Raw genomic sequence first — 57,671 nt, 5'->3', positions numbered from 1 at the left:
TATATATACCTCACTTAATTTATTGTCTTCAAGTACAGCCACTTTCTCAGATGATATAAGAGATTCTATTATTATATCCTTCATACTTCACTCCTAATAAATCAATAATCTTTTTAACTACTAAAAAAGGTGGATAAATCCACCTTTTTTTACATAGGACTTACTAATTGTCCATCTTTCACTACATATAAGTCTCTTCTTAATATATCTACATCTAATGGGTCCATTTCTAATTCTAACATTTCTAATATTTTTGGTATAAATATAGAAGTATTTAAGTTAGCCTTAGATCCTGTCGCTATTGTAGCTTCTAAAATTATTTTATTATCTTCTGCATCTAATAAATCAAATAATTTTATCATAGGTCTTATATCTGACTCTACTAACTTACCTTTTTTATTTCTCTTAGTTATCATTATTTCTTTTTGAGCCATAAAATCTAATATTTGATTTTTTATGAACTCTTTAGTTAATATTTTTTCTGTTTCTATAGTAAATACATATTCTCCATACTCTATAGTAGATGATAATGATGGAGTTTGTTTAGTTATTTCCTCAGCTTGTATAAATTTTATACCTTCTGGTAATTGTTCATTCATTCTAGATAAATACTCATCTACAGTTATATCACCTTCTATTTCAACGTCTACATACTCTCCTTGACTTTCTGTACCTAGAGCTAAAGCATTTCCGTAACTTATTTTTGGATGGGGATTGTATCCTTGAGAATGTGCTAAATCTATTTCAGCTCTTCTAAAGGCTCTTTGTAAAAGTTTTTGCAAATCAAGATGCGATATATATATCATATCTCCTTCTTTGTTAAATTTAGTTCTTATTATTTTGTTTTCCATTAACAAAGCCCCCTTCCTATTTCATGTGCATTTATTCCACAACCATTACATTTATGTCTACAATCTACTGTAACTGTGTCTTGTTTAGCTTTTTCATTTTCTCTAACTAAGAATTTCTTAGAAACTCCAACGTCTATATGGTCCCAAGGGAATACTTCTTCATATTCTCTCTCTCTATTAGCATAAAATGCTATTTCTAAGTTATTTTTAGCCATAGCTTCTTTCCAAGTATCTAAATTAAAGTGTTCTGACCAACCATCAAATTTAGCACCCATTTTGAAAGCATCATATATAACTTTACCTATTTTTCTATCTCCTCTAGCTACAACAGCTTCCATTAAACTAGTTTTTGAATCATGGTAGTTATATTTTATATTCCCATTTTTTAACTTTTTAACTAAATATCTTTGCTTTTCTATAACTGTTTCTGTTGTATCTTGTCCATGCCATTGGAATGGTGTAAATGGCTTAGGTACAAATGTAGATGTACTTACTGTAACACCAAATGCTCTTCTTAACTTTCCACCATTTACATCTCTATAAGTATCTATTACATCATAAGCAAGTTTTGCTATTCCATCTAAATCATCATAAGTTTCTGTTGGAAGACCTATCATGAAGTATAATTTAACACTATTCCATCCCATTTCAAATGCTTTTCTAGTTGCATTTTCTAAGTCTTGTTCACTTACACCTTTATTTATAACATCTCTTAATCTTTGTGTCCCTGCTTCTGGAGCAAATGTAAGTCCTGACTTTCTTACTTGTTGTATTTTTTCTGCTATTTCCATAGAGAAATTATCAAGTCTTAATGATGGTAGAGATATTCCTATATTTTTAGGAGTATATTCATCAACTAAATAATCAGTAAGCTCTGCTAATTCACTATAGTCACTAGTACTTAACGAAGATAATGATATTTCATCATATCCAGTGTTTTTAACTAGTTTTTCTAGTAATTCTTTTAATCTCGCTACACTTTTTTCTCTTATTGGTCTATATATCATACCTGCTTGGCAGAATCTACATCCTCTTGTACATCCTCTAAACAGTTCAAGTACTATTCTGTTATGAACAGTTTCTATAAAAGGAACTATTAATTTTTCTGGATATGGGACTTCTTCCATATTTTTTATTATTCTTTTTCTTGGTTTTTGAGGTACACCTTCTCTATTTGGTACTACTTCTTTAACAGTTCCGTCTTCATTGTATGAAACATCATAGAAGCTTGGTATATAAACCCCTTCTATTGTAGATATCTTTTGTAAAAAGTCTTCTCTAGTGGTTTTATTTTTTTTCCATTCTTTATAGGCATTTATAACTTCTGGGTTTACTTCTTCACCCTCACCTAATATTACTATGTCAACAAAATCAGCTAAAGGCTCTGGATTGTAAGCACATGGTCCACCTACTAATATAAATGGATCATCTAGCTTTCTTTCTTCTCTTAATAATGGTATATTAGCTAAATCTAACATATTCAATATATTAGTGTAAGAAAGTTCATATTGAAGCGTAAATGTAACAAAATCAAAATTTGTTATAGGTTCTCTTGATTCTAGAGCAAATAATGGTAAATTTTTTTCCCTCATCATCGCTTCCATATCTACAGCTGGAGCATATACCCTTTCGCAAAATACTTCTTCATCCTTATTTATAACATCATATAATATATGACTTCCTAAGTGACTCATTCCTACTTCATATAAGTCTGGGAAACAATGTGCATATCTTATTAAATTTTCATTTGTTGTATCTTTATGAATTGAATTTATTTCATTTCCAAGATATCTAGCAGGCTTTTCAACTTTTTTTAAAATTCTTTTTAAGTCTACTTTATTCATTTATGTTAAAACCTCCAAATAAGTTTATTGTTTATAAGCATAAATATTATTATACACGATATAACATTATCTATCAAAATATTATTAATTATTTTATATAGTTTTATATTTTAAAATTAGTAAATTAAAATATTGTGTCTATATTTTATAATTAATAAAAAAAATCTAATTTATACCTTTTATAAAAAGTATTTTTTGTTACAATAATAGTAGTTATCAAATAAATAGCTGTTTAAAGTACATAAGTTATTTATTTTTTACATTTAATTTAAAATTAAATTGTTTTAATGTAATTTATATGGGTATAATCTTTATATAATGTTTTTAGGAGGATTTATAATGAGTAATGTATTTGAAGTAAAAAAAGATATTTACTTTACAGGTGTTGTAGATAAAGATTTAAAAGTATTTGATATTATAATGGAAACAGAATTTGGTACTACTTATAACTGTTATGTTATAAAAGATGAAAAAACTGTATTATTCGATACTGTAAAACCAAACTTTAAGGACGAGTTTTTAAAAAATGTATCAGAAGTTACTGATATAAAAGACATAGATTATGTAGTTATACATCATACAGAACCAGATCATGCTGGTTGCTTAAAATATATATTAGATATAAACCCTGATGTGGAAGTTTACTGTACAGCTGTTGCTAAAACTTACTTAGCTGAACAAGTAAATAGACCTTTTAAGTGCCACGTTATAAAAGATGGAGAAACTTTAAACATAGGTAAGAGAAATCTTAAGTTCATAACAGCTCCATTCTTACATTGGGCTGATACAATGTTTACTTATGTTGAAGAAGATAAAACTTTATTCACTTGTGATGCTTTCGGATGTCACTTTGCAAGTGTAGATCCTAATGCTGTAGAAAGTGAAGATTACTTAAAATCAGCTAAGCACTACTATGATTGTATAGTTAAACCATTCGCTAAGCATGTTTTAAGTGCTATAAATAAAGTTGTTGAACTTAAAATAGACTTTGATACAATATTAACTTCTCATGGTCCTATGCTTACTAAGGATCCAATGGCAGCAGTTAAGAGATATTTAGATTGGTCAACTGAAGTTGTTAATACTACAAACCAAAATCAAGTTGCAATATTCTACTTATCAGCTTACACTAATACTTTAGAAATGGCTAAAAACATAGAAAAAGGATTAGTTGAAGAAGGTGCTGAAGTTAAACTTTATGATTTAGAAGAACTTGATTTAAAAGAAATGCATGATGCAGTAGTTATGTCTAAAGTAATATTATTAGGTTCTCCAACTATAAACAGAACTATGGTTAAACCTATGTGGGATTTATTCTCTACTATAGACCCTATGGCTAACCAAGGAAAAATAGCTGGTGTATTTGGTTCTTACGGATGGAGTGGAGAAGGTATAACTATGGCTGAAAACTTATTAAAGGCTATGGCTTTCAAAATGCCAGTTCCTACTATGAAAAAGAAATTCTTCCCTTCAGAAGAAACTTGTCAAGAATGTGTTAACTACGGTAAAGAATTTGCTAAATTAGTTAAATAATAATATATTAAAGTACCTCATATATGAGGTACTTTTTTAGTTACTTACAAAAATTAATAAACTTCTTCATATTAAAAGAGTATAAAAATAAGCACCTAATATTAGGTGCTTATTTTTATACTCTTTGACTTTTAGTTTTTCTAACTTCTCTCCAAGAAAGCTCTCCCCTATCTAAAGCTTTTATAAAAATCTCTGCTGATGCTAAATTTGTAGCTACTGGTACATGATATACATCACACAATCTAATTAAGGCTTGTATATCCGGCTCATGAGCTTGAGATGTAAGAGGATCTCTTAGAAATATCACTAAATCTATATCTTGAGAAACTACTAATGATCCTATTTGCTGATCTCCTCCTAAAGGTCCTGAAGCTAACCTAGTTATATTAATATCTGTAGCATCCATTATTATTTTTCCAGTTGTTCCAGTTGCATACACCTTATACTTTTTAAGAATTTCTTCATATCCTATACAAAATCCTACCATTGTATTTTTCATTTCATCATGTGCTATTAATGCTATATTCATATTCCCTCCCGTTTATATTTTGACTTTATCTAAAAGTTAATTTTCTTTCTTCTCATACATACATTTAGTACCAGTCCTAAGTTTGCTAAAGATGTTAAAAGTGAACTTCCTCCATAACTTATGAATGGTAATGTTACCCCTGTAACCGGTATTAAAGCTACTGTCATACCAATATTTTGTATTATCTGGTATGCAAACATACTCATAACCCCAACTACAATTAAGGTTCCATAAAAATCTTTTGCTTCTTTTGCTATAATAAGCATTCGTATCAAGAATATTGCATATAAAACTAAAACAGCTATCATACCTATAGCTCCTAGTTCTTCTCCTATGACTGCAAATATGAAGTCACTTTCCTGAACAGGTAAGAAATCCTCCTGGCTTTGTGTACCACCGTATAGTCCTTTACCTGTTACTCCTCCTGACCCTATAGCTATCATTGACTGCATAACCTGATAATTACCCTTTTTAGTTGGATCATCAGGATGTAAGAAAGCATCTATTCTTTCCTTTTGATGCGGCGCCATTACCATATACATAAGTGGTGCTGCTACTAAAACACCTATTATAACTCTTTTTATCAGTTTCATATCAAGCCCTGCTGTAAACAACATTCCACCTATTATACAACTAAATACTATAGCTGTACCTAAGTCTGGCTGAGCAAATAATAATCCTATAAAAGGAACTGCATACATCACAACAGGTATTATCTCCTTTAAATTATTAAGTTTACCTTTTTTTGATTCTACTATCTTTGCATAGCTTAATATAAATGTAAACTTAACTATTTCTGAAGTTTGAAAATCTAAAGGACCTAAATTTAACCAAGATCTAGCTCCTCCTCTTGACGCACCAATTACTGGTATTAATACTATAGCCAGTAAAATTAAACTAACTATATATAAAGCCTTATAGTACTTTCCTAAAAAATTATAGTCTATTAATAATATTCCAATGACCATAACCATACCTAGGCCAAAACCTAATCCTTGTTTGTATATCTGTCCATAATTTCCTGTCATATGGGCATGAGTTGCACTACTTAATACAACTAATCCAAATCCAAATATTGCTAAAACAGTAGCTATTAGCTTCCAATCTAGTTGTTTTATTAACTTAACGGTTGACTTATATTCAATCACATTTTCACCAACTTCCTAATGTCTTTTGTCTTATATTTAGTATATTAAAATATGGGGGACTTAACAATCCCCCATTTAGTCTATTATATATTTCTATCCTTTAAATTCTTTAGTGGTATATTAGCGATTAATGCAGATACTGGCATATCATCATCTTCTCCTCTGGTTTTAGACATTTTAATTTCCAGTCCATCTTCTTCTATTTCAGCATAATTCGCTATTACTTTAAGTATATCTGTCTTTATAAGCTCTAAAAACTTTGGAGAACAATCCGCTCTATCATGCACTAAAACTAACTTTAATCTTTCTTTTGCTACTGATTTACTAGTTTTAGATTCATTTGAAAAAACTTTAAATAAGTCTAACATGAATATACTCCCCCCTTTGCTACTTAGCCATACCAAACATCTTCTTTATTTTGCTAAAAAATCCACTTTCTGCTTCTATTTCTAGTATAGGTACATCATTACCTAATATTCTTTGTGTTATATTTTTGTAAGCTTGTCCTGCTAATGATTTTGAATCAAGTATTGCAGGTTCACCTTTATTTGTAGATACAATTATACTTTCATCATCTGGAACTAATCCTAATAGCTTTATAGCCAATATTTCTATTATGTCCTGCTTGTCCATCATGTCTCCACGTCTTACCATATCGTGTCTTATTCTATTTATCACTAATTCTATAGTTTTTATCTCATTGGCTTCTAATAATCCTATTATTCTATCTGCATCTCTTACTGCAGAAACTTCCGGATTAGTTACTACTATCGCTCTGTCTGCTCCTGCTATGGCGTTTTTAAATCCTTGTTCTATACCGGCAGGGCAATCTATTAATACATAATCAAATGTTTCTCTAAGTTTTTGGCATAAATCATGCATTTGCTCAACAGATACTGCATTTTTATCTCTTGTTTGAGCTGCTGGAAGTAAATATAAATTTTCAAATCTTTTATCTTTGATTAAAGCTTGTTTTAATCTACATGTTCCCTCTACAACATCAACAATATCATAAACAATTCTATTTTCAAGTCCCATTACTACATCTAAATTTCTAAGACCAATATCTGCGTCTACTATAACTACTTTTTTATTTTCCAAACTTAAAGCAGTTCCTAAGTTTGCTGCGGTAGTAGTCTTTCCTACTCCGCCTTTACCAGACGTTATGACAATAACTTCACTCATGTTACTACCCCCTATGGATTAATACTTATTTTTAAACTTTATTTGAATAGTTTTCTATGACTATAGTTCCATCGCTTACAAAAGCTATTTCTGGATTAATTGTTTTTCCTTCAAAAAACTCATCTTCTGGAGCTTCAGCTATATTATTTGCTATTTGTAATATTCTAGCATCTAGGTGGTTAGCTACTACATAAGCACTTTCATTTCCATCTGAACCTGCATGGACAAACCCCTTAACACTTCCCATTATTATAACATTTCCATTAGCTACTATTCTTGCACCTGGATCTACATTTCCCATAACTACTACATTTGACTTTGAGCTTACTTGTGATCCTGATTTCATATCATTCATAACTACTACATCTCCATCAAACTCTATGTTTTCACCAGATCTTAGATTATTGACATATTTTGTTTTAAATTCATACTTTTCTTTTTTATACTCATCATCAATAAATTCAACATCAAACCTTGATGATATGTGTTCTTTTATCTCTAAAATTTGTATATCACTTAAACAATCGCAATTAATCTCACATATTTTAGCTCCATTAAAAAATCCTACTGATGACTCTAGCCTGTTTATTATACTTTGTTTTATTTCTTCAAAAGAGGCTTCTTTCTTTATATTTACAATTATCCCTCTTTTGCTACCCTTGAACTCCACAAGTTCTCTGGTACTAAACTCTTTAAAAGACATAACAACCTCCAGAGTAATGTATCATTTTTATATATTCTTCAAAAAATATTTTTTTCCTCTTATTTTTTCATCTGAGAAGCAAAATTTATATCATCATTATTCGATTTATTACTACTTTCTTCTTTCTTAGCAGTACCTTTATTAGCTGCTAAATAATCATCTGTCAATCCAAGATATGTTCCTATTAACTCTCTTACAGGTAACATTGCATAAGTACTTGAATCACCTTGAGGTATCATACATACAACTGCTATCTCTGGATCATCTGCTGGTGCAAACCCTACACTCCATGCAAAAGAATCATAATCTGCTTTGTATCTATCTATTTCTTTATCTGTTATTTTAGGGTTTAATTGTTTTATAGCTTTTCTTAGGTATGCAGCGTTTATTTTATCATCATTTTTATCTAATTTAACGCTTACACCTTCTTTTAATTCTTCTTCTATTTCTTTCTTTCTTTCTTCAGTTATATCTTTAGATTTTAGCTCTTCTTTTAACTCTTTTTCTCTTTCCTCTGATAACTCTTGCTCTCTTCCCTCTTTAAGAGTTTCCGCAAGACTTAGCGCTTGATCTAAAGCCACTCCATAAGATCCCATATGGCTTTTTAAATAATCAACCTCATTTTCTGTAGGTATCTTACCACTTTTTTCAGCTGTTCCTGTTTTTGCTGCTACACTAACAGGGAAGTTCTTAAATAAACTCTTAACAGAACTTGAAGTCGTAACTCTCTTCATACCTTCAGTTATATGCTTTAGATTTTCACTATTTTTAAATGGTATCTTTTCTTTTTTATTTTCATCAATATCAACAGATTTATAATCACTAGGTACAACTCTATTTATAACTGATAAATCAACTAAATCACCACCATTTGCTATGGCTGCAGTATATCTTGCCATTTGAGCTGGCGTATATTGATTCTCACCTTGTCCTATAGATAAGTTAAATGTATCTGCTATACTCCATTTAGCAAATTTTAAGTGATTAAACACTATTTCATCAGCTAAAGGCTCTATGTCTTTTTCTTTAACATTTAACTTAGCAAGCCTTTCAATAGCTTCACCTCTAGTGACTGTAGTTGGTTCGTCTGCCCAACTAACAATTTCATCTATTCTTTTTTCATACTCAGCTTCATTCTTTTCCTTAGTTATATCAGTAAACTTATTTTTCATTTCTTTCTCTAAAAATGTTCTAAGTAAAGCTTTAGCTGATTTTAATTTAGTTTCTATACTTGGTACACTACCCTTTTTTTCATCTATTTCGTCATTAAGACCTGTATAATCATCTAATCCAAATAATTTAGCATATTTAAGAGTATCATTTGGACCTATTTTTACATTAGGGTCTTTCCCACCTACTCTATTTTCACCACTACCAATTGTGTAGAAGTAGATATTACATGATTCTTGTATAGCTTTGTATAAATTTGTTGCTCCATGATTACTTCTTGACTTATGCCATACATAATCGGCAAATGGTCTATTTCCAAGCATTATAACACCTGGATCATTTATTGTGTAATTTGGATTCATTCCATTATCTATAGCTGCCATACCTGTAACCATTTTAAATGTAGAACCTGGTTGGAATACCCCTTGAGTAGCTAAGTTTACTTGAGCGTTAGGTGCTAGTACATCATTTTTATTTTTAGGTTGTAATTTTTCATAGTCTTCATAAGATATACCATTTACAAATTTATTAGGATCGTAATCTGGATAACTAGCCATAGCTAATACATCCCCAGTTTTTACATCTATAGCTACTACAGCTCCTGAATTTGCACGAGGTGCAGCTTGTGAAAAACTTTTATTTCCAAAAGGACTTTTGAAAGTTCCTGCTGTTCTAGCTACATCTATAGTTCTCTTTAATACATCTTGAGCTACTTCTTGTAGGTCTTTATCTATACTTAGATATACAGTATCTCCTGATTGCGGTTCTTGTACATCTAGTTCTTTTGTTACTCTACCTAGTGCATCTACTTGAACTTTTTTATGCCCATCAACACCTTTAAGCTTCTCTTCATAACTCTTTTCAACACCAGTTATACCTACTGTATCTCCCTTTGAGTACTTTTTACCTTCTTTTTCAGGATTTAGATATTTCTCTTCTTGATTATATGGCATTTTACCCATATGACCTATTATGTGAGAAGCTAAATTTGTTTCTGGGTAATATCTAACTGGCTCTACTGCCACAGATACCCCTGGAAGTTCCATTCCTTTTTCCTCAATTTGAGATATTGTATTTTGATTTATATCTTTTGCAATGGTAACTGGATTATATCTAGAATAACCTTGAGATTTTATAAGGTCTCTAACTATAAGTATTTTTCTAGCGTCCGTATTACTTAGCTTAGGGTCTATCTTATAGTCATTTCTAATATCTCTAAATGCATTTTTAGCACTAATATCAGGATTTTTTATTTTATAGCTTTCTAACCAATCTTTTTTATTCTTTTCTTCAGTAAACATCCATTTACTTACAAGTATAGGAGGATATTCTCCATTTTCATTAAGCTTTTTTTGTAGCTTACTAGGGTCTAAATTTCTATCTTCTTTCGTAAGTACACCTTCACTAATTAGCTTATCTACAATAAAGTAGAAACTTTCTTTAGCATTTAATTCTTTTGGTATACCTTCTTCTTCTTTGTATTTATCTATTTTATCATCAAACGTATAATAGAATTTACCATTTTTAAAGTATATAGGGAATTCATCTATATATTGCTCTTTATTAGACTCTAAAAGATTAATTATGTCTAATGATATTTCATTAGCCATAGGCTTACCATCTGCGCCTTTTTTGCTTATACCATCTGCAGATACTTGTACAGTAAATAAATTTTTATTTCCTGCAATTAGACGTCCATATCTATCTCTTATTTCTCCCCTTGGAGCTTTTATAGGTAATTCCTTATATGTCTTATTTTCAGCTAATTCTTTATAATAGTCATGTCTAAAAATAGTCATATATAATATTTTAAAGGAAATAACTATAAATACACATATGATGATTCTCTTTATTATCAATAATCTATCTATCTTTTTGTTTTTCTCCATTAAATCACCAACTAATCTTCTTTTAGTTTTAATATAGATTTTTTAGATATTTTGTATAAAATAATACTTAAAAGGCTATTTAAAGTAGGCATTATTAAAATTCCTACAATCAGTAACTTAACTATTCCATAGCTATTATAAACCAAGATAGTGGTTGCTATATTTACAATAGAATCAACTAGCGTAGTTAAAAAAACTAGCGCAAATATAGTCATACTACTTTCCTTGTATATTTTATCTTTTAAATGGCTTATTGTGTAAGAAGTTAAAAATAATATTAAACCATTAACTCCAAATATTCCACCTACGGCTATATCTTTAGTTAAACCTACTATAGCACCTATTATACCTGCTTCTAATTCATCTAAATACAGAGATATAATAGTCATATATATTATTACTATATTAAAGCTCACGCTAAATATATTTATATAGTTAGTAACACTACCTTCTACTATAACTAACAAAATACCTAAAAGACAAAGTAAAACTCTTTTCATATCTATAGTCTCCTTTATCTTATATTTCTAGGTTCAATGATTTTAACATCATCTATATTTTTAAAATCAGCATAAGGTTTAACAACTACAGATTTCATAGATTTATTCTTGTCATCTATAACTTTATCAACTTCACCTATAGGTATACCTTCTGGATATAACCCAAGCCCTGATGTTACAATTACATCTCCTGGGATTACATCATAATTACTATCAAACATATATCCATATAAATATCCTTTATTTTTGTAGTTTTCCTTATTATCTAAAGTAGAGTTTTGAGTTAATACGCCTTTAAATTTAGAGTCTTTTAATAGTCTAAAACTTACTGATGATTTACTATCAAGTAATGAAACTGCTTTGCTATAGTTTTTAGAAACTTCATATACCATACCAACTAAACCATTACCATTTACTACTAAACTATCTTTTTTAACTCCATCTGCACTACCAGCGCTTAGTACAAAACTTTCGTACCAATTGCCATCATTTTTTGAGACAACACTAGCTGCTACAGACTTAGCTTCGTACTTTTCGTCTATAAAGTTTAATGATTTTTTTAAACTTTCTAGTGATTCTACTTCATCTAGTTTTTTATTCAATTCAGCTATTTCTAATTTTAACTCATTCTTTTCTTTTTCTAGCTTATCTATTTTATTAGCATTTTTCTTATAATTAATTAGATCACCAAGGCCATCACCTAGGAATTTAAAACCTTTATTAAATGTCGATTCTACAGCAGATACAGCATCTAAAATAGGTCCAGGACCTATTGGATTTCTACCTGAAAATTTACCTATTGATATTCCTATAATTCCAATTAAAGTGATAGCAACAGTTCCTGTTGCTATCACTTTAACGTTGATCTTTTTCTTCCCTTTTTTATTGTTATCAAATCTCAAAGATATCACCAACTTTTAATTACTTTCTTGCATTCATCATTAATACTTTTTCAAATATTTCTTGGTCTTCTACTGATTTACCAGTACCTAAAGCAACACAATCTAGTGGGCTTTCTGCTATTGTAACAGGCATGCCTGTTTCTTGTTTAACTAACTTATCAAGACCTCTAAGTAATGCTCCCCCTCCAGTTAACATTATTCCATTTTCCATTATGTCTGATGCTAATTCTGGTGGTGTCTTTTCTAAAGTTGATTTTATCGCATCTACTATTGAGTTTATAGGCTCTTTTAAAGCATCTCTAACTTCTGCTGATCCTATTTCTATTGTTTTAGGAAGACCTGATATTAAGTCTCTACCTCTTATTTGCATATTAGTTTCTTGATCACCTTTAAATGTTGATCCTATGCTTATTTTAACATCTTCAGCTGTTCTTTCCCCTATAGCTAAGTTATATTCTTTTTTAACATATGCTACTATAGACTCATCAAACTCGTCCCCACCAATTCTTATTGACTTAGCAGTAACTATACCTCCTAAAGATATAACAGCTATTTCAGTAGTACCTCCACCGATATCTACAACCATATTTCCTTCTGGCTCTTCAACTCTAAGACCAGCTCCTATAGCAGCTGCCATAGGTTCTTCTATTAAGTATGCATCCCTTGCTCCTGCTTGTCTTGCAGCTTCTTCTATAGCTCTTTTTTCTACTTCTGTAACGCCATAAGGTACACATATTGCTATTCTAGGACTTACTACACCCTTTTTAGCTGCTGCTTTTTGTATAAAGTAACTAAGCATTGCTGATGTAACATCAAAATCAGCTATAACCCCATCTTTCATAGGTCTTATAGCTACTATATTACCTGGTGTTCTACCTATCATCTTTTTAGCTTCTTCTCCAACTGCTAAAACTTCCTTGCTATCATCTCTTATAGCAACAACAGATGGTTCTCTTACTACTATACCTTGTCCTTTTATATAAACTAAAGTATTTGCTGTACCTAAATCTATACCCATATCCTTTGTCATCTTTTTAAATCCAAACATCGACATTAACCCTTTTTTCTCTTTTTTTTCTTTTTTTTCCTTAGACATACTTAATTCTCCTTCCTTACTATATCCAATTAGATTATCATACTCTCTTTAAAGCTAAAATATAATCCGTCACCTATGATTATATGATCTATTACTTCTATTCCTATTAGTTCTCCGCACTTAATAAGTCTTGATGTAATGTTTTTATCTTCATTTGATGGCTCGACAGAACCAGATGGATGATTGTGCATTAGAATTATCTTATTTGTACTTCGTTTTATAGCCTCTCTAAATACATCTCTTGGATGTACTAAAGAAGAATTTAAAGTACCTTTTGATACTTCTACATCTGATATTATTTCATTTTTCGTATTTAAAAGAACCACCTTAAAAACCTCTTGCTTTTCATATCTTAAAATATCCATATAATACTTGTATATATCCCAAGGGTTTTTTACCTTATATCGACTAGGCTTAAAACTAGCGATTCTAGACCCTAGTTCTAGCGCTGCCTTTATTTGCGTTGCTTTAGATAGTCCTACTCCATCTATTTCACATAACTCTTCTATGGTCATATCCTTTAGGTATCTTATACCTTGAGTGTCTTTATTTATGATATAATTAGCTAATTCAATAGCATTTTTTGATTTAGTGCCTGTTCGGATAATAATTGCTAACAACTCTGAATTAGATAAGCATTTTTCTCCTTTAACAAGCATCTTTTCTCTAGGTCTTTCTTCTAATGTCATATTCTTTAAAGTCATTTTAACATCAAAAGAGTCCTTCAGTTATATCATCCTCCATAAAAAAAGTTTATATCAAAGTGCGTTTTGACTAAATCACTTAACTTTGATATAGGTAATCCAACTATATTGAAGTAATCACCTTGTATCTCCTCAATTAGTAATGATCCATACCCTTGAATTCCATATGCTCCAGCTTTATCTAATGACTCACCAGTATTAATATAATCATTTATATCATCTTCTGATAAGTCCTTAAATTTAACTTTACTAACTACATAATCGATTATTTTTTTATTTGCACTTAAATTAATTAAACTAATACCTGTTATTACTTCATGAGTATTTCCAGATAATAACCTAATAGTATTTATAGCATCTTCTTTGTCCTTTGGTTTCCCTAATATTGTGTTATTAAACACAACAATTGTATCTGCTCCTATAACCAAAGACTCCTGATTAGATTTTGCTACATCCATACTTTTCTCAAATGCAAGTCTCATTACCACTTGAGGTGGTAACTCATCCTCTAATATAACCTCATCTATATCACTTTTAACTATATCAAATTTTACGTTGATATTTTCTAGAATTTCTTTCCTTCTAGGAGATGCTGATGCTAAGATTATATTCATTTTATCACCTCATTTGGTACTTAGAATTGTACTTATTTAGTCTATCATTATATTGTAAAAAATTCAACACAAATGTCGAACGATTTTTGTAACATAATTGTTATATTTCAATGAGTAGATTTTATTTATTTATAAATTTATTATAATTCCATAAAAAATAAAGGTATGGAAAAAACCATACCTTTATCTTATCCATATTATATAGTTTTAATAGCCTTTTTAGGACATTTTTCTAAGCATAAATGACATCCAACGCATTTTTTCTTATCAACTTTATGCTTACTTTTTAATTCACCTTCTATGGCGTCAAACTTGCATTGCTTTTTACAAATAGTACAACCTATACATAAGCTTTCTTCTATCATAACTTTTTTTCTATTTTCTAAGCTACCTTTTATAACTTTGGTTGGACATTTTTCAACACATACCATACACCCTACACATTTATCATAGTTTACTTTAGCAATTTTATTTTCAAATTCTATTGCATCAAATTTACATGCCTTAGCACAAATTCCACATCCTATACATCCAGCACTACATTTTTCCTTAACTTCTTTTCCAAAATCTTTACTGTTACATTCAACTACAATTTCTTGTTTTGCTGGCTTTTTCGATATTATTCCCTTTGGACAAACTTCAATACATTTTCCACACATTACACATTTTTCTTCATCTATTACTGCTAATCCATCTATTATAGATATAGCACCAAATTTACAATAATCTTTACATGTTCCAAGACCTAAACATCCATATTTGCATAATTTAGCTCCAGAGTTCAATGTAGCTGCTGATCTGCAGTCATAAATACCTTCATATGTATATTTATCTTTTGCTACATCACATCTTCCTTTACATATAACCTTTGCTACTTCTTTCTCACCTTCTTGAGATGATATTCCCATTATTTCTCCTATTTTTAAAGAACAATCAGAACCTCCAACAGGACATCCATTTACAGGGGCATTTCCTTCTACTATTGCATTTGCTAATCCCCCACATCCTGGAAATCCACATCCTCCACAATTAGCTCCTGGAAGTATACTTAATATTTTTTCAACTCTTTCATCTACCTCAACATAAAACTTTTTAGAAGCATATGCAAGTATTGCTCCAAATATAAGTCCCATACCTCCTAAAACAAAAATCGAATTAAGTATAGACATATTATCCCCCCCTATTTTATAACTTTATTAATCCAGCAAATCCTAAAAAAGCAATAGACATTAAACTTGCTGATATAAGTGTTATAGGGAACCCTTTAAAACTTTCTGGTATATCTGCTAGTTCTAATCTCTCTCTTATTCCCGCAAATAATACTATAGCTAATGTAAATCCTATACCTGCACCAAATCCGTTAACTATAGTTTCAATTAAGTTATACCCCTCATTTACATTCACTAAAGCTATACCTAAAACTGCACAGTTAGTTGTTATTAATGGTAAAAATACACCTAACGCTTGATATAAGGCTGGACTCATTTTTTGTATTACCATCTCAACAAATTGAACTATAGATGCTATGACTAGTATAAACGCTATAGTTTGTAAAAATTCATTATTAGTTATAACCAATAGTTCTTGTATAAAGTATGTTATTATTGATGCTAATGTTAAAACAAAAGTAACTGCTGCTCCCATACCTAATGCAGTATCAACTTTTTTAGAAACTCCTAAGAATGGACATATACCTAAAAACTGACTTGTTATAACGTTATTAACAAGAACTACACTTAAAAATATAAGTACTAAATTCATTTAATCCACCCCCCTACGCTTTTTTACTTCTTATTTTATTAAATCCTGCTAAAAGAAAACCTAATGTTAAAAAGGCTCCAGGAGGAAGTATAAATAGCAATATAGGTTCAAATGAAGCTCCAAATATACTCATTCCAAATATACTTCCATTTCCAAGTATTTCTCTTATAGTTCCTAAAACTGTTAATGCTAAACTAAACCCAAGTCCCATACCTAATCCATCTACAGCTGATTCAACAGAACCATTTTTAGATGCAAAACTTTCTGCACGTGCTAATATTAAACAGTTTACAACTATTAAAGGTATAAAAAGCCCTAGTGCTTTATCAAGTGAAGGCACATATGCCTTTAAAAGCATACCAACTATTGTAACAAACGTTGCTATTACTACTATAAATGCTGGTATTCTTATTTTATCTGGCACTATCTTTCTAATTAATGAAACAACTATATTTGAACAAATCAAAACTGCTGTTGTAGATAATCCCATACCTAATCCGTTTATAGCTGATGTTGTAACAGCTAATGTTGGACACATACCTATTACTTGGACAAAGGCTGGGTTTTCATCTATTAAACCATTTTTGAATATTTTACCTAATCTCATATTCTTCCCCCTATTTATTCAAGCTTTCATTAAATACTTTTATTGCTGCATTAACTCCCCTAGTTACAGCTTCAGATGTTATTGTAGCCCCTGAAATCGCAGCTATTTGATTATCACTTGTTGCACTACCTTTTACTACACTAAGTTCTTTGGCTTCTTTTTCACTAAATTGCCCTTTAAAATTAGGTTCATTTGCTTTCGTTCCAAGCCCTGGAGTTTCAGCCATATTTCCAATATTTACTCCTGTTATTTTTCCATCTTTTGATATCCCTACTATAACTTCCATAACCCCACCATATCCGCTAGGTAAAGTTTTTATAGTATATCCAACAACATCACTTCCACTAATACCTTCATATACTTCTGATACTATCCCCTCTTCTAATCCATCGATATTTTCTATTACCTTTTTATCTAATTGCTTAAATTCTGTTGCGTCTTCAAGCACTAATTGTCTTAATTCATTGTTTGCTTGTATATTTCTATCTTCAATAATTGGCGCTGTTATTTGATTTATAAACCCAAGTGCTAAAGCTGCTACTGCACATATTGTAAATAATATGGCTCCTAGCCTTAATATATTTTTCATTATTTAGCCACCTCCCCAAATACTCTACCTTTCATGTATTTGTCTATAAGTGGAGTAGCTACATTGGCTAATAATATAGAATATGAAACTCCTTCTGGGTATCCACCATACATTCTTATAACTATAGTTATAACTCCTGCTAAAATAGCATAAACAATTTGACCTGCTTTGGACATAGGTGATGTTGTGTAATCTGTAAGCATAAAAAATGCACCTAACATAAGTCCACCTGCCGCTAATTGATATATAGCAAAGTTTATGTCAAATCCTCCTAGTATAAATGCTAATATAAAAACTGTTCCTATGTAAAATACTGGAATTATGTAATTTATTATTCCCTTATAGATTAGATAAAGCCCACCTAGTACTATGAATATAGATGATGTTTCCCCTATACATCCTCCTATATTACCTATTACCATATCTGTTAGGCTAATTCCATTTGATGTTAATTCTGATATGCCTATTGCTCCACTTTTTAGAAAACTTAATGGAGTCGCTGTTGTATATGCATCTATATTTCCCGAACTTACCCAGTTAACTCCAGGTATTGTCCAAGCTGTCATAGCTACTGGAAATGATGCAAGTAAAAATGCTCTTGCACCTAATGCTGGGTTTAAAAAGTTATTTCCTATTCCACCAAAAACCATTTTAACCACTATTATAGCAAACGCTGAGCCTAATATGCACATCCACCATGGAAGAGATGCTGGCACATTAAATGCTAATAATATTCCTGTAACTACTGCTGAAAAATCTCCTATAGTAACATCTTGTTTAGTTAATTTTTGATATAAAAATTCACATCCTACTGCTCCTACTGTACAGAAGAAAATTACATTTAATGCACTTAATCTGTAAAGAAACACTGCTGATGCCATAGCAGGTAGTAAAGCTATTATTACTTGTTTCATTATGTAAGACGTATCTTGGTTACTTCTCACATGCGGAGAAGACGATACAATCAATTTATTATTCATTTAAATTCCCCCTAGCCCCAATTATTTTTTAGCTGATTCTTTTCTTCTATTTGAAATAATTTCCCTTTTTGCATTTCTTACTGATTGAAGTAGCGGTCTTCTTGCTGGACAAACAAATGAACAAGATCCACACTCTATACAATCTAAAGCTCTATAACTTTCTGCACTTTCAAAATCATTTTTTAAAGAATAAGCACTTATATATAACGGTTGTAAAAATGCTGGACATACTGTTAGACATTTACCACATCTTAGGCAGTTTTGTGGTTTTGGTGTTTTAGACTCTTCATCGTCTAAACATAATATACCTGATGTTCCCTTATTTGTAGGTATGTCTATTGTATACTGCGCTAGTCCCATCATTGGACCACCCATTATTACCTTCCCAACTATCTTATCTTCTTTAAAGCCTCCACATTGGTCTATTATCTCTGATACTAGTGTTCCAACTTTTGTAACTAAATTTTTTGGTTCATTTATACAACTACCTGTAACAGTAGTAATTCTTTCTATTAATGGCATTCCTGTTTTTATAGTTTTAGCAATTTGTGCTGCTGTTCCCACATTATTTACTACTGCCCCTGCATCCATAGGTAGCCCACCGGATGGAACTTCCCTTTTAGTACATGCATATATAAGTTGTTTTTCTGCCCCTTGTGGATACTTAACTTCTAGACCTACAACTTCAATATCATCATATTTTTGAGCTTCTTTTTCTATTGCAGAAATTGCATCAGGTTTATTTACTTCAATTCCTATATATCCCTTTGATACATTTAAAGATTTCATAAGTACTTTTAATCCATAAACTACATCTTCTGGATTTTCAAGCATTAGCCTATGATCTGCTGTTAGATATGGTTCACACTCAGCTCCATTTAATATAACAGTATCAATTTTCTTATCTGGTGGTGGTGATAGCTTTACATGAGTTGGAAAAGTAGCTCCTCCCATACCAACTATTCCAGCCTCCTTTATTATTGATACAATTTCTTCTTTACTTAAATCTTCTAAATTCCCTTTAGGTTTTATGCTTTCGTATATTTGTTCCTTAAAATCGTTTTCTATAACAATACATGTGCCTCTTCCACCAGCTAATTCATGTTCTTTTATAGCTATTACTTTGCCAGATACAGAAGAATGTACGTTACAAGAAACAAATCCTTGTTGCTCACCTATTTTTTGACCAACTTTTACTAAATCCCCAACCTTAACTATCTCTTTAGCAGGTGCACCAATATGTTGTTGAAGTGGTATATAAACTACCTTTGGTGACTTAGCTATTTCAATAGCTTTTTTCTCTGAGTACTCTTTTTTATATGGAGGATGTATTCCTCCTTTGAAAGTTAAGAGTTTCATTCCTTTACCCCCTTACTTATGTATTTAAACATTCCTATCCCTTAGTATAAGTATACTATATATCATATTAAAACTTAACTATTGTTAAAACTTTATCAACTTAAAAAGACTGTTAATAAAACAGTCCTTTTAAGCCTTACTTATTGATGTTATAAATGTAAAATATCCCTGCATTGATGATAAATATAAGCTTTTTGCCATACTATATTCTCCTTTTTCTATAGATTCAACAGAGATATTTATTTTTTCATCCAAACCATCAACATACTTAATTAAATTCTCTTTAAATAAATCAGCTGGTTTATAATCAATTTTATCGGCCTCTTTTTTCATATTAGCCACTATATTTTTTCTATCTGTTAATATTTTTTTATATTCTTTTACATCAATATTTTCATTACTTTTATCCCAAAATTCTGATTCTAACTTAAAATTAGATACCAATTCATTTAAAAAATTTGATAATTCACCTAAATATGAGTACTTACTTGTATACTTCATAGATAATACTGGTACTTTAAGTTCTGATATAAATGCATCATCAAAAACTTTTTTAACACTATCTATATTATTTTTTAATGAATCTTTGCTAAATGATGAATACGTCTGTACTTTTTTTGTTCCATCAACTTCTATAACAGAAAAAGGTAAATTATTTTCATTCAATTTAGCTTCTATTTTATTCATTTCATTTTCATTATCTATTGATGCCACTTGAATAGTATATAAACTCCAAGAATCTGCTATAGCTACTTTAACATCTCCTTCTACTTTTTCACTAGCTTCTTTTACAACTTTTTTTTCAACTTCTTCTTTGTTATTTTCTTCAGAAACTTCTTTTATTCCAAAGTCTTCAAATCCTTTAAACTTGTCCTCTTTAATATTTATACTTTTAAAAGATGCAATCTTTTCATCCATAATTTTTACAATATCACTATTTTTTAATTTAATAGCTCCAAATGTTCCTATTGATATAACAGGAATCATAATTAAAATTAATCTTAACGTTTTTTTCTTTCGTCTTTTATTAAAACCTCTATATATAGTTTTTCTTTTATTCATTAGTTTGTCCCCCCTAAAACTATTATTACTAATATATATTTTAGGGTTGTACAGATTATGATTAATTTTTGGCTTTAATATAGAAAATAACTATTTTGTATTAATTTATATCCTTATCTTAGCTATTATAGGGTAATGATCTGACATACTCTTTATTAACACATCATAGTCTAATATTTCAATATTATTAGATACAAATATATAATCTATTCTATCAAGCCCCGTTGCAAAGGTTAATATGTTTGACTTTTCTAATTCTATAGCTACATCTCTTAAAATATTTTTATCGACACCTATATTGCCTTGATTAAAATCACCAACAACTATATATGGCTCTTTATTTAATGTATTTATAAATTCTATAAGTTCATTGAGCTGCCTCTCTCTTTCTTCATTCCCAAGTCCAAGATGTACGTTTATAATATTTAACTTACTTCCTTTTACATTTACTACTGTATGAAGCATCCCCCGTTGTTCTCTTTTGCTACTTAAATATATATGATTTTCATATTTTATAGGATATTTAGAGTATGTAACCAACCCATAATTAGATCCAAGTTTTGTTACGTTTGCACCAAAATGAGAATACATTTTTAACTCTTCTTTAAAACTACTTACTTGAAATCCAGCCTTAGCAGATTCATTTACTTCTTGAAGACAAATAATATCTGCGTTACATACTCTTAAAAAATCTATAATATCAAATAATGTAGGAAACATATTTTTATCTAGCCCACTATGTATATTGTAACTAACTACTTTTAATTCTTTTTTAGGTGGAAGATAAACTATTTCTATAACTACACTTATAGCTATACATATAAATACACATGCAAGACTTATTATCTTTCTGATTTTTATACATATCAACTCCTATCATAGTTTTATTTTATATTATATGCCTTTTTATAAAATTAAAGACGTCTCAAAGACGTCTTTAATTTTATATTTATTTTTTATTTAACTTTTCTTTCATAATATAATTTATAACCTTTCTTCTTATATCCTCCGCATTATCTTCATCATCAACACTTATTTCTAGCAATTTAGCTATAGACTTCATATCATTTCTAGCTTTTGATTTATAACTTTCAATTAAGTCTTCTTTTATTCTTTCAGGCTCTAAAATATATTCTCTATCTCCTCTTTGATATGAAAAATATCTTTTGGAATACTCACTTCTATTTGAATAAATATGGCTAGCTATTCTTCTTAATATACTATTGTAAGAGTTTTTTGTTGTGGCATTTATACCTAAGTATCTAGCAAACTTAATTAATTCTTTTTTGGATTTAAACAAATCTTCTGATTTTATAGACTTTACAATTAAGGATATATTTTTCTCATTAGATCCATTTTTCAATATATTTAAATATACATTGTTACAAGACATACCACTCGATGCTTTTTTTATATTTTCATTTATTATTTTATCTATATTTCCTTCAAGGTATTTTTTTATACCTCTCTGAGATGCATTTCCTTCTAAATCTTTTTGAGTCATTTCAAGTACAATTTTTTTTAAATCATCTCTATATCCTCTTTCATCCACGACACTCCCCCCTTAATTATTTATATTATATTCAAAAGTTTTTTTAATTGTGAATTTTGCTATTGGATTTCTAATTATACGAATGATTTTTTATATTGTTTATGTATATATTATTGATATAAGGACATAATATTAATGTAAAATCAAACATACTCAATCTCCCCCATTTAGACTTCTATTATTTCCCCCAATAGAAGTCTTTTTTTATTTCAAAAATCTTATATAAAAATTTCACTTCGCCCATGTCGCAAATAACTTTGTCCATTGCTCAAAATATTATTTTTTACATTATATACAAAAAAATATGCACAACTGTAAGTTAACAGTTGTGCATATTTTTTTATTCAATTCCAACTAATTCATAACCTATATCTTCTATAACAGATTTTAATTCATCTTTACTTACTGAATCATCCATTTCTACTGTAGCATATTTACCTTCTAGATTAACTTCTATTACATTTACACCTTGTATATCTTCACTTAATGCTGTTTTTAAATGATTAACACAATGTCCACAGCTCATTCCATCTATAAGTAATTTTTTTCTCATAGTAATTACCTCCTTATATACCCTATAAGGGTATTTTATCATACTTTTTATAACTTGTGTCTATATTTTTCTCAAAAAAATTAATAATATTTAATTCCAATATAAATCCTTGTATAAAAAAAGTAGACATAATGTCTACTTTCTAATGGTGCGGAAAGCGGGACTTGAACCCGCACGAGCATAAGCTCGCTACCCCCTCAAGATAGTGCGTCTGCCTATTCCGCCATTTCCGCATATCCTTTATATTATAAAGGATATGACTTTTGCTTTTTTAAGTCAATTATTTTTTTATTAATTTACTTATTTTTTATAGTTAAATTTGTTATACCCTCATAAACGTCAAAATCATTTGGTTGTATTTTACCTTCTATTCTACTATTTGTAACCATATAATCATTTCTTATAACTAAACTTATCATAGGCACATTGTTATTTACATATTTTTGTATAGAATCATATATGTCTTTAACTTGGCTTTCGCTAGTTGCTCTTGTTAAAGAAGCCATATAGTCATTAAGTTTTTCATCTTTATAATCTAAACTTTTTATTATAGGAGTTGCATCAGGTATAAATGATAGTTCCCATCCAACTAGTGCTAAGTCATATTTTTTCCCAGAAATAGCTTTTTCAAGATCTTCACCTTCTAGTTCATCCACCTCAGATTTTATTCCTATAGTTTTTAGATTTTCTGAAATAATATGTGCAGACTTTACCCTATCTGTATTATTCTTATTTACAACTATTTTTAAGTTTATCTGTGAATTACTCTTTGTATTACTTTTGTTTTCTTTTTGATCTTTTGAGTTACTCTTATCACCATCAAACTTAACTTTACTTAAATATTCTTTAGCTTTTTCTTTATTATAATTAATAGATTTTATATCTTTGTTGTAATATTTTGAACTTGTATTAAGTGGAAAATTAACAATATTAGCATCCCCCATATAAGCCTCTTCTAATATTTTTTTCTTATCTATTGAATATGCTATAGCTTTTCTTAAGTTAGAGTCTAATAATATTGGATTATCGTAATTAAAGATTATATTCTCATAATCTCGTCCTTCATATTTAGTAATATTAAATTCAGTTTCATGAAATTTACTTAAATCATTTAAAGATACCTTGGCTATATCACTATCTAACGCCATAACCATAGCAACTTGTGCCTCTTGATCTGGAACTATACCTACTCTTATATCTTTGGCTGTACTTGGTATTTCTTTATAATAATCTTCATTTTTAGTTAAGAACATTCCGTCTCGTTCTTCATATTTTTCTATTTTGTAAGGTCCATTTCCTATTAAATTATTCTTATTATTAGTTATATCTTTTTTAGATAAAGAAGATAAATTATTTTTAGATAATATAGGGAATATAAGTGTCTCTATAGAAAATGAATAATTTTCATTTAAGCTTATATTGAATTCTTTATCATTTATTATATGCACTGATTTTATATTTTTCACTAATTCACTATAAGGATTTTCTTCACTTTTTTTTATAAAATCTACTGTAAACTTAACATCACTAGATGTAACTGGGCTTTTATCATGCCATTTTGCATCTTTTAGTTTTATATTTATTTCCTTACCACCATTTTCAATTGAGTACTCTTTTACTAGTTGCGGTACTACATTGTAATTTTCGTCTATTGTAAATAAGCTATCATATATTAGATTCATTACATACCCAACAGACTTGTCTTTGTTTAATATAGGATTTATAGTCTTGGGCTTTACCATAGTTAAATTTATATAATCTGAATTTATATCACCCTTACCACTTTCTTTTTTATCTTCAGTTTCAATTTTAGAACTACATCCTACTACAATCATTGCTATAACTAGGATTATAGATAAAACCTTAGTTTTTTTCATTAGTTTTTTCCTTCCTTGCCATATATACTATTATAGTTTTTATAATTATTTTTGACTTTATCTAAATAGTTAGATGTTTCTGTAAATGGTATATTGTGAAGCATTTTACCATCCTTGCTATACTCATTATTTCCAAGCCATTTATTAACGTTACCTGAACCACCATTGTATGCTGCTACAACTAAATCCAAGTTTCCAAATTCTTTATATAGCTTATTTAAATACCAACATCCTATTTTTATGTTAGTTTCAGGATCAAATATATCTATATTATTTTCTAGATTAAGCTCATCTATAGCCCAATTTCTAGTTATATCACTTATTTGCATTAATCCTTTCGCTCCCTTATTAGATATGGCATCCTTTTTAAATTTACTTTCAGCCTTCATAATACTATAGACTAAATTTTCTTCTATATTAAATTCTTTTGAGTATCTTTCTACATAATCTGAATACTTTTTAGGGTATAAGATTTTATGTATTGTTTTAGTTTCTATTAAAAAACCAGTTAATATAATCAATGAGATAGATAATATTATAAGTATCTTTTTATTATTCACACCAATTCTCCTTTATATATTCAATGAGTTGGTTAGCTTTTATCTCTAATTCTTCAAATGAATAGGAATTATCTATTGTATAGTCTGCATATTTGATTTTTTCTTCTTGACTCATTTGAGACATTATGCGACTTAAAGCTTCATCTTTTGTACAATTATCCCTTTTTTGTATTCTTTCTATCTGTATATCTTGATTACATGTTACAACTAGTAATTTATCTACTACATCTAAATATCCACCTTCAATTAATAATGCTCCATCAATTAAAATAATATCGTTATGTTTTAACCTATATTCTTCAATTTTACTAATTATCTTCTCATAAATTTTAGGATGGGTTAAATTATTTAATTCTATAAGTTTTTCTTCATTGTTGAAAACTATATTACCAAGTGCCTTTCTATCTAAAGTCCCATCTTCTCTTTTTATATACATTCCAAATTTATCGAATACTTCTTCAAGAAGCAAATTATCTTCAAATATATTCCTTGAAATTATATCTGCATCTATTACTTCTATGTTTTTACTCTTAAATATATTAGATAGGCTACTTTTTCCACAGCCTATATTCCCTGTAAGTCCTAATATTAGCATATACTCACCTACTTTGTTTCATACCAAGAATTACCTATATTTAAATCTACATCTAAATGCACATCCATGTTAACTGCATTTTCCATTTCATCTTTAACTATTTTTTTAACTTCTTCTACTTCATCATCATAAGCTTCTACTATAAGTTCATCGTGTACTTGAAGTATTAATTTTGACTTTAATTGTCTTTCTTCTAACTTCTTGTAAACATTTACCATAGCTATTTTTATTATATCAGCTGCACTACCTTGTATAGGCGCGTTCATTGCAGCTCTTTTACCTGCATTTCTTAGCATAAAGTTACTTGATTTAAGTTCTGGAATATATCTTCTTCTATTTTGTATAGTAGTTATATATCCATTTTCTGTTGCATTTTCTACTACCTTATCCATAAAATCTTTTATTTTACTATATTTATTAAAGTAGTTTTCTATATATTCTTTAGCTTGCTTTACAGGTATATGTAAATCCTCTGATAGTCCAAAATCACTTTTTCCATAAACTATACCAAAGTTTACAGCTTTTGCATCACTTCTTTGCTTACTTGTAACTTCATCCATATTAACATTAAACACTTGTGATGCTGTTTTTGTATGTATATCTTCATTGTTTTTAAATGCTTCTATCATAGTTTCATCTTGACTCATGTGAGCTAATACTCTTAATTCTACTTGAGAATAATCCGCATCAACTAAGCTACAACTTTCATCTGATATAAATACCTTTCTTATGTTTCTTCCCATTTCAAGTTTAACAGGTATATTTTGAAGATTTGGCTCTGTTGATGAAATTCTTCCTGTTGTAGTTATAGTTTGATTAAATGATGAATGTATCCTACCATCTAATGGATTTATTATAGCTAATAAGCCTTCAACATAAGTTGAATTTAACTTAACAATTTGTCTATACTCTGTTATTTTATCTATTATTGGACTTTTATCCCTTAGCTTCTCTAATACTTCTGCATTTGTTGAATACCCTGTTTTAGTTTTCTTGATTATAGGTAATTCTAGCTTTTCAAATAATATAACACCTAATTGTTTTGGTGAATTTATATTAAATTCTTCTCCAGCTATATCATATATTTCTTGTTCTAATTTTTTAATTATAGTTTTAAATTCTATACCTAATTCATGTAATTTTTCTTTATCAACCTTTATTCCTTGATATTCCATCTCACCTAAAACTTCTACTAAAGGCATTTCAACATGATAAAGTAATCCATCCATTTCACTTTCTTTTATGCTTTTTTCCATTATAGGATATACTTCATATACTGTATTTATAACTTTTCCTATATAATCACATAGCTCTTCTAATTCTAAATCCTCATATTTTTTTGCTTTTACACCCTTACCTAGCAACTCTTCTTTTGACTTAACTTTTTTAGTAAGATATTTCATAGCTATTGCACTACATTCATAAGATGTAGATGATGCTGAATCTATTAAATACTCTGCTATTGTTATATCAAAGTGCATGTTCTCTAATTTTATATTATAAGGTCTTAAAGCTATATAATCCTCTTTTAAATTATATCCAAATTTCTTTACTTCCTTACTTACAAGTACTTCTTCTAGCTTATTTATCTCTTCTTCATTTATATAATATATATTAGTTCCATCTACACTTATAAAAATATGTATAATATTTTTTTCTAATATGTTCCCTTGTCTACTTACAGTATCTATGTATAGCTTTCCTTCTTTTTTAATATCATTTATAAATGCGTCTATATTTTCTAATTTTTTTATATTTAGATTAGACTCAATTTCCTCTGTTTCATTTCCTCCATCTATGCTAGATAGTCTAGATAATAAACTTGTAAAACCTAAATTCCTAAATGATTCTATTACCTTATCTTTATCATAATCTCCATATTCTAAATCATCTAGATTTATTTCTATAGGCACATCTCTTATTATAGTAGCTAACCTCTTACTCATTATGGCAAGTTCTTTATTTTCTTCTATTTTCTTTTTCACACTACCTTTTAGGTTTTCTACATTTTCTATTATATTTTCTATGCTAGAATATTCTTTAATAAGTTTTATCCCTGTTTTTTCACCTATACCTGGTACCCCTGGTATATTATCCGATTTATCCCCCATAAGACCTTTTAAGTCTATAAATTGAGTTGGAGTCATTTCATATTTTTCCATTACAGAATCAAAATTATACTCTTCAACTTCTCCTACACCTTTTTTAGTTATTAAAGTTGTAGTCTTATCTGATGCTAACTGTATAGCATCTTTATCTCCTGTAACTATGTATACATTGTATCCATTTTCTTCACCTAGCCTTGATACTGTTCCTATTATATCATCAGCTTCATAACCATCTATTTCTAATCTATTTATATTAAATTTGTCCAATAAATCTTTTAATGGTTCAAATTGTTCTCTTAATTCATCTGGCATTTTCTTTCTTCCAGCTTTATATTCATCAAACTCTAAATGTCTAAATGTAGGAGCCTTTCTATCAAATGCAACACTCATGTGAGTAGGCTTATATGTATCTATTATCTTAAATAACATTGTTGTAAATCCATATATAGCATTTGTTCTTAGCCCTTCCTTATTATTCATTTCTGGTAATGCATAAAATGCTCTATTTATTATAGAGTTCCCATCTATTATAATTAATCTCTTATTCAAATTTATCACTCCTAGTTTTTGTCTATCTAGTATAATAGTTATTATATACCACTCTTATACTATTTATATTACCATAATATTAAAAGTATATTAACCATAAATATGTTGCAAACGTTTCATTAAGTTGCTACAATATTTATATACTAATACTTGCCGAATTGGTGGAATGGCAGACACGACAGACTCAAAATCTGTTGATAGTATTATCGTGTGGGTTCGAGTCCCACATTCGGCACCATTTAAGTTCTAACTATAACAGTTAGAACTTTTTTATTTATAAGTACTATTTTTTTGACTTTAAGTTTATTTGTACTATTTCAGGCTTACAATTTATTCTTATTACTACCTTAGAACCGCCTAATCCTTTACTTAAAATCATCTTAGATCCATTAAGATTATATTCACCTAAATCGTATTTTGGGAAAAACTCTCTATTTGGTGAAAGCACCCCTCCTATTTTAGGTATCCTTACTATTCCTCCATGAACATGTCCTGAAAGTACCAAATCTGCTCCCCAATTAGAATAATTTTCAAAAAAGAATGGATTATGAGCAAGTAATATATTGTAGCTATTTTTATCTATTTTACCTAAACTTTCATCCATGAAATTTTTATCTAAAGCTTTATTTTTATTTCTATAGTTACTGAAAAAATATGGATAATATTCTAGCGGTACTACTACCCCATATAAATTTATATAACTACTTCCTTTATTAACTTTTATCTTATCATTATCTAAATCTATTATGTCTTTATCTTTAAGTAATCTAAAATATTCTTTATATTCTTTTTTATATTTCTTATTAAGAGATTTCTGCTCGTGATTTCCAACTACATGGACTACTTTATATTTACAAGATATATAATCAATTAAGTCTAGAGCCACTTTAAAATTATCTTTTTCTCCATCTACTAAATCTCCAGTAATTACTATTATATCTGGATTTATTTTGTCTATCTCTTCTATAAGTTTTATATTACCTTTTCCAAATGTTTTATTATGTAAATCACTAATTTGTAATATTTTATAATTATCAAATTCTTTAGGTATCTTTTCATCTTCTATATTATATTCTATTTTTTCTAATGTAGTTGCTTCTCTTTTTAAAAATTTATATGTAATACCAACTGCTATGCCTGTTATTAATATTTCACTTATCATTGATTTACCTTCCTTGTCTAAATTTAAAAGAGCGACTAATTACAAATTAATCGCTCCTTTAAGCTTAATCCTTTTTCTTTACTTTGCTATAAAGTTTTGATGTCTTAGTCCTATTGCTTCCACTATCTTTTGCTCCTATATGAAGACCATCTTTTATCCCTAGTTCTGATCCATGCTCTGAAAGCATGTTTCTCCTTTCAGATTTGGTCTTAGGTCTATCTTTTAATCTATTTTTATTGTTATTCATTATTACTTCCTCCTAAATACTTAGTATTTAGGATTAATTTAACCAAAAAAAACTTATTTATTATCTAAATATTGCTTTAATATATTAACAAGTTTTTCTTGATTAATGATTTTTATATCCTCTATCTTATTTTCTTTGCTAAAAATTACTAGTAATTTAATCTCTCCGCTACTTTCAACTTCATACAAATCTATATTTCTATTACCTGCCTTGCTATATGCTTCTAAACTTGGGGATTTATCACCAAAGTATTCATATACTAACCTTGTATCCTTTCCTATGAAATTGTTAATATCTATTTTTTCTACACTGCTTAATGATATAGGTAATGCATAATTATATCTATCTACAATTATATCAGCACCATCATTAATATATTTTTCATTTAAATCTTCTTTAGATATCTCATAGGTTTGTACTTCTACAACATGATCATCTCTTAAATTTATATATAAAGCACTCTTATCTAACTTATTACCTTCAGTATATTTTGGATATATAAGCCTTTTATCCCTTATTTCCCTTGGATTATCCGAGTCTATGTAATAAGTCGTACAATATGGTTTCCCCATATTTTCTATAACATATTCATAGTCTTTATTCATTATCTCATTAACATTATTTTGAACCTTCGTCATCATCCTATGTTTCATTTCTTCATTAGGTAGGCTTTCATTTGTATTAATATTCTCGCTCTTACTACATCCCGTTACAAATGCACTAATGATAATGATGCTATATAATAATTTCCGTAGCTTCATAAATTAGTCCTCCTTTTGTTTATTAACACTTATTTTTTCCGATTTTATTTTACACATAATTATTCTAGTCTATCATTTATATGATTATATACTATTTATATAATAATAATAATACTTTTATGTATTTTGTAATGATTTTGTAACAGGTCATTTTTATACTATGCTATAATACTTATAAACAATATAAGGAGGTTTTGTCTTGGATTTTAAGCAATTGGAAGTGTTTGTTGCAGTTTGTAAGTATGAAAGTTTTTCTAAAGCTGCGAAGGAATTATTTTTAACTCAACCAACAGTTAGCTCTCATATTAATAACCTCGAAAAAGAACTCGGTACTGTTCTTATAAATAGAAATAATAAGAATTTAACTTTAACAAAATCAGGAGAAATACTTTACAATCATGCCATATTAATATTAAATAATTGTAAAAAAGCAGTTTATGATATAAAAGAGTATTCCGAAAAAATAGAGGGTATTATAGATATAGTTTGCAGTTCTATCCCTGAATCTTATATTATTCCTAATTTTTTAAATAATTTTTCTAACCAATTTAAAGATGTTAAGTTTAATATTAGTCACTATGACTCTAAGTCTGCAATTTCAGAAATCTTAAATGAAAGAATAAGTTTCGGACTTGTTGGTTCAAAATCTAACAACCCACAAATTGAGTACATAGATTTAATGGATGATGAGTTAGTCCTTATAACTCCTTTAGACGTTGTCCTTCCTAATTCTAATGGATTTATAGATATTGATTTATTATATTCTCTTAAGTTTATTATGAGAAAAGAAGGTTCTGGAACTAAAGATTTAATTATAAATAAGCTAAAATCTAATAATTTCGATACGGACAAACTAGATGTAATAGCCCATCTTGAATCTAATGAATCTATAAAAAAACTTGTACAATCTGGTCTTGGAGTTTCTTTTGTATCATATATATCTTGCATTGATGAATTAGAATCTAAAAAACTGAACATCTATAGAGTAAAAAATATAGAATTTAAAAGAAAGTTTTATTTTATTTATTCTAGAAAAAAAGTTTTTTCACCTTTAGAAAATAAATTTTTAACAGGACTATATAAATATTTCAATATAAAAAGATAGACCAAAATAAAAGGTCTATCTTTTTTAATAGTCAATTACTTCTAATATTACTTAAAGGTTTATGTTAAAGAATGCTTTATATCCTTTATACATCTCATATATATCAACTTTAGAAACTATTTCATATGGAGCATGCATATTTAACACACCTACTCCACAATCTATAACCTCAGCACCATAGTTTGCTAATATATAGGCAATAGTTCCACCACCACCTTGGTCTACTTTTCCAAGTTCAGCAGTTTGCCATACAACTTCGCCTTGGTTGAATATTCTTCTTACTTCTGCCATAAACTCTGCATTAGCATCATTGCATCCGCTTTTTCCTCTTACACCTGTATATTTGCTTAAAACTATACCATGTCCCATGTATGCAGAATTTCTCTTATCATACACCTCTGGGAAATTAGGATCATATCCTGCAGATACATCAGCCGATAATACCTTAGTATTTGCCATAGCTCTTCTTACTCTTAAGTTACAATAGTTTCCTTCTAAAGCTATAAGCTCTGCTACTGTATTTTCAAAGAATTTAGAGTGCATACCAGTATTTCCTTGAGACCCTACTTCTTCCTTATCTACACATAATGCTACTGCACAGTATTCAGGTTCAGTAGTTTCTATTAAGGCTTTGACAGCACCGTATGAACAAACTCTATCATCATGCCCATAAGCTAATACCATAGATTTATCAAATCCTAAGTGACGAGCACGACCAGAAGGTACTATTTCTATTTCAGCACTTAAGAAGTCTTCTTCTACCATATTGTATTTTTCATTTAATATCTTTAATACATTTTGTGCTACAGTTTCTTTTTCTTCGCCTTCAAGCGGCATATGACCAACTAGTAGGTTAAGTCCTTCTCCAGTTATACCTTCAGAAAGTTTCTTTTGCATTTGATCGCCTGAAAGATGTACTAGTAAGTCAGTTATACAAAATACTGGATCTTCTTCATCTTCACCTATACATATATCAATTTTTTTACCATCATTTAGGATAACTACTCCATATATTGAAAGTGGTATTGCTGTCCATTGATATTTTTTTATTCCTCCATAGTAATGAGTTTTAAAAAGTCCTAGATTAGCTTCTTGATATAGAGGGTTTGGTTTTAAGTCAATCCTTGGAGCATCTATATGACCACCTACTACTTTCATACCTTCTTCTAAAGATTTTTTACCCATAACAAACATAGCTACTGATTTATCTTTATTGACTGCATATATTTTGTCTCCTGGATTTACCTTTCCTTTTTGTATAGCTTCCTCTAGTGATATGTATCCATTTTCTTTTGCCATATTTACTATTTCTCTAGCAGAGGTTCTTTCTGTTTTTCCTTTGTCTAAAAATTGCATGTAATCTTTAGAATAAGACATTACATCTTCTATATTATTTTTACTTCTTTCAATATCCCATGCATTTTTAGCTTCATACTTTAAATTCATATTGCCCCTCCTTAAGTAATTATTAAATTTATATTATATTTAGTTTTGACTATTTTGGTTATTTTTCATATGCTCGTCGTATTCTTCTTTTGATACTACCTTTATATTATCTAATCTAGATCTAAAGTGCGCTCTAAAATGTTCTAGATATTCTTTTCTTAATCCTTCTCTTTCTATAGTTTCTTCTTTTGTTAATCCTTCTGCTTTATTCTTTTTAGCTAATTCATTTATTCTGTCTAGTTTCTTTTGATCAAACATTATTTCATTCTACTTAAAATAAATTTATTTTAAGTATTCTCCTTTCTATTTTCTTGTCTTAATAAAAAAATTTATTATTTTTTATTGTTATATTATCTTTATATTTATAAAGAAATTCGTCTAAGTTATCACTTATTATAGATATTCCCTTTTCTATATCTTGTATACTTGCCCTAGCTATATTTATCCTAAAAAACCTATCATCTACTATATTATCAAAAAAGTAAGTTCCTGGAAGAACAGATACTCCTTTATCTAATAAAAATTCTGTTAAGTCATGTGATAAATAGCCTCTTGGTAGTTCTATAAAAAAGTTAATACCTCCACTTCCATTTCTTATCTTTAGTCTATCGCTTAATTTATTATATATCAACTCTTTTGCCAAATTATATTTTTGTGTATATTGACTTTCCACACCTTTAAGATATTCATCCCAATTAAAGTTTTCCATATAATAATACATTGATTTTTGAATCAAACCTGGCGTTGATATATCAGATGAGTACTTAGCCCAAAGTACCTTTTTTAGTAATTCACTTGGAATTTCAACTATACCTATTCTAAGTCCAGGCATAAATATTTTAGAAAAACTTTTTATGTATATAACCCTATTTTTATCATCATAACTCTTTAATGGTTTATTATCAAGAGAATTAAATTTAAAATCACTTATAAAATCATCTTCTACTATATAAAAATCATATTTTTCAGCTAGTTCTATTAGTTTTTTCTTTTTATATGTAGAATATGATATGCCTGTTGGATTTTGAAAATTTGGCATAGTATATATTATTTTAGGCTTTATCTTTTCAAGTTTAAGTTTTAATACCCCTATGTCGATTCCATCATCTAACATAGGTATTGATATTATCTTTGCTCCTCTACTCTTAAATACTTCTATAGCTCCATTATAAGTTGGCTCTTCAACATATACTACATCTGAGTAATTTATAAGACCTTTGCAAACAATGTCTATACCTTGCTGAGCTCCTGATATTATTTGTAGATTATCCTTAGTTGTATTTATGTCTTTATTATGTAGATATTGTGCTATTTTTTCTCTTAATGGTTCATATCCTAAACCTTCATCATATTCGAATATAGTGCTTCCTTCATTAGTCAAGGCCATATTTATAGCCTCTTTAAAATCATCTATTGGAAATATTTCTGTAGAAGGATTTCCTGTATCAAAACTTATTATACCTTCTTTTCTTTGTATAGTACTTGAACTTTCTTGATTTATAGATGTAGCAAAAGTTCCACTTCCCATACTTTTATTGACATATCCTTCTTTTTCTAATAATTCATATGCTTTTACTATTGTCGTATTATTAACCCCTATTAACTTTGCTAACGTTCTTATTGGCGGTAGCTTTTCATATTCCTTTATTTTATTTTCACATATAAGTCTCTTTACATGATTATATATTTGTAAATATTTAGGACTATCTTTGATTAAATCTAAGTTATATTTTTCCATACTATCCCCACTTGCTTCTTTGATATTATCACTTGATGGTTATTACTATATTTGATAAGATTTATTATGTATATAATACCAAAATTTTATCAAAAAGGGGAAGTTTTTATGTTTTATGATTACCATATGCACTCAAGTTTCTCAAATGATAGTAAGACCGATATGGAAGATATGATTAAAAAATCAATAGACTTGGGTCTTAAAGAAATATGCTTTACAGATCATGTTGATTATGACCTTGCAAATGATTTTGATTGGGGTATTGATTATGATAAATACTTTGAAAAATTAGATTTCTTTAAATCTAAATATGCTAATCAAATATCTATAAAAAAAGGTATAGAACTTGGTCTTCAAAAGCAAATAATAACTAAGTGCAGTAATGATGCTAATAAATATCCTTTTGACTTTATAATATGTTCTTTACATGCTATAGATAGAATTGACTTATATTTTGGCGAGTTTTTTAAAGATAAAACTCAACATCAAGCTTATGAAGCTTATTTTAAAGAACTATATAATATTGTTAAAAACTACAAAGACTATTCTGTATTAGGACACCTAGATCTAGTTAAAAGATATGGAGATTATAAAAATATTTTAGATGATAGCTTATTTTCAGATATAATAGAAGCTATATTAAAACAAGTTATACAAGATGGAAAAGGAATTGAGATAAATACATCTTGTTATAGATATAATCTTCCTGACTTAACACCTTCAAGAAGTATAATAAATATGTATAAAGACTTAGGTGGTGAAATAATAACTACAGGATCTGATTCTCACCATCCATCTCAAATAGCATATCAATTTGATTATATTTACTCTTATCTAAAAGAAGTAGGATTTAATCATGTATGTAAATTTACCAATATGAAACCTGAATTTGTAAATATATAATTATTTTTTCACCTCCTTATGAATATATTTAAACATAAGGGGGTGATTTATTGAGAATACCCAATCTTATTTTTTCTACAGCCGTGTTGTTTATTTCCAACTTAATAGTTAGGGTAATTGGTTTTTTATATAAAATATTTTTATCAAGGTCAATTGGTGAAATTGGTCTTGGAATATACCATATATTATTTAATTTCTTAATGATTTGCTTAGCTTTAACTACTACAGGTATACCTACTACTTTGAGTTGTTTAGTTGCTAATAAAAAGGCTCTTAATGATAAACACAATAGCAATGTATTGTTTATATCTACACTTTATGTAGCATTTTTTATATCACTTGTGATTTCTCTTATAATAGCTTTTAATGCCCGTTTTTTGTCATTAAAACTATTAAAAGATGCTAATTTAAGTTTATTAATTTTATCTATCTGTCCAGCAATAGTCCTTATAACAGTATCAAATATATTAAGAGGATACTACTATGGTTTGAAGGAAGTCGTAGTTCCTGCTATAGGGCAAGTTCTAGAGCAATTAAGTAGAATATTTTTCGTAGCTTTAACTATTTTATTTATAAATAATAAATCTTTTAATTGTTATATTGCACTTTTAGGTATTTCTATTGGAGAAGCCATAAATATATTATATATATCAATTTGCTTATATAAAAACTCAAATTTATATAATACCTATACTATAAAAATAAAGGATTTTTACAATGCTTCTATAGAAACTATTAAAATGTCTATTCCTATAACTTGCAATCGTATGTCAAATATATTACTTCATTCTTTAAGCTCTATAATTGTTCCTTCTAGGCTAGTCTTATCAGGCATTAGCTATAGTCAAGCATTAAGCATGTATGGTGTTATAAATGGGATGGTTATGCCTTTTATATACTTACCATTTACCTTAGGTTCTGCATTAATTGTAAACTTGATACCTAGTATATCCCAAGAAATGTCACTTGGTAGATACAAAAGGGTAAAAGAAAAAATTAATTTTGCTATGCTTTTAACTCTAGGTGTAGGAATATTTTCCTCAGTATTTTTTTATACATTTGGTGAAAATTTATGTCTTTTAGTATATGATAATGAGCTTGCAGGTACTTACTTAAAATCAATGTGGTTAATCCCTCTATTTATGTCTTTAAATCAAACACTATCAGGCATACTTCATTCTATAAGGAAAGAGGTAATTTCAAGTTTAATTACTATTTTTAGTATGTGTATTCAGCTATTTGGAGTATATTTACTTACTCCTCTACCTAATCTAAATATTTATGCATATATCTATACAACAACTTTAATGTCATTTTTCACATGTATATTACATATTTTTGTTGTTATCAAAACTTTAAAAAACTTTTCTAAAAATATTAAATCTTAGGAGGTTATTATGAAAAATATTAATCCATTTTATATATATACAGATAAAAATGTTTTATATATTAAAAATATAAATGGGCAAACAGAAAGATTATCTAACAATATACATTCTTATTGCGCAACTATAGATAATTCTAGTAATATACATATCTGTGCACTTGACACTAGGGGTAGATTAAATCATTTTCTCAAACACAATGGCTCTTGGAAAAAAAAATCTATTTTGAAAGCCCTTAATACTACAAAAAATATTAAGGATATGAGATTGTATTCTATCGATGATTCTTTAAATGTTTTTATCATCGAAAAATACCCTCTTTCAGATAATTTGCATAAGCTATCTCACTTTAACTTTGATGTACCTAATTATCGATTATCTAAATATATAATTGATAATGTTCTAAAAGATAATGGATACTTTTATAAACTTGATATTGATGATTTTTCAAATATAGTACTAGAATATAAACCTTCTTCATCTTCTGATAGAACTACATCTAAACTTTTTTTTAATAGTAGTTCTAAACAATGGTCTAAATCTAATATTGAAAATACCATTCATTCAAGTAGATGTTCAAATGAAAGTAAAACAACTATAAAAGATGATATCTTTGAATATTGTTATGGGATAACATATAAAATATGAAAAAGAGCTATCTAAAACAGATAGCTCTTTTTCATTTATATACTATTCTCCACAACTTCCAAAGTCGCAAACTTTAGAGAATGTATCTACAACTCTTGGTTGCACACCATTTGGTGAAGTTAAAACAACTAGTTGCTCATTAATTAAAGTACTGACATTATTTTGTAAGCAAAGTATTAAATCTATATCATTTGGTATGCTTAATTCACAATGACATTCACAATCATCATGATCTATACAGCTTAGTAAAGCTTTTCCGATACAATCTACTGTTAAATGTGTTTGGAATTCTTGTCTTAATGTAAATCCTCTTCCATCTGATGGTACACCTATTGGTGCTGATAATGTATTAAATAAGAATTCAACATCACGGCATCTCTTAGATTGACCTCCATGGCATTTTACAGCAGGAAATGCAAAAGCTATAAATTCTGTGCATCCGCATCTTCCTCTTAATTCTAGTACTAAATCTTCTACAAGTACACTTAATCCTTTTTGTTTATATACTACTGATTGTCCTTTTCCCCTATTACAACATCTTCTATGTGTTTCTCCACATACTGCATATTCAAAAGTAGTTTCACATCTTTTTCCTACTGTTGGTTCTAACGGTTCTATATCAAAATCTTCTAAAGTTGTCATTCCTGTATTTATTATTATTCCATTATGGTTTATACAAATTTTTTCTATTTCTACATTTACTTGACCTACTCTAGGTATTGGACCATTTATTTCTACTAATTCAACATCAAATACTAATGGAGCACCATTTGGAGCTGTTGCATCTGTAAATGTTTGAAATACCATAGTATCAAATATCCTATTGGCCTCAATTGCAACTGGTACACTGTTTGATACATTAAATCTTGGTGGATTTATAGGACCAAGACACTCAGGTCCACATTTATTTTTTATACATGTATCAGCATCTGGTTCACAAGGCTCACAGCACTGTGGTTCTGGATGACATACACACTCGCACTCGCACTTCATATTGTGGTTACAATCTGAATGTTTATCACAGTTTGAGTCTTTTTTACATCCACATCCTCTAGTTAAATCATCATCTACTTCTTGACTTACATGTTCTTCTAAACAGTCGTTTTCCATTTGATCTATATGCTGATTAGGAACTCTTTTTCTATTTCTTTTTAAATCTTGCATATAATGTCCTCCCCTTAAATGAATTATTGTTAATATTCAGCTTTTCACGCTTAATAAATATTATGCATTTAACTTATGATTTGTTACTTACTTGTACTTCTATTTACTAAAACTAGAATAATTTTCTATTATGACAATATACATTTAATATGAATTAATTTACAGGGAGATGATTTTTTGGGTTTTGTTAATGATTGCCATACAATAATTAGACGTTCTAACAAGGATATATTTAGATTTAGAACATCTAATGTTTTAACTTATGATTATTTTGATACCTATAGTAATCTGATCAAATCAACATATATTACAGATAAACCTTTAGATTTTACCAAGTTTTATTTTAACCTAGATAATAATGATAACATATATGGTATTTACATAGATGATAGCTTAAAATTAGTTGATATAAAAAATTCTGAAACTACATTTACTAATTTTGATGTGTTTACTTATAATAGCAATAAGTTTACTTTATTATTTCCTTATATTAAAAAATTAGATAATGAAATTCATATTTTATACTATGTTTATAGCAATGATAGCGGTAATATTTGTGCACTTATTCACCATCATAAATTAAATGGTGTTTGGACGGAAAATAAAATAGATTTTATAAATAATACTATTTTAAATAATTTCACAGTGATTTGGATTCAAAACTCACCCACAGTTTTTTACCTAAACCTCGTAAACGGATTTGAAGAAGTTTTTATGTCAAAGTTTAATTTAAGTACTTCAACTTGGTCTAAGCCTTCTCAATTAACTAATACAAGAAAAAATAAAATATACTTATCTGTATTAAAAGATAGGCTAAACTTTTGTCATATAGTATTTTGTGAAAATGTTGATAATGGGTATGCTGTTAAATATATAAATGGTTATTTAATGGATAATAAACTAGATATTAATATATCTAAATATATAACAGGTTCTTCATCCTGCATGTATCCAAGTATTATGAAATTTAAATCTGATATATATATTATGTGGGTTAACTATAATAGATTACATACATCTATTTCAAATGATTTAGGAAAGACTTGGAGTGATCATAAGATTGATGAGTTTAGTTTAGAGGAAGAGTTTACTAGATCTTTATTTTACTCTAATTATAAATATGACTTAGATTACAATACAACTTCAGTATTTACTACTTTTGATGACATAGGTATATTGGGATTTTAAATTAAAAGAGTGTTGCTTTTGCAACACTCTTTTAATTTAAAATCCCGAAACACCGTTAGCTTACGTAAATTCATACCCGAGATACTCCCAGGTGGGTGACCTGCCAATAACTTTTAACTTCCCAGTTAAAAACTAGGCTTGTTATCCATCATTAGACTTAGTCTCCCTTATAACATTTGTCGGTTGAATTTAAATAAGCAATATCGTATGCTTCAGGATTTTATATACTTATTATATAACAAAATCAGTAATTTTAAAAGTAGTTTTATATAGTAATTAATGAAATATTAAGATATATTTCCATATTATTCATCTAAATCATCTATGTACTCACAAAAGTCGTCATCATCTTCATTAAAATCATCATATGCATCATATTCACTATCATAACTATAATATTTTTTATCATCTTTATCATCATCGACTCTTAAAAGGCTTCCCAATAATTTTAAATTATTCATGCTTCCCAAATTATTTAAACTCGCTAGAGAACTTATACTAAATCCATTTTCTTCTATATCATCTGGTAAAAATAATTCTGCAAATAAATCTATTTTCTTTTTCATATCGATAGCCTTTTCTATAGATTCTTTCCTTTTTTCAGGAAAAACTTCTAAAATTTCCCTAATCATCATATTCTTCTTATCTTCCTCATCCATACATCTAAAAAAGTTTGTTTCTTCTTCCTCGATATCCTCTATTGAACTAAGTTTCTTTATTCCCCTAACTAAGTCTAATACACTCTCAATCTTAACTAAAAACTTTCTTTCATCTTGTGACATATACTTTTTAGTTCTAGTTATTATTTCCATGCCACGCTCTAAATCTTCATCACTTAAATCCATAAGTTTTAAACCTTTATTTATATCATTTATACTAAATGTAATAGAATTATTATTTGAATTATCACTACTCTTTTTTCTTCTTTTTTTATTAACTCTTACTTTTTTTGTTTTATCTCTACTATTTCTATCATTTTTTTGAGTCATATCAATATTTTCCTTAACCCCCTTTGATTTAGCTTTATTTTTATTATCAAATAAGGATAAATCTCCTAATGATATATTCCCGTTACTAAGTGCAATCATTCCAAGTATTAAAAGTAGATTATTCAATAATCGTCACCCCTTAAAATATACTTCTCCCTCATATATATTTATGTTTTATTTGTTATTAGTGTTACTTTTTTTTATTTCGTGTGCATATATATTATCTATAGAAATTTTTATCTAAGATAGAATCTCTTCACATTTTATAATTTTTTCTATATATAAATAGTATGAGAAAAATTCAATATATATTATAGAAAGGGGCATTTTTATGAAAAAGATAAATGCAGAAGCTCTAGAGAAAATGGCTAAAGAAAAAAATATAGATAAAGATAAAATAGAACAAATTGCTGACAGCTATAAAGGTAAGTCTGAAGGTGAGTTAATGGATGAACTAATCAAAATAGGTCAAACTCTAAAGGGAAGAGATGAAGTTGTCTCTAAATTTAAGACTTTCCTAGATGAAGAACAGCGAAATAAACTAGATGTTATAATGAAAAAAATATCTGATGCTGAAATTGAAAATAAAATTAATGCTAAGAAATCTAAAACTAAAAAAGGATCTGGAGCTTCTACTAGTGAATCTAAAAATTCTAAATCTAGTAAAAAGTCTAAGCCTAGCAAAAACAAAATATCTTCTCCTAGTGAGTCATCTTCCCCAGCACATCCAAAAAAAGTAGTTAAAAAAGTCAAAAAAACTAAAAGACCATAAATAAAAAAAGCTATCCTAAAATTAGGATAGCTTTTTTTAACTTATTTTAGAATGTATATCCTCTATTACCTTATCTTTAATCTTATTTCCTAGCTCTAATATTTCACCACAACATTTAGTATAGTGATTTTTTGTATTATCATCCTTAATACTAGATAAATTTACCTTTACATTAAGTATAGCACCTTCTAACCCTGTATAAATCATTAATGTCCCTACACCTATATCTGTTATGGCATTTTGATTTCCATAAGTAGCTATATAATCTACTAATTTTAATGCTTCTAGTGATAATTCTGCTGTCTTATACGGAACTTCTATTGAAAATAAAGTTGCATCTTGAATTGCACTATTTCTATTTTTTATTTCTTCCTCACTATTTTTAGGCATTTTTAAAGCCTTCATAACTTCATTAAATGCTTCTGTATCTTTATCAACTAAGTTTACTAGTTCTTGCCTTATATCTGATAGTTGATTAAATATATTTACAAATTCTATTCTTGTAGCTTCATCTAAATTTTCATATTTTTTCTTTCCAAAACTTAAATGAGCCATCATTTTGCAAAGTCCTACCCCTATATTACTAGCTAAAGCAGCTACTGAACCTCCACCAGGAGCTGGTGAGCTAGAATCTACTTCATCAGAAAATTCATTTAAACTCATATCTATTAATTTCATACTTTCCCCATCCTTTAATTGTTATAACATACACGCTTATCTTTTACTACTAGTTTTCCATCTTTATAAACTCTATCTACATGGTTTATTCCAAAGTGATACATTAAGTATTCTATATTAGGAGAATCAAATATAACAAAATCTGCTCTTTTACCGACTTCTATTGATCCTATTTCATATTGCCTATCAATACAATACGATGCATTAATAGTTACTGCATTTAAAACTTCATTTGGAGTCATTTTCAATCCTAAACATCCTAATTGCATTGCAAATTGAAGATTTTCACTTGGACAACTCCCTGGATTATAATCACTAGATATAGCTACTCTAACACCTAAATCTATCATTTTTCTTGCATTTGCATATGATTTATTTAAATTAAATGATGTTGCTGGAAGAATATTAGCTACTACATTTTCTTTTGCCATCATTTTAATACCATCTTCACTAGCTGCCATTAAATGGTCGGCTGATATACAGCCTAATTTTGCAGAAAGCTCTGCTCCTCCTAGTGATACAATCTCATCAGCATGAATTTTTAGTTTATATCCACATTCCTTTGCCTTTTTAAGTATTAATTCACTTTCTTCTATTGAAAATACACTATCTTCACAAAATACATCGCAAAATTCAGCTAAATCTAATTCCTTTATCTTCTTCATGTCTTCTAATATTTTAAATATAAACTCATCATGATTTTCTCTATATTCTAACGGTATAGCATGTGCTCCTAAATATGTATGTACTAAATCTATAGGATGATCATTATCTAACTCTTTTGCAACTTCAAGTTGTTTTATTTCTGTATCTAATTCTAATCCATAACCACTCTTAGCTTCTACTGTTGTTACTCCAAACTCTAACATTCTATCTAAGCTTTTTTTAGCTTTATCGTATAATTCTTCTTTAGTAGATATTTTAGTAGCATTAACCGTGCTTAAAATTCCTCCACCTTGTTTTAATATATCTATATAAGAAACACCCAAAAGTTTCTTATAAAATTCATTTTCTCTTGATCCGCCATGCACTAAATGAGTATGTGAATCTATAAGCCCTGGTGTTACTAATAAACCATTTGCATCTACTACCTCTGTTTTTTCATCTATCATGCTATGATAATCATCTTTACTTCCTATTGAAATGAATTTACCATCTTTTATTGATATATATGCATCTTCTATCATTTCTATATTGCTCATATCTTTTTTACTTTTAGTTTCATCACTTTTACAAGTAGCTAATTTACCAATGTTTTTTATAATCAAATCTGCTATCATACTATTACTCCATCAAGCTAGTTTCTAATACTTTTTCTAAATCAAAGTTTTCTAATCCTAAATAATAAGAAGCAACATCTATAAGTGCCTCCATAGGGCAAAGTCCTACTACTTCACTTCCAGTAACATTTACTCCAAACCTTCTAGCTTCCATTTTTACAGCTTCAAAAGCCCTATACATACTAGTTTTTGTGTAATCAGTTAGATTCATCGTTACTTGAGTAATTTTTCTTTCTGGTATTTCAACAGGTCCCGCTTTTATATACCTATAACCTCCGCTTGAGTGTCTAATAGTTTTAGCTATTTTATTTGCAATTTCTATGTTATCAGTATCAAGGTTTATATTATATGCAATAAGAGGTCTCCTAGCACCTATAGCTATTGCACCTGCGCTTTCATGCTTTTTAGCTTCTCCAAAATCAGGTATCCAATTGCTATCTTTTAGCTTTTCATCTAAACCTTCAAATTCTCCTTTTCTTACGTTAGCAAGATTTTGTCTATCAGGTTTTGTCGCTGCATCTTCATATAAAAATACTGGTATACTTAATTTATCTGAAACTTCTCTTCCAAGTTCTTTAGCTAAATTGACAGCATCCTCCATAGTCATATCTTTTATAGGTATAAATGGACAAACATCAGTTGCACCAAATCTTGAATGTTGCCCCTTATGATTATTCATATCTATTATATTTTTAGCAACTTCTATAGACTCAAACACTGCCTTTTTAACTTGTTGTGGTTCTCCTATAACTGTTACAACCAGTCTATTGTAATTTTTATCAGCTTCATAGTTTAATAGCTTTACACCTTCTTTTTTTCTTAGTGGTTCTACTATTTTCTCTATTTTTTCTAAATCTCTTCCTTCACTAAAATTTGGTACGCATTGAACTACGGCCATATACTTCCCCCCCCTATAACTTTATATGTTTTATATAGAATTTAAAATTTATTATGTGGTTAATATTTTCTATAATAATTTGCTAAAAATTTAAATTCTCTATAATCTCATCTATAACTTCTTCTTCTACCAAATATGGTAATGTTATATGATCTTTGCCTTTACACATTTTATTATATTCAATAACTGTACTTATAGAATTTTCATTTCTAGCCCATGCTCTTCTTGCAACACCACTCATAACATCCCAAGGCATAGAACTTCTTAATATATCGTCAACTCTTAAAGATCCATCTAATACCATTCCAAACCCGCCATTTATAGATTTACCTATACCAACTCCTCCTCCATTGTGAAGAGCTACCAAACTCATTCCTCTTGCACAATTACCTGCAAAACAATGAGTTGCCATATCAGCCATTATATTACTTCCATCTTTTATATTTGATGTCTCTCTAAATGGAGAATCTGTACCTGACACATCATGGTGATCTCTACCTAACATTACTGGTCCTATTTCACCTTTTCTTACCATGTCATTAAATTTAAGTGCAATGTTAGTTCTTCCCATAGCATCTTGATATAATATTCTAGCTTGAGTACCTACAACCAAAGCATTTTTCTTTGCATCTCTTATCCATATCCAGTTATCTCTATCTTGATATCTTCTGTCTGGATCTATTATCTCCATCGCTGCTTTATCTGTTTTTTCTAAGTCTTCTTCTTTTCCTGATAGGCATACCCATCTAAATGGACCATATCCATAGTCAAACAATTGAGGCCCTAGTATATCTTCAACATATGATGGGAATATAAATCCATCTTTTTCATCTACTTTATTTTTTGATATTTCCTTACACCCTGCATCATATATAGCTTTCATAAAACTGTTACCATAATCAAAGAAATATGTTCCTCTTTTATTAAGTTCTTTTATCAAATTAAAATGATTTACTAGAGTTTTATTTACAAGTTCTATAAATCTAGTTTTATTCTTATCTAAAAGCTCTGTTCTTTCTTCAAATGTAATACCTTGTGGGCAGTATCCTCCATCATAAACAGCATGACAAGATGTTTGGTCAGAAAGTAAGTCTATAAATATGTTATTATTAACAGCATATTCTAATAAATCTACTATATTTCCATGATATGCAATGGCACATTCTTTTCTTTTGTCCATATACTCCTTCGCTAAATTAAATGCTTCTTCACAGGTATTAGCAATTTTACTAACCCAACCTTGATTATATCTTGTTTCTATTCTTGAATAATCAACTTCAGCTATTATACCTACTCCACCAGCAATTTCTATAGCCTTACCTTGAGCACCACTCATTCCTCCAAGGCCCGAAGTTACAAATAGTTTGCCTTTTAAATCTTCTTCCTTCCCTAAACCTAGTACTAATCTTCCTGCATTTAAAAGTGTTGAATAAGTTCCATGAACGATTCCTTGCGGACCTATATACATCCATCCTCCAGCTGTCATCTGTCCATAATTTGAAACACCTATAGCAGCTGCTCTTTTCCATTCTTCTTGGTTATCAAACATTCCTATCATAAGGCCATTTGTAAGTATTACTCTTGGGGCATCTGGTTTTGACTTAAAAAGACCTAATGGATGGCCAGATTGTATAACTAATGTTTGATCTTCAGTTAAAACTTTTAGATACTCTTTAACCAGTACATATTGCATCCAATTTTGAAACACTTGCCCTGTTTCTCCATAAGTTACAAGCTCATATGGATAAAGAGCTATATCAAAATCTAGGTTATTATCTATCATAACCTGAAAGGCTTTACCTTCTATACATTTTCCTTCATACTCTTCTATAGATTTTCCTTTTATATTTCCTTTTGGTCTAAATCTATATCCATATATTCTTCCCATTGTCATTAGTTCTTTTAAAAACTCTGGTGCTAATTCTTCATGATAATTTTCAGGTATATATCTTAATGCATTTTTAAGCGCTAACTTTATATCCTCTTTAGATAGTTTTGCCTCTCTTTTTGGCGCTCTTCTTATTCCTTTAATAAATTCACAATTATCTTTAGGTATTTCATTAATTTTTATAGACATTCCTTCAAATATTTCTTGATTTAAAATATTTAATGTTTTCTCCATTAGCATCCTCCTTATAGTGCTTTATATAAAACTTACTTCTGGAATTTCTTAATTTACTAAAATATCTTCTTCTATAGCTTCTTCTACTTTATCAATTATTAAATTTGAAATTATTATATCTTCGCATTTATCAATATCTTTATACATTATCCTATCTTTATCAACAAATGGTATATTATCTCTCACAACTTTATAGGCAGCCTTACTTCCTACTCCTAAATTATTATTTTCTCTTAAATCTATGGCTTGGACTGCTCCTAATATTTCCATTGATAATACTTTTCTAGTATTTTTCATTATTTCTCTTGCTTTTCTAGCTGCTATAGTTCCCATAGAAACATGATCTTCTTGATTTGCTGATGATGGTATTGAATCTACACTTGCTGGATGTGCTAAAACTTTGTTTTCAGATACTAGAGATGCTGCACTATACTGCACAATCATAAATCCTGAGTTTAATCCACCTTTATTTACTAAAAATGCTGGCAAATTATGATTTATTGCTGGGTTTACTAATTTTTCTAATCTTCTTTCTGATATATTAGCTATCTCTGCTAATGCTATTGATAAAAAATCAAAAGCTAATGCCATTGGTTGTCCGTGGAAGTTTCCACCTGATATAACTTCTTCTTGATTTGGAAATATTATTGGGTTGTCTGTTACTGAGTTGATCTCTATATTTACTTTATTTTTAACATATTCTATAGCATCTTTGCTAGCACCATGTATTTGAGGAGAACATCTTAATGAATATGCATCTTGTACTCTTATTTCTCCTTGTTTTGTTGTCATTTCACTATCTTTAACTATATTTAATATATTTTTAGCTGTATTTATTTGACCTTTATGTGGTCTTACTCTATGAACCTTCTCGTCCATTGCACAAGATATTCCATTTAAACCTTCCATAGTTAAAGCTAATGCTATATCTGCATGCTTTAATAGATTTATGGAGTCATATAGTGTTAATAGACCTATTGCCGTCATAACTTGTGTTCCATTTATAAGAGCTAAACCTTCTTTATAAGATAAGTCTTCTAATATATCTATGTTTGCTTTTTTCATTGCTTCTTTTGAAGGTAATCTTTCACCTTTATATATAGCTTCACCTTCTCCTATCATAGTTAAAACCATATGAGATAGTGGCGCTAAATCTCCAGATGCACCAAGTGAACCTTTCTCTGGTATTATAGGATGTACTCCTTCATTTACCATACTTATTAATACTTCTAATGTTTGTAATCTTATCCCTGAATATCCCTTTGACAAAGCATTTATTCTAAGTAGCATAATAGCTCTTACTATTTCTTCGTCTAGTGGATTTCCCACTCCACAAGAATGACTTATAATTAAATTTCTTTGTAATTCTTTTGCGTCATCTTTAGATATAACTATATCTGAAAATCTTCCAAAGCCTGTAGTTATTCCATAAGATACTTTATCTTCTTTCACGAATTTATCTACTAAAGCTCTAGATTTTTGAATATTATCTATAGCTTCCTTACTAAGCTTTACCTTATAATCATTCCTTGCTACTTTTACAACATCTTCTATGGTTAAATCATTTCCATTTAGTGTAATTATCCCCACAGCGTAACCTCCCCAATGTAAAAATATATTCTATTTAAAAGACTTCTATACTTTTTTATGCAATCCTCCTTAATAATAATTAAAATTATATGATATAGCTATAATAAAAAAGTGTCTTAAAATAATGCTAGTATTATTTTAAGACACTTTTTTATTATCTTTCTATTACACTTTCTCTTTCAACTATTCTGTATGGTAATTCTATTTTCTTTTCGTCTAACTGTTCTTTATTTATCATTTTGATTACCATTCTTATAGCTACAGCTCCCATATCATATAATGGTTGATGTACTGTAGTTAATTTTGGTCTATACATATTAGCTATTTTTACATCATTAAATCCTGCAACTGATATATCTTCCGGTACTTTATATCCAGCATCGCATATTGCATTTATGGCTCCTATTGCAGCTTCATCTCCCGTTACAAATGCTGCATGAGGTATTATTCCTTCATCAAGTAGTTCTTTCATACTTTCATATCCAGCTTCATAAGTAGTTCCACCATATTTAACTAAGCTCTTATCTAATTGTATATTTCTTTCATTTAAGGCTTCTTCATATCCCGATAATCTTTCCATTTCAAGTACTGTATCATCTTTACTAGTCATCACAAATGCTATTTTTTCATGCCCTTTATCTAAAAGATATTTAGTCATATCATAAGTAGCTTCTTTATTACTTGTACTTACTGTATATATATCATAATTTCTTGCTGTTTTACTTATATAAGTTGCTGGTATTCCACAGTTTTGTATATAGTTTATATGATCTTCTTCTACTTTCCAAGATATCATAACGATACCTTCAACTTGTTTTGCTCTTAGTAAATTTATACTTTTTAATTCTTGTTCTTTATTTGAGTAAGTATTAGCTAATAATATCTCATAATCATACATTTTAGCTACTTCCTCTATACCATTTAATATTTCATTTACAAAAGAATCCGATACTTCTGGTACTATAACTCCTATTAGCTGACTTTTTTTAGTAACTAAACTTCGAGCTAGAGGGTTTGGTATATAACCTGTTTCCTTTATAACATCTAAAACTTTTTGCTTTACTTCATCAGTAACTGGTTTTGAATCATTTATAACTCTCGATACCGTAGATATAGAAACTCCAGCTCTTTTTGCCACATCTTTTATAGTTATGTTGCTTTTCATTTTAGTTCCTCCTTATACATATTTTATGTATTTTAAAGTTTAATCCGTCTACTTTCTTAAATTTTAATTTTACCATATATTATAAATTTTATAAATATTTTAAGACGATTATTTATTAGTTTTATTATGTAATATAATTTTTATACCCAAAAACAGCGTATTAATTTACCTTCATAAGTAAATATTTTATCTCTAAATTAAAAAAAAAGCAACGGTATTTAACACCGTTGCTTTTTTAGTAAATATTAACAGCAATCTCCGTCTTCGAAAAGACCTCCACAAGAACATGTTATTAATAATAATATTAAGAATGGTATCCAATCAGTTATACAAATCTCACTCCAACATTCTTGGAAAGCTAAGAATAAGAAGAATAATACTATTATCCACCAAGCTCCACCTGCGAAAAATCCACAATCTCCAAAAAATCTATCTAGCATAACAAATTCCTCCCTTTGATAAATTTTTTAATGAATTAACTTTTAGATGTCTATACATAATCTAAAATTTTGTATAGTATATAATATGAATCTTTTAAATTTTTGTTACTCATAATGTTTTTTATTTTTTAATTTTACTAACAATCTCCTCCAATTTCTCCACAACTACAAACTATTAATAGTAATATTAAGAATGGTATCCATTCAACTATTTCTATTTCACACCATTGTTCTCCAAATACTAAGAATAAGAAGAATAATATTATTATCCACCAAGCACCTCCAAAGAAACCATCACAACCACCAAATAATCTATCTAACATTTTGCTACCTCCTGTTGTTATTATAATTTGAGTTTTCACTCTTAACATATAATATGCAAGAAATTAAATTTGTGATATTAGTTTGTATAATTTTTATTTTTATAATTTAAAATAAAAAAACAAAAGAATGCAAAGCACTCTTTTGTTTTCTTATTTAGCATCCACAGTCGAAGTTAGCCTCACAGCATCCAAAATCTCCATCATTAACTCCTACACATGAACACACTATTAATAATAATATTAGGAATGGAATCCAGTCAGTTATGCATATATCGCTCCAACATTCTTGGAAAACTAAGAACAAGAAGAATAGTATTATTATCCACCATCCTCCTCCTCCCATACAATCAAAAACTCTACTTAATTTGCTACTCACAAAAATCCCCCCTACATAAGAATAATTCTTTAGTGAAGTATATTTATGTCTCGTTAGGGCTTTTGCCCACTTAATACATAGTATGTAATTTTTCAAAAAGTGTTATTATTTTTTTATAATTTATAAAATTTTTTGTTAATAAAGAACTCTAAATAGAGTTCTTTATTAACAACATCCACATCCACAATCAAAATCAAAATTAGTCAATAAAAGTATTATAAGAACTATCCAAATAATACCCATATCATCACATAATATCCATTCAAGAAGATCATCTCCTAGTAAAAGTATTACACCTATTACTATCAATACTATTAGACCAGTGTTGCCAAATAATCCTCCTCCAAAGAATCTTGATAATCCTTGATCTGTTGACATTAATATCCCACCTTTAATTTTATGAATAATAGTATATTACTAACTATTTAATAAATATTATGTAATAATGTGTAAAATTGTTACCCTTTTATTAAATTAAATCATAATATATTTGTCTATTACTAAATTTTTTTACACAAAAAAAGAAATCAAATGATTTCTTTAAAAAAGCTTATTAACAAAGACTTTCATCAAAATTAAATAATAAAAGTAGTACTAATATAATCCACATCCAAGCATTATCGTTTTCTAGAAAGTCATCTAATAAATCTGTAAATATAACAATAAATACTAATACTATAACTATTAGCATTCTATTGTTTAAAATATTATTATTCCCTCCAAACAAACGAGTTAGGGTATCTTCTAATTTTGCCATTAAACCCCCCCTTTTAATTCATGATGTCTTTATTAAATGTATATAAGATTACTATACTAAGTTTTTATTGATTATTAACCTATCAATCTCTCTATCACATAATTTATTGTACTTTTCTACTTCTCCTAAATATATCTTTTTACCTTCTGTCTCTTTTAAGCTTTTTACTAAACTATCTATGGACTTTACCTTATAGTTTTTATAATTATCTATTAAAAATGTTGTATCAGTATTATTTAATCCTTCTTTAAGACTATTAAGTCTTTTTATATAGTCTTGTTTATTTTCTAATACATAATATTCCTTATCTATTATATCTTCTAGTATAATATTTGTTTCTGCCACATAATCTTTAATCTTTTGCATATCTAATGTTACTGAATTATAATAAAAATTTCCTAATATTACTAAAAATACTCCAATTGAAGATATTAGTAAACTTATATACTTCATAACAATTCCTCCTATGTATAAAATTTATATATTAATTTATATTCTCATTAAAAAAGTTTATTACATTTTCTTAAAAACTCTATTGAAAAATTTTTAATATTATATTAAACTACAAGTAAATTTATAAACCGTTTCTAGGAGGGTTAAACCATGTTTGAAAAAATAAAATCAATAATAGCTGAACAATTAGGAATAGATAACACAAATGTAATGACTAAAGATACTTCTTTAATAGAAGATTTAGAAGCTGACTCTTTAGATGCTGTTGAAGTTATAATGGCTCTTGAAGATGAATTTGGAATAGAAATTCCAGATGAGGAAGCTGAAAACTTCAAAACTATAGGTGATATCTGTAAATATATAGAAGATAACCAATAATCTAAAGAAATAAAGCCGAGCATATGAAGCTCGGTTTTAACTTATTAACAGCAAAAATCATCATGGCAACCATCATTTCTCCCAAGCATAAATACTAAAAATACTAAAAGTATAATCCAAACTAATGAATTATTTTGGTCGAAAAAACAATCTAAGTTTCCATTTGAATTAATTAAAAGAAGTACAACCAATCCTATTATCAAAAAAAATATCATTGGATTATCATCTACAAAATCAAACCCTCTTAACATATCTTTTAGTTGTTCCATATTTACCCCCTTAATATGTAACAATTTTAGTCCTATTATATTTATATGGCTTTCAATAATATATATTGCATGTACACTAAAAAATTAAATTTACTCCTAATAATTAAAATATTATTTTTAACATGCGCAGATTTCTTGAAATTACTTTACTCTAAAAATTAAACATATATTTTAAGTTTAATACAGAAAGTTTAATACAGAATATTTGTATACAAAAAACACCAAAGCTTTATAAGTCTTTGGTGCTTTTTGCTACTTCTCTTCGTAAAATCTAATATTTTTTAATGTTATATCTATACTTCCATCTGGGTTTTGCTTTACACTGTATTTCATTGGGTCTTCAAAATCTTCTAAATTTCCTTTTAAATCAAATCCATTATCCGTTTTTATACTTCTTTTCTTAAGCTTTTTTTCAACCCATGTTTTATCTATATTGAAACCTTCATCTAATCCCTTATCTTCCATATGTTCTTTGAAGCTTTCTTTTAGATTTTCATCTTTTATATTATTTTCTATAAAATCATTCACATCTATTTCATGCTTTTCTTTTAATGTATAATTAAGTACACTTCTCATATCTTCTGCTTGTTTTATATTTTCTGTTAATGCATTTGTTATCCAATTTTCCGCTGACTTTTTAAATACCTTCGTCTTATATTTGTCATCATCAATTCTTTCTGCATTTAAGAATTCCTTAATGAACTTTGATTCACTTTCTTCCTTCTCTGCATCTTTATCTAACAATCTTAAATGAAACTCATCATTTATTCCACTTACTCCTATAATTGCACATTGCTTTTGTCTTCCTGTTTCTGGTATACCTATTTCATTTGCAACCATTTGTATATTAAACTTATCATCTATAAATTCTATAGAGTGAGTGTAAAGTTTTTTATAATCTAGCTTAAGTATAGCTACATATTTTTCATCCTTAACTGTATATAAACATATTGCTAAATCACATGAATCTATTTCTGAATTGATTTTCATTATATCAAATAAATATGCTGCTATTTCCTTAGAATTTTCTAAGAAAGTGATTTCATCATATATTATCTGCTCACAGCAATTTTTTATTATATTATTGTTATAATCCTTAAATATTCCTTTTCTTAAATCATCATCTTTAGTTACTCTTTTTATTATTTTTTGGAAAAACTTATCTACCTCAGGATTTATTTTTCCCTCATAGTCATTTAGTATTGGAACATCACTATTTTTATCTAATACATGTATTATAAACTTATGAATTATCATAATCTCACCTCTAATTATATTTGTTATTTTAGCTTATTTATTAAGTCTTCTATATCTTTTGGTAAATTAGCCTTAAACTCTAACTCTTCTTTCGTTCTAGGCTGATTAAATTTTAAGCTATATGCATGTAATGCTTGTCTATTTATGAGATTTTCATCTACATATCCATAAAGCTCATCACCTATTATACCATGACCTATATAGTTCATATGGACTCTTATTTGATGTGTTCTCCCTGTTTCAAGCTTTACTTCTAGTACTGTAGCATCATTTAATCTTTCTAATACTTTATAATGAGTTACAGATTCCTGCCCTCTTTCATCCACAACTCTTTTTATACTATCTTCCGTGGGTCTATATATTGGTTGATTTATAGTTCCAAAATCTTCTTTTACTATTCCTTTTACAACAGTTATATAAGTTTTTTCAACTTTATCTTTGCTCATATCTAATGATAAAGTATGATGTGCATAAGCATTTTTAGCAACTATAACTAAACCAGATGTATTCATATCTAATCTATTTACAAACCTTACTTTAACTTTTTCATTTTTCTTGATTATATAGTCAGTTATCCCATTTGCTATTGTGCTTTCACTATGGCTTTTAGTCGGATGTACCACCATAAACGGTGGTTTGTTAACCATTATTATATCAAAGTCATCATACAATATGTCTAAATTTAAATCTTGTGGTGTAAAATTCGCCATATCTTCTTCTATTTTTACTTCTATTAAATCACCTTTTTTAACTTTAGTACTAGGCTTTTTAAATTCACCGTTTACTAACATACTTTGTTCTCTTTTCATCTTTGATAATGATCTTACAGAGAAATTTAATTTATCTAATAGTATCTCTTTTAACGTTGAATTTTCTTCACTCGTATAAGATATGATATTATACCTTTGTTCTTCCTTTTTAAACAAATCTGCACCTACCTTCTTTTCTTATAACATTATATATTTTATACTATTTTAGATTAATAGATAAGACCTTTTATTATTAATATCTTACTTATATTTGTTTATAAACTTTAAATTTTACTTATTTTTAGTATACATAAATTCTTTCTTTATGTATTATCTTATATATGTACCTCTATAATCAACTATTTGAGTATAAAGAGTTTATTTGTCTACTTTTAATTAACTATAATTTAACCTATTAAGTTATGCTATAATACAAAGTATAGAGGGGTGGAAAAATGAGAAAAATTATAACTGTAAAATCAAATGAACTTAAAAAATCTATTGCAACGAAAAACTTATTAACTAACAAACTGATCTCTGCTGGATTTGAGGTAATCGATTATTTCCATCCAGATACAGAACTTGTTATATCAATTGGTGGAGATGGATCTTTTTTAAAGACTGTTCACGATTTTAATTTTCCTGATGTTCCAGTAGTCGGGATAAACACAGGGCACCTTGGCTTTTTCCCAGATATTTCTCCAGATGATATTGATAGATTTATAACATCATACATAAATGAAGATTATTTGATACAAGATATACCTCTTCTTGGTGCTAGTATCTGTACTGATAAACATTGTAATGATATATTTGCTATAAATGAAGTCGTTGTAAAAGGAGATAAATCTAGGATTATACACATTGACGTAAATATAAATGATAGACATATACAAAAATTTAGTGGAGATGGAATGATTATATCAACTCCTACAGGTTCAACAGCCTACAATTATGCAGCAGGAGGTAGTATTGTTGATCCAAGTATAAGCTTAATGCAGCTTACTCCACTTTATCCTATAAATACAAATGCTTATAGAAGTTTTACTTCTAGTATTATATGTTCTAATGATTCTGTAATAAATATTACTCCTGAATATAGATTTGAAAACTCAATTATAATAGTAATAGATGGAGTCGAGCATAAATTTAATCGTATTTCTAGCATTAAAACTTTTATGTCTGATGTTAAAATAAAATTACTCAGAATGTCAAACTATGAATTTTGGAGTAGGGTTTCTGAAAAATTCTTGTAATCTTAACTTAGGAGGAAATGAAATGAAAATAGGTGTAATGAGCGATACTCATGGAAGTTTACTTTATTTTGAAAAGGCACTAGATGCATTATCTGAGTGTGATGTGATTTTACATGGTGGTGATGTTCTGTACCATGGACCTAGAAATGATATTCCAGAAGGTTATAATCCAAAAGGAGTAATAGCCAAAATTAATGAACTTAATAATATAATTATCGCTAGGGGAAATTGTGACGCTGACGTTGATCAAATGGTTATAAATCATCCTATCCAAAGTCCGTATGTTATGAATCAATTTGGTGAAACTAGAATAATAATGACTCATGGATATACTAAGTCTAAAGAAGATACTATACAAGATGCTAAAAATATGGGTGGAGATATACTTATTCTTGGTCATACTCATGTTAAAGAACTTTATATAGATGAAAATTTAATAGTATTAAATCCTGGAAGTACATCAATTCCTAAAGATGGCACTCATTCAGTCGCTATTATAGATATAAATCAAAGTGATGATGAAGTTGATATGGAATTTAACTTACTAGATATAAATAGCGGTGACGTAATACATATAAATTAAAAGGGAGAGGTTATTTTAGCCTCTCCTCTATTTATATATATCTACTTTTTATTCATCGTTTCCACTTTTTTTAACCGTTTTAGAATCGCTCACTTTTTTACTATTTTTTATTGGTTCACTCTTACTATCATGTTTGCTATCGTGTTTGTTGTCATGCTGGCTATCGTGTTTGCTATCATGTTTGCTATCATGTTTACTATCGTGTTTGCTATCATGCGAGCTTTTACTACTCTGCATTTTTTTTCTAAAATTCATATCCCATATACTCCTTATTTTTTAATAATTATATTTTCCTATTTTCTTGCTAGTCCTAACAACAATTGTTATTGTTATTATCATTATCACAATTATCATCATCGCAATTGTTATTATTGCAATTTATTTCGTCATGTTCAAATTTATGTTTTTTTCCACAACATCCACAAGTAACATATATATTTATAGGTGTATGAACAGTTATTGGTCCTATATTGTTGTTTGCATTTGATTGATTGTTTGCACTAGATTCTGATGTTGAATCTACATCTGCACTTGCATCTGCTGTTGAATCTGAGTCTGATGTTGAATCAGATGTTGCATCTGCGTCTGCTGTTGAGTCTGCATCCGCTGTTGCATCTGCGTCTGAACTTGCATCAGATGTTGAATCTGAGTCTGATGTTGAATCAGATGTTGCATCTGCGTCTGCTGTTGAGTCTGAGTCTGATGTTGAATCAGATGTTGCGTCTGCATCTGCTGTTGAGTCCGCATCTGCTGTTGCATCTGAGTCTGA

General features: G+C 28.6%; 63 protein-coding genes, 2 tRNA genes and 1 other RNA gene (1 of these 66 running past the window's edge). 11 read left to right on the top strand and 55 right to left on the bottom strand.

The genetic code is table 11. The features are described 5' to 3' along the window. The 3 genes from I2H23_RS00330 to I2H23_RS00320 all read right to left on the bottom strand — a co-directional run. On the bottom strand, positions 1-84 hold the 5' end (the start) of the coding sequence (locus tag I2H23_RS00330; RefSeq protein ID WP_195580838.1) for an Rne/Rng family ribonuclease. Its footprint begins 1,320 nt before the window's first position; only the first 84 of its 1,404 coding nucleotides appear in the window; the start codon lies at positions 82-84; its stop codon lies off the left edge, out of view. Positions 85-149: 65 nt separating this feature from the next. Continuing rightward, a complete protein-coding gene (locus I2H23_RS00325) occupies positions 150-851 on the bottom strand; it encodes a TIGR03936 family radical SAM-associated protein (protein ID WP_092927244.1) in 702 nt (233 codons plus the stop codon). Continuing rightward, complete coding sequence (locus tag I2H23_RS00320; protein WP_195580837.1) at positions 851-2,695, bottom strand: TIGR03960 family B12-binding radical SAM protein; 1,845 nt, start codon at positions 2,693-2,695, stop codon at positions 851-853. The genes I2H23_RS00325 and I2H23_RS00320 overlap by 1 nt, the downstream gene beginning before the upstream one ends. Before the next feature lie 339 nt (positions 2,696-3,034). On the opposite strand from I2H23_RS00320, the gene I2H23_RS00315 reads away from it, so the two are divergent. Beyond that, positions 3,035-4,228: an FprA family A-type flavoprotein gene (locus tag I2H23_RS00315; protein ID WP_195580836.1), complete on the top strand. Its 1,194-nt coding sequence runs from the start codon at positions 3,035-3,037 to the stop codon at positions 4,226-4,228. A gap of 115 nt (positions 4,229-4,343) precedes the next feature. Here I2H23_RS00315 and mgsA read toward each other — a convergent pair whose 3' ends face one another. The 26 genes from mgsA to polA all read right to left on the bottom strand — a co-directional run bounded on the left by mgsA (position 4,344) and on the right by polA (position 28,820). Next, positions 4,344-4,757, bottom strand: a complete 414-nt coding sequence (gene mgsA, locus I2H23_RS00310) for a methylglyoxal synthase (protein WP_166504898.1) — start codon at positions 4,755-4,757, stop codon at positions 4,344-4,346. 29 nt (positions 4,758-4,786) lie between these two features. Further along, positions 4,787-5,905, bottom strand: coding sequence for a rod shape-determining protein RodA (gene rodA, locus I2H23_RS00305; RefSeq protein WP_092927251.1), 1,119 nt, complete (start codon positions 5,903-5,905; stop codon positions 4,787-4,789). An 83-nt stretch (positions 5,906-5,988) separates the two neighbouring features. Continuing rightward, the gene (minE, locus tag I2H23_RS00300; protein ID WP_092927253.1) at positions 5,989-6,273 is read right to left on the bottom strand and encodes a cell division topological specificity factor MinE; all 285 of its coding nucleotides are present in this window, start codon (positions 6,271-6,273) and stop codon (positions 5,989-5,991) included. Positions 6,274-6,292: 19 nt separating this feature from the next. Then, positions 6,293-7,090, bottom strand: a complete 798-nt coding sequence (minD, locus tag I2H23_RS00295; RefSeq protein ID WP_092927255.1) for a septum site-determining protein MinD — start codon at positions 7,088-7,090, stop codon at positions 6,293-6,295. A gap of 31 nt (positions 7,091-7,121) precedes the next feature. Next, the gene (locus I2H23_RS00290; RefSeq protein WP_092927257.1) at positions 7,122-7,793 is read right to left on the bottom strand and encodes a septum site-determining protein MinC; all 672 of its coding nucleotides are present in this window, start codon (positions 7,791-7,793) and stop codon (positions 7,122-7,124) included. 59 nt (positions 7,794-7,852) lie between these two features. After that, complete coding sequence (locus tag I2H23_RS00285) at positions 7,853-10,852, bottom strand: penicillin-binding transpeptidase domain-containing protein (RefSeq protein WP_092927259.1); 3,000 nt, start codon at positions 10,850-10,852, stop codon at positions 7,853-7,855. Positions 10,853-10,863: 11 nt separating this feature from the next. After that, positions 10,864-11,352, bottom strand: a complete 489-nt coding sequence (mreD, locus tag I2H23_RS00280; protein WP_092927261.1) for a rod shape-determining protein MreD — start codon at positions 11,350-11,352, stop codon at positions 10,864-10,866. Between the two features lie 14 nt (positions 11,353-11,366). Next, positions 11,367-12,263 carry a rod shape-determining protein MreC gene (gene mreC, locus I2H23_RS00275; protein WP_240276287.1) on the bottom strand — a complete coding sequence of 299 codons (897 nt, stop codon included), beginning with the start codon at positions 12,261-12,263 and terminating at the stop codon, positions 11,367-11,369. Positions 12,264-12,273: 10 nt separating this feature from the next. After that, positions 12,274-13,350, bottom strand: a complete 1,077-nt coding sequence (locus I2H23_RS00270) for a rod shape-determining protein (RefSeq protein ID WP_092927265.1) — start codon at positions 13,348-13,350, stop codon at positions 12,274-12,276. 29 nt (positions 13,351-13,379) lie between these two features. Beyond that, positions 13,380-14,039, bottom strand: a complete 660-nt coding sequence (radC, locus tag I2H23_RS00265) for a RadC family protein (protein WP_141664395.1) — start codon at positions 14,037-14,039, stop codon at positions 13,380-13,382. Positions 14,040-14,083: 44 nt separating this feature from the next. Continuing rightward, complete coding sequence (locus I2H23_RS00260) at positions 14,084-14,668, bottom strand: Maf family protein (RefSeq protein WP_092927269.1); 585 nt, start codon at positions 14,666-14,668, stop codon at positions 14,084-14,086. Between the two features lie 197 nt (positions 14,669-14,865). After that, positions 14,866-15,837: an RnfABCDGE type electron transport complex subunit B gene (locus tag I2H23_RS00255; protein WP_195580835.1), complete on the bottom strand. Its 972-nt coding sequence runs from the start codon at positions 15,835-15,837 to the stop codon at positions 14,866-14,868. A gap of 16 nt (positions 15,838-15,853) precedes the next feature. After that, a complete protein-coding gene (gene rsxA, locus I2H23_RS00250) occupies positions 15,854-16,429 on the bottom strand; it encodes an electron transport complex subunit RsxA (protein WP_092927272.1) in 576 nt (191 codons plus the stop codon). A gap of 13 nt (positions 16,430-16,442) precedes the next feature. Beyond that, positions 16,443-17,036, bottom strand: a complete 594-nt coding sequence (rsxE, locus tag I2H23_RS00245) for an electron transport complex subunit RsxE (protein ID WP_092927274.1) — start codon at positions 17,034-17,036, stop codon at positions 16,443-16,445. Between the two features lie 10 nt (positions 17,037-17,046). Beyond that, a complete protein-coding gene (locus I2H23_RS00240; protein WP_092927276.1) occupies positions 17,047-17,625 on the bottom strand; it encodes an RnfABCDGE type electron transport complex subunit G in 579 nt (192 codons plus the stop codon). Continuing rightward, the gene (locus tag I2H23_RS00235) at positions 17,625-18,605 is read right to left on the bottom strand and encodes an RnfABCDGE type electron transport complex subunit D (RefSeq protein ID WP_092927278.1); all 981 of its coding nucleotides are present in this window, start codon (positions 18,603-18,605) and stop codon (positions 17,625-17,627) included. Before I2H23_RS00235 ends, I2H23_RS00240 begins: the two co-directional genes overlap by 1 nt. 21 nt (positions 18,606-18,626) lie before the next feature. Beyond that, positions 18,627-19,964 carry an electron transport complex subunit RsxC gene (gene rsxC / locus I2H23_RS00230; protein ID WP_195580834.1) on the bottom strand — a complete coding sequence of 446 codons (1,338 nt, stop codon included), beginning with the start codon at positions 19,962-19,964 and terminating at the stop codon, positions 18,627-18,629. Between the two features lie 129 nt (positions 19,965-20,093). Further along, entirely contained in the window at positions 20,094-21,026 is a 933-nt protein-coding gene (locus I2H23_RS00225; protein WP_092927282.1) for a hypothetical protein, read from the bottom strand. A 105-nt stretch (positions 21,027-21,131) separates the two neighbouring features. Continuing rightward, entirely contained in the window at positions 21,132-21,896 is a 765-nt protein-coding gene (locus tag I2H23_RS00220; RefSeq protein ID WP_242871349.1) for an endonuclease/exonuclease/phosphatase family protein, read from the bottom strand. Between the two features lie 79 nt (positions 21,897-21,975). Then, positions 21,976-22,578: a hypothetical protein gene (locus tag I2H23_RS00215; protein ID WP_092927284.1), complete on the bottom strand. Its 603-nt coding sequence runs from the start codon at positions 22,576-22,578 to the stop codon at positions 21,976-21,978. Positions 22,579-22,918: 340 nt separating this feature from the next. Then, positions 22,919-23,131: a heavy-metal-associated domain-containing protein gene (locus tag I2H23_RS00210; protein WP_195580833.1), complete on the bottom strand. Its 213-nt coding sequence runs from the start codon at positions 23,129-23,131 to the stop codon at positions 22,919-22,921. Positions 23,132-23,277: 146 nt separating this feature from the next. Then, positions 23,278-23,364: transfer RNA gene (locus I2H23_RS00205), tRNA-Leu, on the bottom strand. 63 nt (positions 23,365-23,427) lie between these two features. Continuing rightward, positions 23,428-25,008, bottom strand: a complete 1,581-nt coding sequence (locus tag I2H23_RS00200) for an ABC transporter substrate-binding protein (protein ID WP_092927288.1) — start codon at positions 25,006-25,008, stop codon at positions 23,428-23,430. Continuing rightward, complete coding sequence (locus I2H23_RS00195; protein ID WP_092927290.1) at positions 25,008-25,568, bottom strand: lytic transglycosylase domain-containing protein; 561 nt, start codon at positions 25,566-25,568, stop codon at positions 25,008-25,010. The genes I2H23_RS00200 and I2H23_RS00195 overlap by 1 nt, the downstream gene beginning before the upstream one ends. Further along, on the bottom strand, positions 25,561-26,163 hold the full coding sequence (gene coaE / locus I2H23_RS00190) for a dephospho-CoA kinase (protein WP_092927292.1): 603 nt from the start codon (positions 26,161-26,163) through the stop codon (positions 25,561-25,563). The genes I2H23_RS00195 and coaE overlap by 8 nt, the downstream gene beginning before the upstream one ends. Before the next feature lie 8 nt (positions 26,164-26,171). Then, positions 26,172-28,820, bottom strand: a complete 2,649-nt coding sequence (polA, locus tag I2H23_RS00185; RefSeq protein WP_092927294.1) for a DNA polymerase I — start codon at positions 28,818-28,820, stop codon at positions 26,172-26,174. Positions 28,821-28,972: 152 nt separating this feature from the next. Between polA and I2H23_RS00180 the strand changes: the two genes are divergently transcribed. Then, positions 28,973-29,058: transfer RNA gene (locus tag I2H23_RS00180), tRNA-Leu, on the top strand. Positions 29,059-29,103: 45 nt separating this feature from the next. Here the strand turns inward: I2H23_RS00180 and I2H23_RS00175 are convergent. From I2H23_RS00175 to I2H23_RS00165, 3 genes are all read right to left on the bottom strand, one after another. After that, on the bottom strand, positions 29,104-29,982 hold the full coding sequence (locus tag I2H23_RS00175; RefSeq protein ID WP_092927296.1) for a metallophosphoesterase: 879 nt from the start codon (positions 29,980-29,982) through the stop codon (positions 29,104-29,106). Positions 29,983-30,046: 64 nt separating this feature from the next. Beyond that, positions 30,047-30,229 (bottom strand): hypothetical protein, encoded by a 183-nt coding sequence (locus tag I2H23_RS00170; RefSeq protein ID WP_092927298.1) that lies wholly within the window; start codon positions 30,227-30,229, stop codon positions 30,047-30,049. Between the two features lie 53 nt (positions 30,230-30,282). Beyond that, positions 30,283-30,990, bottom strand: a complete 708-nt coding sequence (locus I2H23_RS00165; RefSeq protein ID WP_092927300.1) for a hypothetical protein — start codon at positions 30,988-30,990, stop codon at positions 30,283-30,285. 199 nt (positions 30,991-31,189) lie between these two features. Between I2H23_RS00165 and I2H23_RS00160 the strand changes: the two genes are divergently transcribed. After that, positions 31,190-32,095, top strand: a complete 906-nt coding sequence (locus tag I2H23_RS00160; RefSeq protein ID WP_092927302.1) for a selenium metabolism-associated LysR family transcriptional regulator — start codon at positions 31,190-31,192, stop codon at positions 32,093-32,095. 51 nt (positions 32,096-32,146) lie between these two features. Here the strand turns inward: I2H23_RS00160 and I2H23_RS00155 are convergent, their stop codons facing one another. From I2H23_RS00155 to pdxR, 3 genes are read right to left on the bottom strand one after another with little or no spacing between them, the layout of a single operon-like run. After that, positions 32,147-33,541 (bottom strand): aminopeptidase, encoded by a 1,395-nt coding sequence (locus tag I2H23_RS00155; RefSeq protein ID WP_092927304.1) that lies wholly within the window; start codon positions 33,539-33,541, stop codon positions 32,147-32,149. Between the two features lie 39 nt (positions 33,542-33,580). Next, positions 33,581-33,799 carry a DUF896 domain-containing protein gene (locus I2H23_RS00150; protein WP_092927306.1) on the bottom strand — a complete coding sequence of 73 codons (219 nt, stop codon included), beginning with the start codon at positions 33,797-33,799 and terminating at the stop codon, positions 33,581-33,583. Positions 33,800-33,857: 58 nt separating this feature from the next. Continuing rightward, complete coding sequence (pdxR, locus tag I2H23_RS00145) at positions 33,858-35,279, bottom strand: MocR-like pyridoxine biosynthesis transcription factor PdxR (RefSeq protein ID WP_092927308.1); 1,422 nt, start codon at positions 35,277-35,279, stop codon at positions 33,858-33,860. A gap of 108 nt (positions 35,280-35,387) precedes the next feature. On the opposite strand from pdxR, the gene I2H23_RS00140 reads away from it, so the two are divergent. From I2H23_RS00140 to I2H23_RS00130, 3 genes are read left to right on the top strand one after another with little or no spacing between them, the layout of a single operon-like run. After that, complete coding sequence (locus I2H23_RS00140) at positions 35,388-36,182, top strand: histidinol-phosphatase HisJ family protein (protein ID WP_092927310.1); 795 nt, start codon at positions 35,388-35,390, stop codon at positions 36,180-36,182. Between the two features lie 50 nt (positions 36,183-36,232). Beyond that, positions 36,233-37,570 (top strand): polysaccharide biosynthesis protein, encoded by a 1,338-nt coding sequence (locus tag I2H23_RS00135; RefSeq protein WP_092927312.1) that lies wholly within the window; start codon positions 36,233-36,235, stop codon positions 37,568-37,570. A 9-nt stretch (positions 37,571-37,579) separates the two neighbouring features. Continuing rightward, positions 37,580-38,215, top strand: a complete 636-nt coding sequence (locus I2H23_RS00130; protein WP_195580832.1) for a hypothetical protein — start codon at positions 37,580-37,582, stop codon at positions 38,213-38,215. A 42-nt stretch (positions 38,216-38,257) separates the two neighbouring features. On the opposite strand, the gene I2H23_RS00125 is transcribed toward I2H23_RS00130, so the two are convergent. Beyond that, positions 38,258-39,379 carry a hypothetical protein gene (locus I2H23_RS00125; RefSeq protein ID WP_195236803.1) on the bottom strand — a complete coding sequence of 374 codons (1,122 nt, stop codon included), beginning with the start codon at positions 39,377-39,379 and terminating at the stop codon, positions 38,258-38,260. A gap of 177 nt (positions 39,380-39,556) precedes the next feature. Between I2H23_RS00125 and I2H23_RS00120 the strand changes: the two genes are divergently transcribed. Next, a complete protein-coding gene (locus I2H23_RS00120) occupies positions 39,557-40,567 on the top strand; it encodes a hypothetical protein (RefSeq protein ID WP_195580831.1) in 1,011 nt (336 codons plus the stop codon). Between the two features lie 37 nt (positions 40,568-40,604). Here the strand turns inward: I2H23_RS00120 and ssrS are convergent. Then, a non-coding RNA gene (gene ssrS, locus I2H23_RS00115) (6S RNA) lies at positions 40,605-40,789 on the bottom strand. Positions 40,790-40,872: 83 nt separating this feature from the next. After that, entirely contained in the window at positions 40,873-41,655 is a 783-nt protein-coding gene (locus I2H23_RS00110) for a hypothetical protein (RefSeq protein ID WP_195581162.1), read from the bottom strand. Positions 41,656-41,887: 232 nt separating this feature from the next. Between I2H23_RS00110 and I2H23_RS00105 the strand changes: the two genes are divergently transcribed. Beyond that, entirely contained in the window at positions 41,888-42,328 is a 441-nt protein-coding gene (locus tag I2H23_RS00105; RefSeq protein WP_092927320.1) for a hypothetical protein, read from the top strand. 36 nt (positions 42,329-42,364) lie between these two features. On the opposite strand, the gene I2H23_RS00100 is transcribed toward I2H23_RS00105, so the two are convergent. The 12 genes from I2H23_RS00100 to I2H23_RS00045 all read right to left on the bottom strand — a co-directional run bounded on the left by I2H23_RS00100 (position 42,365) and on the right by I2H23_RS00045 (position 52,410). After that, the gene (locus I2H23_RS00100) at positions 42,365-43,006 is read right to left on the bottom strand and encodes a cyclodeaminase/cyclohydrolase family protein (protein ID WP_195236801.1); all 642 of its coding nucleotides are present in this window, start codon (positions 43,004-43,006) and stop codon (positions 42,365-42,367) included. A gap of 14 nt (positions 43,007-43,020) precedes the next feature. Further along, the gene (hutI, locus tag I2H23_RS00095; RefSeq protein WP_092927324.1) at positions 43,021-44,286 is read right to left on the bottom strand and encodes an imidazolonepropionase; all 1,266 of its coding nucleotides are present in this window, start codon (positions 44,284-44,286) and stop codon (positions 43,021-43,023) included. A 4-nt stretch (positions 44,287-44,290) separates the two neighbouring features. Then, entirely contained in the window at positions 44,291-45,184 is an 894-nt protein-coding gene (ftcD, locus tag I2H23_RS00090) for a glutamate formimidoyltransferase (protein ID WP_092927326.1), read from the bottom strand. A gap of 82 nt (positions 45,185-45,266) precedes the next feature. Further along, positions 45,267-47,306 carry a urocanate hydratase gene (locus I2H23_RS00085; protein WP_195580830.1) on the bottom strand — a complete coding sequence of 680 codons (2,040 nt, stop codon included), beginning with the start codon at positions 47,304-47,306 and terminating at the stop codon, positions 45,267-45,269. Positions 47,307-47,354: 48 nt separating this feature from the next. Beyond that, positions 47,355-48,896: a histidine ammonia-lyase gene (gene hutH / locus I2H23_RS00080; RefSeq protein ID WP_195580829.1), complete on the bottom strand. Its 1,542-nt coding sequence runs from the start codon at positions 48,894-48,896 to the stop codon at positions 47,355-47,357. Positions 48,897-49,050: 154 nt separating this feature from the next. After that, the gene (locus tag I2H23_RS00075) at positions 49,051-50,061 is read right to left on the bottom strand and encodes a LacI family DNA-binding transcriptional regulator (RefSeq protein WP_166504885.1); all 1,011 of its coding nucleotides are present in this window, start codon (positions 50,059-50,061) and stop codon (positions 49,051-49,053) included. A 245-nt stretch (positions 50,062-50,306) separates the two neighbouring features. Then, the gene (locus I2H23_RS00070; protein ID WP_092927334.1) at positions 50,307-50,501 is read right to left on the bottom strand and encodes a hypothetical protein; all 195 of its coding nucleotides are present in this window, start codon (positions 50,499-50,501) and stop codon (positions 50,307-50,309) included. Between the two features lie 137 nt (positions 50,502-50,638). Then, a complete protein-coding gene (locus I2H23_RS00065; protein ID WP_092927336.1) occupies positions 50,639-50,824 on the bottom strand; it encodes a hypothetical protein in 186 nt (61 codons plus the stop codon). A gap of 154 nt (positions 50,825-50,978) precedes the next feature. Continuing rightward, complete coding sequence (locus I2H23_RS00060) at positions 50,979-51,200, bottom strand: hypothetical protein (RefSeq protein WP_330383780.1); 222 nt, start codon at positions 51,198-51,200, stop codon at positions 50,979-50,981. A gap of 165 nt (positions 51,201-51,365) precedes the next feature. Further along, on the bottom strand, positions 51,366-51,578 hold the full coding sequence (locus I2H23_RS00055; protein ID WP_092927338.1) for a hypothetical protein: 213 nt from the start codon (positions 51,576-51,578) through the stop codon (positions 51,366-51,368). A 175-nt stretch (positions 51,579-51,753) separates the two neighbouring features. Continuing rightward, complete coding sequence (locus tag I2H23_RS00050; protein WP_092927340.1) at positions 51,754-51,957, bottom strand: hypothetical protein; 204 nt, start codon at positions 51,955-51,957, stop codon at positions 51,754-51,756. A 51-nt stretch (positions 51,958-52,008) separates the two neighbouring features. Further along, positions 52,009-52,410, bottom strand: a complete 402-nt coding sequence (locus I2H23_RS00045) for a hypothetical protein (protein WP_092927342.1) — start codon at positions 52,408-52,410, stop codon at positions 52,009-52,011. A 150-nt stretch (positions 52,411-52,560) separates the two neighbouring features. Here I2H23_RS00045 and acpP point away from each other — a divergent pair, with 150 nt between their 5' ends. Further along, positions 52,561-52,788 (top strand): acyl carrier protein, encoded by a 228-nt coding sequence (gene acpP / locus I2H23_RS00040; protein WP_092927344.1) that lies wholly within the window; start codon positions 52,561-52,563, stop codon positions 52,786-52,788. 44 nt (positions 52,789-52,832) lie between these two features. On the opposite strand, the gene I2H23_RS00035 is transcribed toward acpP, so the two are convergent. The 3 genes from I2H23_RS00035 to I2H23_RS00025 form a co-directional block, all read right to left on the bottom strand. Next, a complete protein-coding gene (locus I2H23_RS00035) occupies positions 52,833-53,057 on the bottom strand; it encodes a hypothetical protein (RefSeq protein WP_092927346.1) in 225 nt (74 codons plus the stop codon). A 252-nt stretch (positions 53,058-53,309) separates the two neighbouring features. Beyond that, positions 53,310-54,314, bottom strand: coding sequence for a nucleoid-associated protein (locus tag I2H23_RS00030; protein ID WP_092927348.1), 1,005 nt, complete (start codon positions 54,312-54,314; stop codon positions 53,310-53,312). Positions 54,315-54,337: 23 nt separating this feature from the next. After that, the gene (locus tag I2H23_RS00025) at positions 54,338-55,240 is read right to left on the bottom strand and encodes an RluA family pseudouridine synthase (protein ID WP_092927350.1); all 903 of its coding nucleotides are present in this window, start codon (positions 55,238-55,240) and stop codon (positions 54,338-54,340) included. 278 nt (positions 55,241-55,518) lie between these two features. On the opposite strand from I2H23_RS00025, the gene I2H23_RS00020 reads away from it, so the two are divergent. Both I2H23_RS00020 and yfcE read left to right on the top strand, forming a co-directional pair. Then, positions 55,519-56,319 carry an NAD(+)/NADH kinase gene (locus I2H23_RS00020; RefSeq protein ID WP_092927352.1) on the top strand — a complete coding sequence of 267 codons (801 nt, stop codon included), beginning with the start codon at positions 55,519-55,521 and terminating at the stop codon, positions 56,317-56,319. 22 nt (positions 56,320-56,341) lie between these two features. Continuing rightward, positions 56,342-56,902 (top strand): phosphodiesterase, encoded by a 561-nt coding sequence (gene yfcE / locus I2H23_RS00015; RefSeq protein ID WP_092927354.1) that lies wholly within the window; start codon positions 56,342-56,344, stop codon positions 56,900-56,902. 48 nt (positions 56,903-56,950) lie between these two features. Here the strand turns inward: yfcE and I2H23_RS00010 are convergent, their stop codons facing one another. Then, on the bottom strand, positions 56,951-57,157 hold the full coding sequence (locus I2H23_RS00010; RefSeq protein ID WP_141664393.1) for a hypothetical protein: 207 nt from the start codon (positions 57,155-57,157) through the stop codon (positions 56,951-56,953). A 55-nt stretch (positions 57,158-57,212) separates the two neighbouring features. Continuing rightward, the coding region (locus tag I2H23_RS00005; protein ID WP_207741675.1) for a hypothetical protein at positions 57,213-57,671 on the bottom strand (459 nt) is incomplete at its 5' end.

Origin of the sequence: Romboutsia sp. BSD2780061687b_171204_C1, from assembly GCF_015560225.1 — a bacterium.
In the GTDB taxonomy this organism is placed as follows: Bacteria; Bacillota; Clostridia; order Peptostreptococcales; family Peptostreptococcaceae; genus Romboutsia_C; species Romboutsia_C hominis.
The sequence above is the reverse complement of the archived record's forward strand: the minus strand, read 5'-3'. Positions and strand labels throughout refer to the sequence as shown.

Bases quoted from the DNA above. Each gene is read 5' to 3' on its own strand.
- I2H23_RS00325 (WP_092927244.1), bottom strand. From the start codon at position 851: ATGGAAAACAAAATAATAAGAACTAAATTTAACAAAGAAGGAGATATG.
- I2H23_RS00320 (WP_195580837.1), bottom strand. From the start codon at position 2,695: ATGAATAAAGTAGACTTAAAAAGAATTTTAAAAAAAGTTGAAAAGCCT.
- I2H23_RS00315 (WP_195580836.1), top strand. From the start codon at position 3,035: ATGAGTAATGTATTTGAAGTAAAAAAAGATATTTACTTTACAGGTGTT.
- mgsA (WP_166504898.1), bottom strand. From the start codon at position 4,757: ATGAATATAGCATTAATAGCACATGATGAAATGAAAAATACAATGGTA.
- minE (WP_092927253.1), bottom strand. From the start codon at position 6,273: ATGTTAGACTTATTTAAAGTTTTTTCAAATGAATCTAAAACTAGTAAA.
- minD (WP_092927255.1), bottom strand. From the start codon at position 7,090: ATGAGTGAAGTTATTGTCATAACGTCTGGTAAAGGCGGAGTAGGAAAG.
- I2H23_RS00290 (WP_092927257.1), bottom strand. From the start codon at position 7,793: ATGTCTTTTAAAGAGTTTAGTACCAGAGAACTTGTGGAGTTCAAGGGT.
- I2H23_RS00285 (WP_092927259.1), bottom strand. From the start codon at position 10,852: ATGGAGAAAAACAAAAAGATAGATAGATTATTGATAATAAAGAGAATC.
- mreD (WP_092927261.1), bottom strand. From the start codon at position 11,352: ATGAAAAGAGTTTTACTTTGTCTTTTAGGTATTTTGTTAGTTATAGTA.
- I2H23_RS00270 (WP_092927265.1), bottom strand. From the start codon at position 13,350: ATGTCTAAGGAAAAAAAAGAAAAAAAAGAGAAAAAAGGGTTAATGTCG.
- radC (WP_141664395.1), bottom strand. From the start codon at position 14,039: ATGACATTAGAAGAAAGACCTAGAGAAAAGATGCTTGTTAAAGGAGAA.
- I2H23_RS00260 (WP_092927269.1), bottom strand. From the start codon at position 14,668: ATGAATATAATCTTAGCATCAGCATCTCCTAGAAGGAAAGAAATTCTA.
- I2H23_RS00255 (WP_195580835.1), bottom strand. From the start codon at position 15,837: ATGTCTATACTTAATTCGATTTTTGTTTTAGGAGGTATGGGACTTATA.
- rsxA (WP_092927272.1), bottom strand. From the start codon at position 16,429: ATGAATTTAGTACTTATATTTTTAAGTGTAGTTCTTGTTAATAACGTT.
- rsxE (WP_092927274.1), bottom strand. From the start codon at position 17,036: ATGAGATTAGGTAAAATATTCAAAAATGGTTTAATAGATGAAAACCCA.
- I2H23_RS00240 (WP_092927276.1), bottom strand. From the start codon at position 17,625: ATGAAAAATATATTAAGGCTAGGAGCCATATTATTTACAATATGTGCA.
- I2H23_RS00235 (WP_092927278.1), bottom strand. From the start codon at position 18,605: ATGAATAATAAATTGATTGTATCGTCTTCTCCGCATGTGAGAAGTAAC.
- rsxC (WP_195580834.1), bottom strand. From the start codon at position 19,964: ATGAAACTCTTAACTTTCAAAGGAGGAATACATCCTCCATATAAAAAA.
- I2H23_RS00225 (WP_092927282.1), bottom strand. From the start codon at position 21,026: ATGAATAAAAGAAAAACTATATATAGAGGTTTTAATAAAAGACGAAAG.
- I2H23_RS00210 (WP_195580833.1), bottom strand. From the start codon at position 23,131: ATGAGAAAAAAATTACTTATAGATGGAATGAGCTGTGGACATTGTGTT.
- I2H23_RS00200 (WP_092927288.1), bottom strand. From the start codon at position 25,008: ATGAAAAAAACTAAGGTTTTATCTATAATCCTAGTTATAGCAATGATT.
- coaE (WP_092927292.1), bottom strand. From the start codon at position 26,163: ATGCTAATATTAGGACTTACAGGGAATATAGGCTGTGGAAAAAGTAGC.
- I2H23_RS00175 (WP_092927296.1), bottom strand. From the start codon at position 29,982: ATGATAAGTGAAATATTAATAACAGGCATAGCAGTTGGTATTACATAT.
- I2H23_RS00170 (WP_092927298.1), bottom strand. From the start codon at position 30,229: ATGAATAACAATAAAAATAGATTAAAAGATAGACCTAAGACCAAATCT.
- I2H23_RS00165 (WP_092927300.1), bottom strand. From the start codon at position 30,990: ATGAAGCTACGGAAATTATTATATAGCATCATTATCATTAGTGCATTT.
- I2H23_RS00155 (WP_092927304.1), bottom strand. From the start codon at position 33,541: ATGAATTTAAAGTATGAAGCTAAAAATGCATGGGATATTGAAAGAAGT.
- I2H23_RS00150 (WP_092927306.1), bottom strand. From the start codon at position 33,799: ATGTTTGATCAAAAGAAACTAGACAGAATAAATGAATTAGCTAAAAAG.
- pdxR (WP_092927308.1), bottom strand. From the start codon at position 35,279: ATGGAAAAATATAACTTAGATTTAATCAAAGATAGTCCTAAATATTTA.
- I2H23_RS00140 (WP_092927310.1), top strand. From the start codon at position 35,388: ATGTTTTATGATTACCATATGCACTCAAGTTTCTCAAATGATAGTAAG.
- I2H23_RS00130 (WP_195580832.1), top strand. From the start codon at position 37,580: ATGAAAAATATTAATCCATTTTATATATATACAGATAAAAATGTTTTA.
- I2H23_RS00125 (WP_195236803.1), bottom strand. From the start codon at position 39,379: ATGCAAGATTTAAAAAGAAATAGAAAAAGAGTTCCTAATCAGCATATA.
- I2H23_RS00110 (WP_195581162.1), bottom strand. From the start codon at position 41,655: ATGATTGCACTTAGTAACGGGAATATATCATTAGGAGATTTATCCTTA.
- I2H23_RS00105 (WP_092927320.1), top strand. From the start codon at position 41,888: ATGAAAAAGATAAATGCAGAAGCTCTAGAGAAAATGGCTAAAGAAAAA.
- I2H23_RS00100 (WP_195236801.1), bottom strand. From the start codon at position 43,006: ATGAAATTAATAGATATGAGTTTAAATGAATTTTCTGATGAAGTAGAT.
- hutI (WP_092927324.1), bottom strand. From the start codon at position 44,286: ATGATAGCAGATTTGATTATAAAAAACATTGGTAAATTAGCTACTTGT.
- ftcD (WP_092927326.1), bottom strand. From the start codon at position 45,184: ATGGCCGTAGTTCAATGCGTACCAAATTTTAGTGAAGGAAGAGATTTA.
- I2H23_RS00085 (WP_195580830.1), bottom strand. From the start codon at position 47,306: ATGGAGAAAACATTAAATATTTTAAATCAAGAAATATTTGAAGGAATG.
- I2H23_RS00075 (WP_166504885.1), bottom strand. From the start codon at position 50,061: ATGAAAAGCAACATAACTATAAAAGATGTGGCAAAAAGAGCTGGAGTT.
- I2H23_RS00070 (WP_092927334.1), bottom strand. From the start codon at position 50,501: ATGCTAGATAGATTTTTTGGAGATTGTGGATTTTTCGCAGGTGGAGCT.
- I2H23_RS00065 (WP_092927336.1), bottom strand. From the start codon at position 50,824: ATGTTAGATAGATTATTTGGTGGTTGTGATGGTTTCTTTGGAGGTGCT.
- I2H23_RS00055 (WP_092927338.1), bottom strand. From the start codon at position 51,578: ATGTCAACAGATCAAGGATTATCAAGATTCTTTGGAGGAGGATTATTT.
- I2H23_RS00050 (WP_092927340.1), bottom strand. From the start codon at position 51,957: ATGGCAAAATTAGAAGATACCCTAACTCGTTTGTTTGGAGGGAATAAT.
- I2H23_RS00045 (WP_092927342.1), bottom strand. From the start codon at position 52,410: ATGAAGTATATAAGTTTACTAATATCTTCAATTGGAGTATTTTTAGTA.
- acpP (WP_092927344.1), top strand. From the start codon at position 52,561: ATGTTTGAAAAAATAAAATCAATAATAGCTGAACAATTAGGAATAGAT.
- I2H23_RS00035 (WP_092927346.1), bottom strand. From the start codon at position 53,057: ATGGAACAACTAAAAGATATGTTAAGAGGGTTTGATTTTGTAGATGAT.
- I2H23_RS00030 (WP_092927348.1), bottom strand. From the start codon at position 54,314: ATGATAATTCATAAGTTTATAATACATGTATTAGATAAAAATAGTGAT.
- I2H23_RS00020 (WP_092927352.1), top strand. From the start codon at position 55,519: ATGAGAAAAATTATAACTGTAAAATCAAATGAACTTAAAAAATCTATT.
- yfcE (WP_092927354.1), top strand. From the start codon at position 56,342: ATGAAAATAGGTGTAATGAGCGATACTCATGGAAGTTTACTTTATTTT.
- I2H23_RS00010 (WP_141664393.1), bottom strand. From the start codon at position 57,157: ATGAATTTTAGAAAAAAAATGCAGAGTAGTAAAAGCTCGCATGATAGC.